The sequence below is a fragment of the Paenibacillus sp. J31P13 genome (assembly GCF_056269295.1).
In genome coordinates this window covers 461371-519041 of sequence record NZ_JBWDNR010000005.1, presented here as the reverse complement: position 1 = coordinate 519041, position 57671 = coordinate 461371, and the positions used below count along the sequence as shown (strand labels likewise).

General features: G+C 44.1%; 51 protein-coding genes (2 of these 51 only partly in view). 11 read left to right on the top strand and 40 right to left on the bottom strand.

Annotated elements, in window-relative coordinates:
- Together AC0YOD_RS19600 and AC0YOD_RS19595 are read right to left on the bottom strand one after the other, a co-directional pair.
- Nucleotides 1–464 carry the 5' portion of an SRPBCC family protein gene (locus AC0YOD_RS19600; protein WP_475801010.1) on the bottom strand. Its footprint begins 13 nt before the window's first position, so the window shows 464 of its 477 coding nt (coding positions 1–464); the start codon lies at nucleotides 462–464; its stop codon lies beyond the left edge, outside the window.
- 88 nt (nucleotides 465–552) lie between these two features.
- The gene (locus tag AC0YOD_RS19595; RefSeq protein WP_475801009.1) at nucleotides 553–1515 is read right to left on the bottom strand and encodes a proline dehydrogenase family protein; all 963 of its coding nucleotides are present in this window, start codon (nucleotides 1513–1515) and stop codon (nucleotides 553–555) included.
- A 127-nt stretch (nucleotides 1516–1642) separates the two neighbouring features.
- On the opposite strand from AC0YOD_RS19595, the gene pdxR reads away from it, so the two are divergent.
- Nucleotides 1643–3064, top strand: a complete 1422-nt coding sequence (gene pdxR / locus AC0YOD_RS19590; protein ID WP_475801008.1) for a MocR-like pyridoxine biosynthesis transcription factor PdxR — start codon at nucleotides 1643–1645, stop codon at nucleotides 3062–3064.
- Here pdxR and AC0YOD_RS19585 read toward each other — a convergent pair.
- The 3 genes from AC0YOD_RS19585 to AC0YOD_RS19575 form a co-directional block, all read right to left on the bottom strand.
- Complete coding sequence (locus tag AC0YOD_RS19585) at nucleotides 3042–4127, bottom strand: saccharopine dehydrogenase family protein (RefSeq protein ID WP_475801035.1); 1086 nt, start codon at nucleotides 4125–4127, stop codon at nucleotides 3042–3044. The genes pdxR and AC0YOD_RS19585 overlap by 23 nt on opposite strands.
- A gap of 67 nt (nucleotides 4128–4194) precedes the next feature.
- The gene (locus AC0YOD_RS19580; RefSeq protein WP_475801007.1) at nucleotides 4195–4650 is read right to left on the bottom strand and encodes a MarR family winged helix-turn-helix transcriptional regulator; all 456 of its coding nucleotides are present in this window, start codon (nucleotides 4648–4650) and stop codon (nucleotides 4195–4197) included.
- Between the two features lie 41 nt (nucleotides 4651–4691).
- Entirely contained in the window at nucleotides 4692–6719 is a 2028-nt protein-coding gene (locus tag AC0YOD_RS19575) for a Na+/H+ antiporter (RefSeq protein WP_475801006.1), read from the bottom strand.
- A 248-nt stretch (nucleotides 6720–6967) separates the two neighbouring features.
- Between AC0YOD_RS19575 and AC0YOD_RS19570 the strand changes: the two genes are divergently transcribed.
- Together AC0YOD_RS19570 and AC0YOD_RS19565 are read left to right on the top strand one after the other, a co-directional pair.
- The gene (locus AC0YOD_RS19570; protein ID WP_475801005.1) at nucleotides 6968–7582 is read left to right on the top strand and encodes a LysE/ArgO family amino acid transporter; all 615 of its coding nucleotides are present in this window, start codon (nucleotides 6968–6970) and stop codon (nucleotides 7580–7582) included.
- A gap of 85 nt (nucleotides 7583–7667) precedes the next feature.
- On the top strand, nucleotides 7668–8078 hold the full coding sequence (locus AC0YOD_RS19565; RefSeq protein ID WP_475801004.1) for a DUF2569 family protein: 411 nt from the start codon (nucleotides 7668–7670) through the stop codon (nucleotides 8076–8078).
- Nucleotides 8079–8243: 165 nt separating this feature from the next.
- On the opposite strand, the gene AC0YOD_RS19560 is transcribed toward AC0YOD_RS19565, so the two are convergent.
- The 12 genes from AC0YOD_RS19560 to AC0YOD_RS19505 all read right to left on the bottom strand — a co-directional run bounded on the left by AC0YOD_RS19560 (nucleotide 8244) and on the right by AC0YOD_RS19505 (nucleotide 24828).
- Nucleotides 8244–8597, bottom strand: a complete 354-nt coding sequence (locus AC0YOD_RS19560) for a hypothetical protein (RefSeq protein WP_475801003.1) — start codon at nucleotides 8595–8597, stop codon at nucleotides 8244–8246.
- Nucleotides 8598–8674: 77 nt separating this feature from the next.
- Nucleotides 8675–9646 carry an ABC transporter permease gene (locus AC0YOD_RS19555; protein WP_475801002.1) on the bottom strand — a complete coding sequence of 324 codons (972 nt, stop codon included), beginning with the start codon at nucleotides 9644–9646 and terminating at the stop codon, nucleotides 8675–8677.
- Complete coding sequence (locus AC0YOD_RS19550; RefSeq protein WP_475801001.1) at nucleotides 9639–10550, bottom strand: ABC transporter ATP-binding protein; 912 nt, start codon at nucleotides 10548–10550, stop codon at nucleotides 9639–9641. Before AC0YOD_RS19550 ends, AC0YOD_RS19555 begins: the two co-directional genes overlap by 8 nt.
- Complete coding sequence (locus AC0YOD_RS19545; protein WP_475801000.1) at nucleotides 10547–11332, bottom strand: GDSL-type esterase/lipase family protein; 786 nt, start codon at nucleotides 11330–11332, stop codon at nucleotides 10547–10549. The genes AC0YOD_RS19550 and AC0YOD_RS19545 overlap by 4 nt, the downstream gene beginning before the upstream one ends.
- Before the next feature lie 17 nt (nucleotides 11333–11349).
- Complete coding sequence (locus AC0YOD_RS19540; protein ID WP_475800999.1) at nucleotides 11350–12081, bottom strand: uracil-DNA glycosylase family protein; 732 nt, start codon at nucleotides 12079–12081, stop codon at nucleotides 11350–11352.
- A 28-nt stretch (nucleotides 12082–12109) separates the two neighbouring features.
- Complete coding sequence (locus tag AC0YOD_RS19535; RefSeq protein ID WP_475800998.1) at nucleotides 12110–13894, bottom strand: glycerophosphoryl diester phosphodiesterase membrane domain-containing protein; 1785 nt, start codon at nucleotides 13892–13894, stop codon at nucleotides 12110–12112.
- 175 nt (nucleotides 13895–14069) lie between these two features.
- Complete coding sequence (locus tag AC0YOD_RS19530) at nucleotides 14070–16286, bottom strand: right-handed parallel beta-helix repeat-containing protein (protein ID WP_475800997.1); 2217 nt, start codon at nucleotides 16284–16286, stop codon at nucleotides 14070–14072.
- A 277-nt stretch (nucleotides 16287–16563) separates the two neighbouring features.
- The gene (locus tag AC0YOD_RS19525) at nucleotides 16564–18549 is read right to left on the bottom strand and encodes a methyl-accepting chemotaxis protein (RefSeq protein ID WP_475800996.1); all 1986 of its coding nucleotides are present in this window, start codon (nucleotides 18547–18549) and stop codon (nucleotides 16564–16566) included.
- 172 nt (nucleotides 18550–18721) lie between these two features.
- Nucleotides 18722–20056, bottom strand: a complete 1335-nt coding sequence (locus AC0YOD_RS19520) for a DUF445 domain-containing protein (RefSeq protein ID WP_475800995.1) — start codon at nucleotides 20054–20056, stop codon at nucleotides 18722–18724.
- Nucleotides 20057–20062: 6 nt separating this feature from the next.
- Complete coding sequence (locus AC0YOD_RS19515; protein ID WP_475800994.1) at nucleotides 20063–21337, bottom strand: DUF445 domain-containing protein; 1275 nt, start codon at nucleotides 21335–21337, stop codon at nucleotides 20063–20065.
- Between the two features lie 161 nt (nucleotides 21338–21498).
- Nucleotides 21499–22404, bottom strand: a complete 906-nt coding sequence (locus tag AC0YOD_RS19510; protein WP_475800993.1) for a Gfo/Idh/MocA family protein — start codon at nucleotides 22402–22404, stop codon at nucleotides 21499–21501.
- Nucleotides 22405–22524: 120 nt separating this feature from the next.
- Nucleotides 22525–24828: a glycoside hydrolase family 95 protein gene (locus AC0YOD_RS19505; protein WP_475800992.1), complete on the bottom strand. Its 2304-nt coding sequence runs from the start codon at nucleotides 24826–24828 to the stop codon at nucleotides 22525–22527.
- 100 nt (nucleotides 24829–24928) lie between these two features.
- Here AC0YOD_RS19505 and AC0YOD_RS19500 point away from each other — a divergent pair, with 100 nt between their 5' ends.
- From AC0YOD_RS19500 to AC0YOD_RS19490, 3 genes are all read left to right on the top strand, one after another.
- Nucleotides 24929–25759: an AraC family transcriptional regulator gene (locus AC0YOD_RS19500; protein WP_475800991.1), complete on the top strand. Its 831-nt coding sequence runs from the start codon at nucleotides 24929–24931 to the stop codon at nucleotides 25757–25759.
- 175 nt (nucleotides 25760–25934) lie between these two features.
- A complete protein-coding gene (locus AC0YOD_RS19495; protein ID WP_475800990.1) occupies nucleotides 25935–26621 on the top strand; it encodes a response regulator transcription factor in 687 nt (228 codons plus the stop codon).
- A complete protein-coding gene (locus AC0YOD_RS19490; protein WP_475800989.1) occupies nucleotides 26618–28159 on the top strand; it encodes a sensor histidine kinase in 1542 nt (513 codons plus the stop codon). The genes AC0YOD_RS19495 and AC0YOD_RS19490 overlap by 4 nt, the downstream gene beginning before the upstream one ends.
- 34 nt (nucleotides 28160–28193) lie before the next feature.
- On the opposite strand, the gene AC0YOD_RS19485 is transcribed toward AC0YOD_RS19490, so the two are convergent.
- Complete coding sequence (locus tag AC0YOD_RS19485; RefSeq protein WP_475800988.1) at nucleotides 28194–29435, bottom strand: purple acid phosphatase family protein; 1242 nt, start codon at nucleotides 29433–29435, stop codon at nucleotides 28194–28196.
- Nucleotides 29436–29586: 151 nt separating this feature from the next.
- Between AC0YOD_RS19485 and AC0YOD_RS19480 the strand changes: the two genes are divergently transcribed.
- From AC0YOD_RS19480 to AC0YOD_RS19470, 3 genes are read left to right on the top strand one after another with little or no spacing between them, the layout of a single operon-like run.
- Complete coding sequence (locus tag AC0YOD_RS19480) at nucleotides 29587–30300, top strand: polyphosphate polymerase domain-containing protein (protein WP_475800987.1); 714 nt, start codon at nucleotides 29587–29589, stop codon at nucleotides 30298–30300.
- Between the two features lies 1 nt (nucleotide 30301).
- Nucleotides 30302–31024, top strand: a complete 723-nt coding sequence (locus AC0YOD_RS19475) for a DUF4956 domain-containing protein (RefSeq protein WP_475800986.1) — start codon at nucleotides 30302–30304, stop codon at nucleotides 31022–31024.
- Nucleotides 31025–31042: 18 nt separating this feature from the next.
- Nucleotides 31043–33124, top strand: coding sequence for a CotH kinase family protein (locus AC0YOD_RS19470; RefSeq protein WP_475800985.1), 2082 nt, complete (start codon nucleotides 31043–31045; stop codon nucleotides 33122–33124).
- Nucleotides 33125–33213: 89 nt separating this feature from the next.
- Here AC0YOD_RS19470 and AC0YOD_RS19465 read toward each other — a convergent pair whose 3' ends face one another.
- Nucleotides 33214–34467 (bottom strand): MFS transporter, encoded by a 1254-nt coding sequence (locus AC0YOD_RS19465; protein ID WP_475800984.1) that lies wholly within the window; start codon nucleotides 34465–34467, stop codon nucleotides 33214–33216.
- A 226-nt stretch (nucleotides 34468–34693) separates the two neighbouring features.
- On the bottom strand, nucleotides 34694–35335 hold the full coding sequence (locus AC0YOD_RS19460; RefSeq protein ID WP_475800983.1) for a phosphatase PAP2 family protein: 642 nt from the start codon (nucleotides 35333–35335) through the stop codon (nucleotides 34694–34696).
- A gap of 347 nt (nucleotides 35336–35682) precedes the next feature.
- On the opposite strand from AC0YOD_RS19460, the gene AC0YOD_RS19455 reads away from it, so the two are divergent.
- Nucleotides 35683–36306 (top strand): 3'-5' exonuclease, encoded by a 624-nt coding sequence (locus AC0YOD_RS19455; RefSeq protein ID WP_475800982.1) that lies wholly within the window; start codon nucleotides 35683–35685, stop codon nucleotides 36304–36306.
- Here AC0YOD_RS19455 and melA read toward each other — a convergent pair.
- The 19 genes from melA to AC0YOD_RS19360 form a co-directional block, all read right to left on the bottom strand.
- The gene (melA, locus tag AC0YOD_RS19450; protein WP_475800981.1) at nucleotides 36303–37799 is read right to left on the bottom strand and encodes an alpha-galactosidase; all 1497 of its coding nucleotides are present in this window, start codon (nucleotides 37797–37799) and stop codon (nucleotides 36303–36305) included. The two genes, AC0YOD_RS19455 and melA, sit on opposite strands and share 4 nt — an antisense overlap.
- A 109-nt stretch (nucleotides 37800–37908) precedes the next feature.
- Nucleotides 37909–38841 (bottom strand): AraC family transcriptional regulator, encoded by a 933-nt coding sequence (locus AC0YOD_RS19445; RefSeq protein WP_475800980.1) that lies wholly within the window; start codon nucleotides 38839–38841, stop codon nucleotides 37909–37911.
- Between the two features lie 32 nt (nucleotides 38842–38873).
- Complete coding sequence (locus AC0YOD_RS19440; RefSeq protein WP_475800979.1) at nucleotides 38874–39596, bottom strand: nucleoside phosphorylase; 723 nt, start codon at nucleotides 39594–39596, stop codon at nucleotides 38874–38876.
- Between the two features lie 3 nt (nucleotides 39597–39599).
- Complete coding sequence (locus tag AC0YOD_RS19435) at nucleotides 39600–40274, bottom strand: sulfite oxidase-like oxidoreductase (protein ID WP_475800978.1); 675 nt, start codon at nucleotides 40272–40274, stop codon at nucleotides 39600–39602.
- Between the two features lie 52 nt (nucleotides 40275–40326).
- Nucleotides 40327–41250: an ABC transporter permease gene (locus AC0YOD_RS19430; RefSeq protein ID WP_475800977.1), complete on the bottom strand. Its 924-nt coding sequence runs from the start codon at nucleotides 41248–41250 to the stop codon at nucleotides 40327–40329.
- A gap of 1 nt (nucleotide 41251) precedes the next feature.
- Nucleotides 41252–42271 carry an ABC transporter permease gene (locus AC0YOD_RS19425; RefSeq protein ID WP_475801034.1) on the bottom strand — a complete coding sequence of 340 codons (1020 nt, stop codon included), beginning with the start codon at nucleotides 42269–42271 and terminating at the stop codon, nucleotides 41252–41254.
- 22 nt (nucleotides 42272–42293) lie between these two features.
- Complete coding sequence (locus AC0YOD_RS19420; RefSeq protein WP_475800976.1) at nucleotides 42294–43793, bottom strand: ABC transporter ATP-binding protein; 1500 nt, start codon at nucleotides 43791–43793, stop codon at nucleotides 42294–42296.
- A 136-nt stretch (nucleotides 43794–43929) separates the two neighbouring features.
- Nucleotides 43930–44946, bottom strand: a complete 1017-nt coding sequence (locus tag AC0YOD_RS19415; RefSeq protein ID WP_475800975.1) for a BMP family lipoprotein — start codon at nucleotides 44944–44946, stop codon at nucleotides 43930–43932.
- 149 nt (nucleotides 44947–45095) lie between these two features.
- On the bottom strand, nucleotides 45096–45551 hold the full coding sequence (locus AC0YOD_RS19410) for a MarR family winged helix-turn-helix transcriptional regulator (RefSeq protein WP_475800974.1): 456 nt from the start codon (nucleotides 45549–45551) through the stop codon (nucleotides 45096–45098).
- A 237-nt stretch (nucleotides 45552–45788) separates the two neighbouring features.
- Complete coding sequence (locus AC0YOD_RS19405; RefSeq protein ID WP_475800973.1) at nucleotides 45789–46661, bottom strand: urease accessory protein UreD; 873 nt, start codon at nucleotides 46659–46661, stop codon at nucleotides 45789–45791.
- Nucleotides 46662–47390, bottom strand: a complete 729-nt coding sequence (gene ureG / locus AC0YOD_RS19400) for an urease accessory protein UreG (protein WP_475800972.1) — start codon at nucleotides 47388–47390, stop codon at nucleotides 46662–46664.
- A gap of 25 nt (nucleotides 47391–47415) precedes the next feature.
- Nucleotides 47416–48108, bottom strand: a complete 693-nt coding sequence (locus AC0YOD_RS19395) for an urease accessory protein UreF (RefSeq protein WP_475800971.1) — start codon at nucleotides 48106–48108, stop codon at nucleotides 47416–47418.
- 65 nt (nucleotides 48109–48173) lie between these two features.
- Complete coding sequence (ureC, locus tag AC0YOD_RS19390; RefSeq protein ID WP_475800970.1) at nucleotides 48174–49889, bottom strand: urease subunit alpha; 1716 nt, start codon at nucleotides 49887–49889, stop codon at nucleotides 48174–48176.
- A complete protein-coding gene (ureB, locus tag AC0YOD_RS19385) occupies nucleotides 49886–50254 on the bottom strand; it encodes an urease subunit beta (RefSeq protein WP_475800969.1) in 369 nt (122 codons plus the stop codon). The genes ureC and ureB overlap by 4 nt, the downstream gene beginning before the upstream one ends.
- Nucleotides 50255–50295: 41 nt before the next feature.
- The gene (locus AC0YOD_RS19380) at nucleotides 50296–50601 is read right to left on the bottom strand and encodes an urease subunit gamma (RefSeq protein ID WP_475800968.1); all 306 of its coding nucleotides are present in this window, start codon (nucleotides 50599–50601) and stop codon (nucleotides 50296–50298) included.
- A 178-nt stretch (nucleotides 50602–50779) separates the two neighbouring features.
- Complete coding sequence (locus AC0YOD_RS19375; protein ID WP_475800967.1) at nucleotides 50780–51754, bottom strand: D-alanyl-D-alanine carboxypeptidase family protein; 975 nt, start codon at nucleotides 51752–51754, stop codon at nucleotides 50780–50782.
- Nucleotides 51755–51849: 95 nt separating this feature from the next.
- On the bottom strand, nucleotides 51850–52953 hold the full coding sequence (locus tag AC0YOD_RS19370) for a sensor histidine kinase (RefSeq protein ID WP_475800966.1): 1104 nt from the start codon (nucleotides 52951–52953) through the stop codon (nucleotides 51850–51852).
- Complete coding sequence (locus AC0YOD_RS19365) at nucleotides 52943–53647, bottom strand: response regulator transcription factor (RefSeq protein WP_475800965.1); 705 nt, start codon at nucleotides 53645–53647, stop codon at nucleotides 52943–52945. The genes AC0YOD_RS19370 and AC0YOD_RS19365 overlap by 11 nt, the downstream gene beginning before the upstream one ends.
- Nucleotides 53648–53905: 258 nt before the next feature.
- The gene (locus AC0YOD_RS19360) at nucleotides 53906–55060 is read right to left on the bottom strand and encodes a DUF2264 domain-containing protein (RefSeq protein WP_475800964.1); all 1155 of its coding nucleotides are present in this window, start codon (nucleotides 55058–55060) and stop codon (nucleotides 53906–53908) included.
- A 215-nt stretch (nucleotides 55061–55275) separates the two neighbouring features.
- Here AC0YOD_RS19360 and ilvD point away from each other — a divergent pair, with 215 nt between their 5' ends.
- The gene (gene ilvD, locus AC0YOD_RS19355; RefSeq protein ID WP_475800963.1) at nucleotides 55276–56961 is read left to right on the top strand and encodes a dihydroxy-acid dehydratase; all 1686 of its coding nucleotides are present in this window, start codon (nucleotides 55276–55278) and stop codon (nucleotides 56959–56961) included.
- 119 nt (nucleotides 56962–57080) lie between these two features.
- Here ilvD and AC0YOD_RS19350 read toward each other — a convergent pair whose 3' ends face one another.
- Nucleotides 57081–57671, bottom strand: the 3' end of a protein-coding gene (locus AC0YOD_RS19350) for a polysaccharide deacetylase family protein (RefSeq protein ID WP_475800962.1). 813 nt of this gene lie beyond the right edge of the window; only the last 591 of its 1404 coding nucleotides appear in the window; its start codon lies off the right edge, out of view; its stop codon occupies nucleotides 57081–57083.

The following is a 57671-nucleotide window of genomic DNA, read 5'->3' as shown; positions in this document are numbered from 1 at the left end:
TCCGTAAGCTGTGAATACCGTTCATACCATATTTCCCATTCGTTTTTGCGTGATTCCAGCACCCTGCCATCCAATAATGCTGAAATAACTTCTAAGCATACATGCCAACCAGCAAGATCCTTTGGCGTATGTGCCGTAATTTTACTTAGCTCTTCAGTTAAGACCAATCGGCAGCCTTCCGCCTCCGGATAAAGCTCAAATCTAACGCTGTCCTCGCCCCATGTATATGCCAAAACCGAATGATGGTTAAGCGCAATGATTTCAATATCCAGAAATGAACCATCCCGCATATCAAACTTAATTGTCCCGCCTTCACGAAGGTCTTCGACCCGAAGCTCAGAGAACCATTTAGCCAGCTTATCATTTTCTGTTAAGTAGGACCAAACCTCATCAACGGAATGCGAAAAAATACGCTCAAAACGAGCCGTATATCCATTCTCCATTTGTTGTATAGCTGCTAACATATTCATCCTCCTTCGAGTCGAAAAACATATTTCTTTAGTTAAGATCCATTATAACATTCCACTCTCATACTTGCTCAACCCTCTCTACTTAGTATAACGATTCTCTAGCAGAGTCAGGTGTCGTCATATCCGCAAGCGCCCTGTAGATATGAGGTGGGTATTCGGCAAGTCGATGGCAGAAATACAAATACCACTCTGTCCCATACGGTACATAAATTTTTGTACAATATCCTTCATCCTTGAGCCTTTTCAGTAGATCCCCCCGAATGCCATAAAGCATCTCAACCTCTACATTTGGACCCTTCAAAAATCCCTGCTGCCGAGCAGACTCTATAAGGGTCTCGTCATGGGAAGCGATTGAGAGCTGTCTGCCAGATGAGAGAATCATTTCTGCTAGATGAAGATATCTATCGCTTAGCTCCTCTGACCGAGGAATTGCAATTCCCTTCGGCTCTTGATAGGCGCCTTTAACCAATCTAATTCGTCCGGGAAAGCGTTCGATGTTCTTCCAATCCTTTTCCGTACGATTTAACTGAGCTTGCAAGGTGATTCCGACGTTCGGATACATCTCACTTGTTCTTTTGTATAGCTCAAGAATCTGATCTGTCTTTGCTGACTCCTCTGCGCCAATCATAACCGTATTTCCATACAAAGCCGCCTCTTTTGCCAGCTCAACAAGATGTTGAAAAGCAAGCTCCTCATTGATAGTCAGCCCGATATGAGATAAATCAACGCTTATCGTTCCTCCGCCTCCAGCTGTCCCTACCTTACGAGCAAGCTGTAAAAATTCATCTAATGCCGCTTCGCATTCCTTCTCATCACGAATATTCTCTCCAATATATTCTAATGACACTTCATATCCCTTAGTCCGAAGCGCGAGTGCTTCCGAAACAGCCTCATCACTTGTTTCACCTGCAACATATCTCTTCGCGGCCCGAAGGATGAGCGGATACAGCTCCTTGGCATTTTTGAAAAACGACTTGATTTCTTCATTGCGAGCGATAGACTTAAGGGCATGTGAAGCCGAAATTTGCAATTCCATCTCATTCATCCTGAATCTTCTCCATTCATTATAAGTTTAAGCTTTTCATCTCTAAACTTATCGTGTTAAAGTGGTTTACAAAAGATCCATTTTATCTCGTTTTTTAATGTACCACTTTCACATGAGGAGTGATCGAATGACATGGATTCATCTGGATCGGACATCTGGCATTCCATTATATCGGCAAATATATGACAGCTTCCGAAGCAAAATATTGCAAGGCGAAATGAAAAGCGGGGAGCGGCTTCCCAGTTCAAGGGAGCTTGCAGTCAGCCTGCTTGTCTCTCGTAACATCATTGTTGAGGCATACGACCAGCTCCTATCAGAGGGCTACATTGAAGGCCGGCATGGTTCAGGCACGTTTGTTGCAGAAGGAACCTATTTGGAGCATCTCACCCAACAAACCTCCACACCTATCGAATATGCAAGAGAATCTAATGACAAACATAATGACCTCATCCATTTCCGAGCTGGTATACCGGCACTCGATCTATTCCCGCGTAAAACATGGGGCAGGCTGTCTGATTATATCTGCACCAACGCCCCTGATGAGACTTTCGGATACGGTAAGCCTGAAGGCCGTCTAGAATTGAGATCCGTATTAGCCCAATATTTGCGTAGAACAAGAGGCGTTATTTGTACACCCGAACAATTACTGATTACAACTGGTGCCACACAAGCGTTATCAATGATTGCTAGACTGCTCTACAAACCAGGGACAGAGGTCATTGTTGAAGATCCGGTCACGTATGAAATACATACCATTTTCTCACAACCAGGCACTTCTCTTTACCCCATTCCAGTAGACGAACATGGACTCCAAACAGACCTTCTCCCGCTGAGCAAAAAGCCGAATTTTATTTACGTAACTCCTTCCCATCAATATCCGATTGGAGGCATTTTACCTATTCAACGCCGTGTACAGCTCATTCAATATGCTAGAACAACAGGCTGCTACATTGTGGAAGATGACTATGATAGTGAGTTCCGCTATGAGAGCTCACCTGTCAGCTCCCTGCAGGGATTAGATCCAGATCGAGTCATCTATATTGGAACCTTTAGCAAAATATTATCCCCAGCTCTGCGAATGGGCTATTTGATTCTTCCCCAAACGCTTATAGAAAGCGGACGGCAGCTAAAGTGGTTTACAGACCTTCATACCCCTTCATTGGAGCAATTGATTCTCGCCCGCTTTATCGAGAAAGGGTACTTAGAGCGTCACATTGTAAAAATGAAAAAGCTATATCGCAAACGTCGAGATTTTCTAATCCATTGCTTGACGCAAAGCTTTGGCGATAACGTAATGATTATGGGGCATTCCACCGGTCTTCATCTCATTGCACAATTTACGGATGTTCAATTTACCCCAAGCCTTTTAGAACGAATCGAGGAAGCTGGTGTAAAGGTATATCCTGTTGAAATACATGCCATTAGCAAAGGGAAGCAGCTGAATCGAATTATACTCGGCTATGGAAATCTAACGGAGGAGAAGATTGCAATAGGGATTGAGAGGTTATCATTCGTGCTTCAATCTTTTACTCAGCATCATGACCATTGATTCGTGTTTCAATGGTCATTGCCTCATGTATGGTGGGCAAAATATCGTCCAGTACAAACAACTGTTCAATATGATAAACACCATGCGGTAGTTTAGTTCGATATACAATATCTGCCACAGAAGCAGCAACCTTAGCGGTCACATAGGCTTCATTTCTGCCTTGCAAAAAATATTCAACCTCAATCCTTTTCCCATCCTTCCTTCCCTGGGCATCGATTTTGAGTGCATATAAGTCCTCTCCGAAACGGATCTTCTCAAATAGCTGAACGACAATATCGCGGATAGGTTTTATTTTCATGAGTCCTAACAGACCAGTCGCTCTCAGCCCCGCCAGCCATCTCGTTACACTAGAAGAATCAAAGCATAGCCTGGTTGATACGGTTGGTACATCCAGCGTACGAGGCAGTACATGTTGATCTGAAAAGTTAAATCGGTATGCTTTTTTGTATCCCAGCCCTCCTCCAAAATCAGTTCGATTCCCGTCCCTGAAGCTTGCAACTTCTGCTTTGCGGCCATCCTTCATGACATCAAACGTAGTGCCTAGGTTGTCCACCGTCCATTCAATTGCAGCTTTCCCGTGCTGATCTCCCATTCCCAGCATAATAGAGATATCCAATGTATCCATATGATCCATTCGTTTCTTCGCTTCAAGTGACAATAAGTTCGTCAATCCAGGTGCCAGCCCCAAGCTAAGCACTGCCGTTACACCATTCTCCCTAGCGTCCTCCCCTAGTTCTTCTACCTGAGTCAAAAAGGAATAACGTGCAGAAACGTCTACATAATGAATGCCATTTAAAATGCAAGTCCGAACAAATGCCGTATTTGTTTGATCCAAACACATGATGACAAGCTTAACACGAGTTATCATGTTAAAATCGAAACCTTCCTCCATATTGATATGAAGGGGTCTGACCTTGCCTTCCGTTGCTCCGCTGAATTTCTTAGCTCGCTCAAGACTTCTCCCCGCCGCAAATACTTTACCTGGATACAGCTCACCTAATTCCCTGCCTATCATTTGCCCTACGTGACCGTATCCGCCAATTACAACTATATAATCCTTTATAGGTAACGCCTCCTGTCGGTTGTATGCATCATATAGTTTAGTTACTAAACTATCATGCAAATTTTTTTTATTTTTGTAAGAAATCATTTAATTTTTGTACACATTTCTCGAAAATTTCAATTTCCTGTTCGCTTAACTGCGATCGAAGCTGATCATAAAACTGGACATGAACCTCCTCATGTGCTGTATAAGCATCCTTCCCTTTTTCAGTAAGTGAAAGCAATACTCCTCTCGAATCATGCGGATATACCGTGCGGATTACAAGTTGCTTGGCTTCCAGACGTACAATAAGCTGCGAGACTGCACCTTTTGTAATGCCAAGACGGGCGGCAAGCTCACTCATCAGAATGCCCCCCTCATAACCAATCCCCTCGATCGTATGAATTTCACTTGGCGTCAAAGACCCGGCATTACCAAACGTTTGCGGTTGGCGTTCAAGACGACGAAGCTGGAGAAACAAACGACCGAGAATATGACTTCCTTTATTCAGTTGGTTAGTGTGTAGGTTCTCATTTTTATCCATGCCTTAGTTTAGTATCTAAACTTAATTCCTGTCAAGCCAATTTACTCCTGTTCCAAAATCGAAGCCTCACGATCCCGAATAATTCGTCTGAGTTCATTGGCAATTTCTCTAGAAATATCGCCTTTCTCGTACAGCCTTTGAACCTCGTCACGCTCCGCTTGAATCGCTATCCAGTGCAAATCCCTTCTGACTTCTTCATTGCCTTCATTTATGTCTTCTCTTGTCGGGAAGGGCTTAGATAATCGATCTATAATAAGATGATAATGGTTAATGATATTCGATACTTCCTTTTTATTCGACTCCGATTTAAGCTTCTCGAAAGCTTCAATAACAGCATGGCTTGTCTGAAGTTTCATTTTCCTCATAGCTTCCCGATCGGTCTTGGATAGCTTATGGGAAAACTTCGACTTCTCTTTGAAGAAGATTCCCCTGATCCCTCTTGCTGTGACTCTTATCATAATAAACCATAAATTCGTCCACCGAGATAAAGTCAGCTCAAGCTGCTCCAAACTTCTTAGAAATATAGCAGCATGATCTTTCTTTATCTCTCCTTTTGCAAGCATATCTCTTACAGCTTCACGTTCAATTTCAATCGCTTCAATGCGTAATCCCGCTTCTTTCTTTTGAAAACGCATGTTTTCCGGTCTTCGACCATTCGGTCGGAACTCCCTAATCCAGCGATGATAATCTGCAAGGACTGCCGTTGATTCACTCTCATTATCATCATTCTTAGCCTGATTAATCGCTTTAATGGCCGCGCTCATCATCTTGTACTGACCTTGACGCTCTTTCTCCTCGCGTTCCCCTTCATTTTTTCCACCATCATTTTTAGCAAGAAGCGGCAGAAGGATGCTTGCAGTCAGCAGCGAGAGCAGAATAACGACTGTGGCTAGAAATATGACCAAGCTCCGCGCAGGAAAGGGATCACCATTTTCGATAAAGAGCGGTATGGAGAAAGCACCTGCAAGTGTTACTGCACCGCGAACGCCGGATATAGAAGTCAGGGCTAGTATTTTAAACGACAGCTTCTCCTTATTTTTAGTGCCGCCGAATACTCTGCCTTTCACCGAAAAAGCCAGAGTCCAAAGGAAACGGAGAACGATCAGCATTATAAAAATAATGAATGCATAGCCGAACACTTTCAAATTATTAAAGTTGGGGCTCTCGATCACCGTACTGAACACATCAGGAATTTGTAACCCTAAAATGACAAATACAAGTCCGTTCAACAGAAATAGAATAACCGACCACGTATTGTCCGACACCTCGTATGCTCTCGGCTTTGCTTTTTGGCTTCGATCACGTTCAACCGCATGCATAACACCGCCGGCAACCGCAGCAAGAATGCCTGATAAACCTAACTCCTCAGCAGTCAGGTACAGCGCAAACGGAGTCAAAATATGAATGAGCATATGCATCGTCTCATCTTCTAAGCCCGATCGGCGCAGCAAGAAACGCAACCCCGTAATAATGGATGCCAATAGGGCGCCCACTGCCAAGCCTCCAATCGCGATAATCAGGAAGCTTACACTCGCTTTGGGCAATGAGAAATAACCAGTCACAGCAGCAGCTACTGCGAATTTAAACGCGACAAGTCCAGAAGCGTCATTCATTAGGGCTTCGCCTTCAAGCAAATGCATCAAGCTTTTGGGCAGACGCAGTTTCCCTGCCATTGCGCCTACCGCTACCGCATCTGTAGGCGATAAAATGGCTGCTAGTCCAAATGCGACAGGAAGCGGTATAGAAGGAATCATCCAATGAATGGCATAGCCAATAAGAAAAACAGTTGCAAAAACAAGGCCTACCGCTAGCAGAAGGATAGGCGCGCGTAGTCGCCACAGCTCGCTTCGAGGCGTATGCTTTCCATCGTTATAGAGAAGTGGAGCGATAAATAGTAGAAAGAATAGCTCTGGCTCCAATTGCATATGAATACCCGGCGGGATAAGCGTTATAGCGCTGCCCAGCGCGATTTGAATAAGCGGAACAGGAATAAACGGGAGCTGTCGATTGATAACATTAGACACTCCTATAAGAGCAAGTAGAACCAATACCGATATAAAAAGTTCCAACCAATGATTCTCCTTTCAAAAAAAACTTAGCTATGTATTTTGATCCACTCCTATTTCTATCTATATATACCCTAAATACGAAGCACACAAACGTTTGCCTTATCAAACAAGGAATTACTTGTTCCCGTTTGGCGGTTGTTCTCAACTCTTGTTGCATGTACAGGTTAAACAGCTTTATAATCAGGATTCCTATCATTGACCGAATTTTTTTAAGGGGAAAATATTTTCATTTATCGGAGGAACAAACGATGTTAACTGCCATATTTCACGGAATCGCTTTAGCCTTTGGCCTTATCCTGCCGCTTGGCGCACAAAATGTGTTTGTTTTTAATCAAGGGGCATCTCAATCACATCTCAAAAAGGCAATTCCAGTTATTATAACTGCGGCTTTATGTGACTCGATTCTCATATTATTAGCTATTTTAGGCGTTTCCGTTATTGTGTTTGCAATACCGGCATTGCAAATCGCCCTATTTAGTATTGGTTTCTTATTTCTGTTGTATATGGGATGGTCGATATGGAAAAGTAAACCTTCAAAGCTAGAGCAAAACGTCATTCCCTTATCATCAAAGAAACAAATTTTATTTGCATTGTCAGTCTCTTTATTAAATCCGCATGCCATAATGGATACCATTGGCGTCATTGGCACTAGCTCTCTTAGCTATTCAGGACTAGATAAAGTTATGTTTGCTTGTGCCACTATCGTCGTTTCATGGATTTGGTTTTTTAGTATTGCTTTAGCGGGGAAAATAGTAGGACAATTAGATACCAACGGTAAAATCATGCTCATCATAAATAAAATTTCTGCCATTATCATTTGGATCGTTGCCGCTTATATTGCCTATAAGCTATATCACATGTAAAAAATATTAGTCGTACATGGAATGGTTATGTGGTAATGTGGATTATATTACCAATTGATGTTATTCCTTATATCAAGGAGGCAATATGCTAGAAAACTCAAAAGATCTAAGCGGGATCAAAGGTTGGCTTCTTTTCTATGTGTGTATTTCAACATTTGAATTTCTAGTCAATTTATTTGGTCTTTTTAATGAATTTTACATCTTGAAACTAATACATACTTTGAAATGGAATGCAGAAAAAATATATGATGTTGGATCTTACATTTTACTTGAGTTTCTAATTATCCTATCCCTTGTATATTTATTAACGAAAAACAAAAAAGGACCTCTTGTTGTTATCCTAACTGAAATAATAGCCATATTAATTGGAATTATAGATTTTTTCTTATCAAATCGAAGAATAGATGAAGTACTGGAACTCATGCTTGCTCTCCTTCTAGGGACAGTTTGGATTTTCTATTTTAGATATTCAAAACGAGTAAAATCAATTTTTTAAGTAAAAATACTTCTTACTCCATTGTCGGTCTTATTCGCTATGAAAGGCATGGGACTATTGGAAAGCCATTGCATCTTCCTAATAATATTGCGTATAGCATAAAAAAGAGCTTCCACGCATGCGGTTTAATACCGCCTTGTGGAAGCTCTTTTTCATTTCATCCTGTCACTTTTTATCCACTTGCAGAAGCTTTACTGTCTTTGTCGAGAAGGTATCCTTAATGACCTCATCGGTAATGACCTTTAGCTTAAGCAAGCTTGAAATTTTGGAGGAATCTGATTTAGATAACATACGCCAAAGCTCTTGATCGGGCAGCGCCTCAAACAGCTTGTTATCATCATATTCTCTCCGCTCTTGCGTAACAATCTTCACTTTGTGGCTTCCGATCTGAAGCTCATTCGTGTTCTGCTCATCAACATAAGTCATAATTTCTTGACGAAGCTCTGCTAGTTCTTGCTCTATTTCTTTTTGCTTTTGTTTTTGCTGATAATACCTTCGGACAGTCTTATCCATCGTCATCACTCTCCTCTTCTGTTACATCCTTATGCGTCAGAGTATGATTTTAGGACAAGACGCCCCTCTAAACTAAACCTATTCTAATAAATATCCTTCCTCATGAACACGCCAAATGATACGATTAACGATCCTAGCATCCACACCGCTAGAACAGTGAGAGAGAAGCCTAGCGTCATCCCCTCTATTGGCGGAGCCGATCCGTTCACATAGTCCATGAGACCAAGGTTGACCATAAATAAGTATTTGGCGGAGGTCCATGAAGATACCATATTGCTCAGTATCGCCCCTGAGATTAAGCAAGCCAGCATCGTTCCCATACCGGCGGCGCTGCTTCTCATTAAGATGGACAGCATGAAGGACAACGTTCCAACAACAAGCGAAATGAACCACGCGAGTCCGAACTGTTGCAGGATATACTGCCACTGCGAGACTAGGCGCACCTCGGAGATGTTGAGCTCTCCTCCCTCCACTCTAAATCCGGTCAATACGGGCGCCGCCCAGCCCTGATTGCCGAACATGATGGCAGAGATCAGGTAGGATAATAACCCAAAGATGAATATGATCAAAGACACCGACAAGATCAAAGCGATATACTTGCTTAGCAAAATATGAAAGCGACTCACCGGCCGAGTCAGCAGCAGCTTAATCGTTCCCATGCCACGCTCGGAAGACACAAGATCGACAGCAATGATCATGACCAATAGCGGCAAGAACAGCTCTGCTGAGTTTTCTACAAATCCTCTAATGAACGTAGGAGCGCCTGGCTGTGAGGGATTAATATCATTATCCAAATAGTACTGTGATTGTTCGATTTGGATTTGAAGCTGTTCACGCCATTGTCCCGCACTGCTCAGCCGATTTTGCCAATCAATTATTTTTTGCTGCAGCTCCGTACGCCAATCGACCGTTCCAAGCCGCTCTTTAATCGTCTCAGCCTGCTTCGCCTGTGCGTACGTGAACATAGAGAGAAGAACGATAATAATGACCGAGATAATAATAAACCGCTTTTTGCCGAGCAGCTTTGTCATTTCGTTCTGTACGAGATTAATCAATCGATTCGCCTCCAGTCAGCTCCAGAAAGAGGTCTTCGAGAGCCGGCAGCTTTCGATTCATCTCTAGCACGTCAACACCAGCTTGAACCAGCGTGCGGTTCCATCCCCCGCTGAGCTGTTCCGAATAGATCGTTGTCACCGTCTCCTCCTGCTGATTAAGCAGCTCCGTTAATCCGCCTAATACCGATTTACCCAATTCAAATGGGGCGAGCCGCCATACGATTCTCTCTTCGCTGGACAATAGGTTTTTCACAGAATCCACGCGGATGATTTCACCCTTTGAGATGATTGCCACACGATCGCACATTAATTGAATTTCATGAAGCAAGTGACTGGATACGAGAACGGTCAAGCCTTCTTCCTCTGCCAAAAAACGAATAAAGGCGCGCATCTCTCGAATGCCGGACGGATCTAATCCATTCGTAGGCTCGTCCAAAATGAGCACATCCGGCTTCCCCAGCAGCGCTTGCGCTATGCCAAGCCGCTGGCGCATCCCTAAGGAATAGGTGCTTACTTTATCATTTATCCGCTCCCCCATGCCAACCAAAGCAACAACCTCATCAATTCGTGCCTGAGTCGTCCCCTTCAGCATAACGGCAAAATGACGCAGGTTTTCCATTCCCGTTAGAAAAGGATACAGCTCCGGATTCTCAACAATACAGCCAATGTGACTCATTGCCTCCTTGAACTGCTTAGCGATATTCAAACCGCATATATGAATAGTCCCTGATGTCGGCTTGATTAAGCCGACAAGCATTCGGATTGTCGTTGTCTTTCCTGCGCCGTTTGGTCCCAGGAAACCAAACACTTCACCGCGTTTCAACTCAAAGCTTAAATCCTTAATAATCGTTCGCTTGCCAATGACCTTCCGCAACCCTTGAACAGACAAGGTGATATCGCTCATCCTTTTACACCTCCGCTGCTAATCAAACCAGCCACTCGGTCAGCCATCCGTCGATAGCCGATTTCATTAGGATGGAAATGATCCGTAAACAAATAATCATCCACATTCAGCTGAAATAAATCATAGGTCGGCACAAATACCATTTTGGAATAGTCCGCTAAAACATCCATCGTTTTGTTGTTCCAGCTCCTAACCGCGCTAGACGTTAACATCCCTTCAGGAAACGCATTAAACGGATCATATAGGCCTAATAAATATACGGTTGCTTCGCTGTTTACAACTCGAATCGACTCTGCTATCTCCTTTAAATGAATGATAAAAGCATCCTCAAGCTTGCTCGTGCTCTCTTCCGAAATATCCGAAAGCGTCTGACCGCCAAGAAACAGATCATTACCGCCAATTGTAATCAAGATAATGTCTGCCCCTCCGATTTGGCGCTTTATTTCCTTCTCCTTTATTTGCTTCGCCAATTCCTCAGAGGTGAGTCCTTTGATACCAAGATTAATGAAGGAAACGTCTGTGCCTGTCTCCTTCAATTGATCGCTCACATAACCGGCATACCCTTTTCCTTCACTATCTCCCGTGCCTCTCGTTAACGAATCACCAAGAGCAATAATTTTCAGTTGATTAGCGACAGCTGTTTCATCCGTTACCGGTGGAACCGAAATACTCTTCTCTGTACCAACTAAATAGTCTTTTACCGCCCAGCCCAAACCAAAGATCCAAAGGAGACAGGTCACCGCGGCAAAAGCGGTAAGGACTCGAACCTTCTTGCTTTGCAATACATTCACTCCTCTCGCTATTCAAGGTTGAACCATGATTCAACCTGCTTCTGCAGGATGGATTTATTTTCCTCAAAGAGCCTTCTTCGATGACCATTAGCACCTGAGGGATGCGGCATGTCGAATAGACATCTCTCCTTCTTTATGCATCCCTTATCTACGAATGCTTGTACAACCTCAGACACTGCTTTGCCTAGAGGAATAACTAAAGCATCTTTTACAGCCATTAATTCTGGAAGGAGAATATTTTCTGCATAGGAATACAGCTTATCCGACTTCAGTATGGCGGGAGTATGCCCCGTATAGTTTTTGCCGCTTAGAAACACGGGATATCGAATGGCAGAAGTGGTGTGAAGCAAATCTCTACGCTCTGCAAATAATGATTCACTGTCTTCAATTCCTATTGCAGCAGGCAGATCGATTTGATTAAGCATATCGATTAGGTTCTTTCTCATGGAGCCGGCAAAGCTGGCAACTATTTTCGCATTCTTATCGATCTGATCGTATGGTATACCCTTCAGCAGATCCTGCCGCGCACTTCTAATAGCCAGCTCCATCTGGGTAAAGCCCGGCGTTATGCCGATAATCATCACTTTTGCTGCTTCATTCACATATTCATAGGGGACGTAATAGATCGTCATGTCCCCTTGCTCATATAAAAGCAGCTCACTTACAAACAACTGCTCTTTGGATAGACTGCCGGGAGGCAGTGTCAAAATAAAATCCTTATACTTCTCCATTTGACTCATCTCTCAACTACCTCCTAACCTCAGTTGCCTATTTCAGCTCAACCATACTATGCGCGCGAGCTGGATAATCTGTAATGATGCCATCAATTTCAAATTTCAAAACCTCTTTCAAATTCCGTTCGCTATTGACCGTCCAAACCCATACTTCTCTGCCGTTTTTATGTGCGCGATCGACAAGCTGCTTCGTCAGCATAACCTGTTCTATCGTATAGAAATCTACATCCAATTGTGATAAATCGCCAACCGCAAAATACAAGATTTGACCAATCTTAATGTCAGGATCAAGCTCTCTTATCTGCTTTAATGTTGCCCCATCAAACGATTGAATATAGCAATATTGCACCATATCAAATTGTTGGATTAGCTTCACAACCTCTTTAACCAGCTCTTCGCCAGAACCATATGGCTTGAGGTCAATGATGACTCTTGCTTTCCCTTGTGCTGCTGCCAGCACCTCAGACAGCATCGGAATGCGAACCGCTTCCTCCCCTTCGCTATTCCGGTTGCTGATGCCCAGCTTCTCTACTTCATCATAGCTTAGCTCATTGACTCGCTTGGCAATGCCTGTCATCCGGCGAAGATTATAATCATGATGCAGAACAACAACGCCATCATTCGTAATCTGAACATCGATTTCAACCGCATCAATGCCTTGATCAATGGAGCTCTGTACGGCTTGAAGCGAGTTTTCTGGTGCCGCTAGCGTATCGCCTCTGTGTGCGGACAAAAGAACGCTCCATTTGACATAAACCAAGTTATCATTAGCTGCATAGCTCACAAACAAAGCAAGAACTAAATAGACGGACAAAATAGATACATATAGCGTACGCTTGCGTGTTCTACCTTTTAAAAAGGCAAGCGCCTGCTTCTCAAAAACACCCACCCAGCGACTGCGGTAAATATGCAGATCATCCTGCGGCATCACGCCGCGCTGGCGGTTGAAATTATAAAATAACCTCGTCAAAAAAATCATATTGATCGGGATGAGCAGCAGCGTAAACATATAGGTTAGTACCGTCGTTAGCGTTAAAGAATAGTGAGCTGAAAATATTTTGAGAACATTCATATTAAGCCATGACGGCAAATAAGCGACTGAAGAGATTAAGAAGAAGGCGAGAGAAAATACAACTGCATTTAGCAGAAACAAATAAATGAAAATCGACATGCGCTTCCCTTTTGTTAGGATAAGGCTGCCCTTGATTGCATTGCGAATCGATAGACCTTGAATCATGATGAAATGCAATACAAAGATCCAACGCAAAATAGTGTACACCGATATCAAAAGAAGGACTGCTAATAAAATGACCATTAGATAAGAAGAGCCTAGTATATGACGATTCAAAAAAATTGGAACATTAAATAAAGAATACAACGACGAGGAAAGCGGAGAATCGATAAATGGCAAAAGAAAGAGCAAGAAAAAGATGAGCTGAATGAAGCCAAAGCCGAATAATTTAGGTGTCTTGCTCAGCGTCGTCAGCAGGGCGTCAATAATCAATATATTTTTCCCAAAATAATGCTGTTGAGCTATCGTAATAATGACGCCAAATTCAATAAACAATACGAGAACAGCTACTAAGCAAATGGCGATGAGTCCCATAATCCCCGTGTAGCTAAGTCCAAGCTTATATACTTCACCGTTCAATATAGAGCCAGAACCAAATACACGAATCATTCGGTTAAATATAAATGAAATAATCGGGATGATAGCAAAACTCGTAAGCAGCATGAATAAATACTCGAACACCAAATGCTTCTTATATGTAGAGCGAAAATCGTGAATACTTCTCATAAATAGTTGAAACATACTCATTCATCCTATTCTTCCTGTTAGATGCTTCGAAGCGCAGGCGATTCCTTCACCTATTTTCATTATACGCATCACCCTGCCCCTAGTCGAATGGAGCAGCCTCTATTCAAGAGAAAAATTCGCTTTTCAAACAAAAAAAAACTCTGACTTTGCCCGTCAGAGCTTCTTTTCATGAGTATTATTTGGTTACGTTATTTTTAATGCTGTCATTTTTCTTTAAGGCTAATTTCGCCTTGTAGAGAGTATTATTTTCGATCAAGTACGCCGGTGCGCCTTTTCCTGCGTAAATCGTAGAAATACCGATTGCTTCTATATTAGATTTAATCGTATTACCGCGAATAACAGCTTTCAAGACATCATGCTTCTCTTCTCTTTTCCAGTAATCATTAATACGAATCAGTTCAACGGTCTTCTTTGTCAAAGCATTTGCGGTAACCGTATTATTCTCCAAAAGGACGCTTTTTGCAGCCTGAATGCTTATTGCCTGCGTATCACCAAGCAACTCGAACGCAGAGTTTTTAATCGTCAGATTCAAGTTAGGATGATCGCCTAGCAAGTTGATGCCAAGAGATGCAGGAGATTTAAAGGTACAATCATCAAATACATATTCCCCTGCGGCACCAACGGTGATTCCGCCAAAAGAACCACCCTCACTGCCTTCGAATTCACAGCCATTATAGGTGCCCGGCGGAAGTGCTAATCCATATTTCGTATTAAATCCGATTACTTTTAAATTATCAAAAATTGACCCCGCCGCAACGCCCCCCTGTACAGACCGCAGCTTGGATTCGCCTATAATCGTTACATTTTTCAAATGAATCGGCTTATTCCAAATCGATAAGCCTGATTCGCTTTTATTGTTGTTGTACATCGTTATATTGGAGGCCGTTATGCCGAATGGAACCTTTGAGCTGATCGAGAACACAGAATCAGTAAATTCCATGCCGTCAATGCTTATATTCGGCCCCTCCAGGGTTGTGTAAGAATCATTCATTTTATTGCCTATAAAGGTAGCATCATGCGCAGCAATCAGCCGTGTTCCGTCAAAATGGTTGTTCTTAATCGTTGCCGTTTTAAAAGGTGCCGATATTGCTAGCCCGATAGCTCCTTTTGAAGCCAAATGGTTATTTTCCACAACAGCATCATGACCGTCGAATAATATGACATCATAGGCTTTATTATTGTAAAATTTATTATCTTTTATCGTTATATTTGTGTTGAGATAGCCGTTTACCTCAAAGCCGCCCTCCACATCAATACCTGCTTGCGGTGCAACACCTTTTATATCATGAATCGTATTATTCGTTATAAGAACCTCATCGGCACCGCCTACCGTAATACCTTGCCGGCGATTAAAAGCAAATTCAGAGTTCTTCACAACCGCATTTTGGGTAGCTTTCCGATTCCAAATCTCCACATAAGCTTTTGCTTTTGTTTCTTGATTAAATACAAGATTGAACTGTGTCGCTCCTGTCGGAATGAGAATCTTATCTCTTGCCTTTTTATTCGTCAGCCTTTGGACAAACTCACCATTCGCCTTGTAGAAATATATATCGAATGTGCGCGGCAGATGAATGGGATTGGATATCTCAAACTCTCGTTCCGTTTTGAAAATCGAATGATTCAATTGAATCGGCTGTTTCGATCTTATTTTTTTTGCGTCCTTAATATTTTTCCCCTTTTCATTAAAGTCGCCCGATACAAAATGATTCTCGTAAATATCTGTTACCAGCGTTCCATAGCCGTTCAATATGAGACCATCACCAGTAAAGTTGACGGACTTCACACCATCGATGGTCACATTGTCGGCACCTGCAATCATGATGCCATAACCGCCTTCATGTGTGCCAGAGCTGTACTTATTGTCTTTCTTAGAAAAATCATGCGTCTCTTTGTCTCCATAATAGGTGCCGCCCCTCAGCGTCACATTATTGACTCCGTAGCCCACATACATCAGCTGGTAGCCCTCTTTTGCATTCGTTTCCTTCTTCAGCACCGCATCCATTGGCAGATCAAAGAGCATATTGCTCACCATATCAATCCGACTGTTCTTATCAATGAGATAAGTACCGGTTGGAAGAGAGGTCGCCCGCTTTCCATTCTTACTCGCCCATTTCAATGCATTATTAATTCCCTTTGTTGTTTCAATTGGATGTGTGCCATCTTTATAAATCCCCCACTTCACTAGATCAATGAGATAAGTTTCCTGAGGATCAGCACCGGAAACAGCAGCAAGTTGATTAGGAACCGTTGTATTTGAAGTCGAGCTTTCTTTGGCAACTAGCTGTGTTATGTTGTCTATCCTATTTTTCACTATCTTACTTATAAGTACAGACTGGTCTGGCAGCAACGAGAGCTGAGTCGCCAGCAGCATGGACAGCAATATTTTTATCATATATTATTACGCCTCTTTCTTTTTTCAAATTTTACAATGGTATACATGATTCCCTCCATTCCTTGCAATTACCTTAATATACCATTGTATTCATTCTTAATAAAGAACAGAGCCGTCTATATCGCCTTATTCCCAGAAAAATGGTTCCCTGTTCCTAAGAAGGAGGGATCTTTTTATGACAACCGATACTTTTTTCAAACAAATGACATGCAATCAAAAAAGAAGACCTCCATTATCCTCCTACGGATAAAGGCGATCTTCTTTTCAAATGATCTCACTATTCAAGCTTGAAACGTGAAATGGACTTCTGCAACTCAACAGCCAGCTCGTTAACGGAGGCTGATAACGTTAAAGTATCTAATGCAAGCTCATCTAGGATGGCAGTATCTGCCGCTGACTGCGTCGCATGATGGGAAGTCGTCTTCGCAACCTGTGCCATCGCATCAACAGAAGCGCTGACCTGCTCACTGCCAGCAGCCATCTCTTCTGTTGAAGCAGATACATCTTGAATTTGTGCTGCTACTTCACGCGTTTCATTCACAATCGTATCGAAAGCCGTCTTCAGCTCCCCAACAATTCGTTTGCTATGTTCCATCTCGATCTCGCCGGAATGGACAGCATGTACCGCATCCGTAGTTAATGCAAGTACTCCATTAATCGTTTCCTTAATATGTCCTGCATGTAAGGAAGCCTGTTCAGCCAACTTCCTGACCTCTCCGGATACAACAGCAAAGCCACGTCCATGCTCGCCTGCTCGCGCAGCTTCTATTGCAGCATTTAAAGCAAGCAGATTCGTTTGTGCTGCGATAGCCGTTATCGTATCCGCCATTTCTTGAATCTCGGCAGAACGTTCATTCAGCTCTCCGATGGTAGTAGCTATCATGGAGGTGGCACTAGCAAGACGTTCCATTTGATTAACTGCAAGGCCTGACTTTTCATTTCCCTGCTCAGCAACCGTTAGCATACCGCCTGAAGCTTCTGCCATTATATTAGAGGAGTGAGCAATCCGGCTCACACTTTCCGCCATCTCTTCCATTGAACGTGCTACTTCCAATGCACCATCAGCTTGATTCTCCGCACCTGCCGCCATTTCATTAACGGTCAAAGCTAGTTGGGAAGATCGCGAACGACTCTTGGTGGAGCCTTCGCTAAGCTTGCTTGCATGCTCCGTTACGGCTGTTGCATTATTCCGAATCCCTTCCATCAATACTTGCATATGCGCTATAAATCGATTGATTTCTTGTCCTAATCGAGATATATCATCTTGTCCCTTTATTGCAATTCGGTATGTAAGATCCGCTTCGCTTGAATTTAGATTTACCGCCGCATTCACGATTTCTCTAAGCTTGCGCCCTACCATGGACTGAGCCAATATATAGAGGAGAACCAGTACGACGATCATTAAGCCTCCGAATTCCAGCATGGTCTCCGTTCTTTCCGTAACCATTTGCGCGTCCGAGTTTTGTTTGGAGAGCCCAATTCGAACAGCGCCCCAATGCTTGCCATCAATCATAAGGGGAAAAGAAATATCCCATGTTTCAACCGTTTCGCCATTAATCAAACGATCATATTTTTGAAGCAGGACATCCTCTGTGTTGCTGTTCATTGCGGCGTTATAGCCTGTAGAATCATTAAATATTCGATTAGCACGATTGTTCTGGCTTTGAAGATCTTTAAATCCCCAAGCATCAACAGATTCCTCACCAATAGCACTGAAGATACTATTATGGGTACTTATATAGCCGACATAATTCGGATTATCCGAATAGGATGTCGCAAATGCATAGATGACATCGGCATCTGTTATAAAGCTATCTATAATGCCTTGCCAGCGCTCATCTGTGTATTTATCATATAGACTGTCGTATTTCAACTCGTACTGAGACATTGGAATGGAAGACCCATTATATATTTGAACCTTCTGCGATGCATACGCTGAGTCCTCTGCTCGTTTCTCCATACTCAGCTGGCTTCCTGAATTGACGGTCAACTCACTATTAAATAAATCTTTCGCGAGAGTCTTTCCTTCCCACTTTGTTCCATCCTGCAATACAATACCTGTTTTCATATCCTGTTCCGATACATTCTGAAGAGTGTGAGAGAGCGATAAGGCCAGATCCTTACCCTTTGTAAGCAGTCTGTCTTCTATAGACTCCCTCGTTGCTTGCCATTCATATACCATTATAGTCCCGACAACTACAATCAGCGCAGCGGCCATGACAATCAAAAATTTATTCGTCAATGAATGTATGCTAAATCTCATATGCCAGTTCCTCCTCGTGTTATTATTTCAATAATATCCATTTTTCGACTTACAAACTGTGACAAAAGTCACAAATAAATGAACATTAGGAAGCAGAAGAGAAAGTGAAGCAGTTTCGTCACAAATAAAGAAAGGCCTCTCTAATAATTGAATTAGAGAAGCCTTTCTATTGTTATAGCAGATTTAGCAGAGGCTCATAAACACCGTACAATATCGTATAAAAACCCGCTCCTAGCGCGGCTCCAATATAGGCACCGTTTAATCGAATCCGTTGCAGATCAGTTTCTACCTTGCTCTCAATAAATTCAACCAGCCGCTGCTCTGTGAAATCGGCCAGTGTTTTCCGGACGATCATGCCGATAATCGCATGCTGTGTTTCAATTATTTTATGAACAAAGCTCTGAACATAATGCTCCAACCAGTCTTTCGTTTCTTGATTCGCCTTGAACCAATTCCAATAACTTACTACGAATTCATTAATCAACCCTTTAATATCATTGGAATTTACAGAGTGCTTCTCCGGCAAGGCAAGCTGCAACTTCGAATCCTCAACGAGTAAAGCTTTAAAGCTGCTCAGCAAAGCCTCTATGGAAGGTAGAAGGCTTACTTTCTCCAGCATTTCATCTCTCCACTCACCGATCGCTGCTGCAACATCCTCACGGGTTTGCAGATTATCAGCAAGCTGATAGAGCATTTTTTCTAATAATACACGAAGCTCATGCTGCGGATTTCGCAGATCATTAATAAATGTCAGCAAATCCTCATATAAGGCATCCGTCGCATCATCCAAGTTAAGAGCATTCGTTGACTCTGCAATTTCTACTGCCATTTTTTTGAGCCATTTCGAGAACACACTTCCCTGATTAACGAACTTCTCCTTCTCCTTCGCCAGCAGCTCTCTTATCGCATGCTTGGTTTCTTCCTCTGAAACTCGGGAAGCAGCGAACGCAATGACTTGGCTCAGCCAACTTTGAAAACTACCCTTATCCAGAACCCACCTCAGCGCCTTACCGGCATAGGCTGAAGTATCAAGCTTACTTAGCGCCTTCCGGGCCTCATCATCCAGCTTAATAGCCAACCCCTTCGTTTCCACTTTGGAGAGCAGACCTGAGAGCAATGTCCATCCCTGCTCCAATAAAGCGCCTTGCGGACGCCGATCTATCCAAGCAATAGCAATTTCTACGATCGAAATTTCTTTTACTTTATTTTTCAGCATATCGCGGCTAAGCAATTGCTCTTCCACCATAGCAGCAACACCGTCGATCAGCTTATCACGATTTTTCGGCACGATAGCGGTATGAGGAACCCATTTCCAGCCAAATGGGTGTCGGAAAAGAACGGTGACAGCAAATAAATCAGCCAGAGCACCGACAAGCCCTGCCTCAGTCGTATAAAGCAGCATACGGGACCACCACATATCCGGAAATGCATATACACAGTATGCAGCGCCCACAAACAGAACAGCCAATATCACGAGACTTCGATTTGCTTTTTTTCTCATCGCCATATCGGTTTAACCCCCTATCCAAAAGGTTGCCAGATGCAGTATAACTCCGATAAGCGCTCCGACTCCAATTCCGTTTATTCGTATATATTGCAAATCCCGGCCAGCTTTTTCTTTTACTAACGAAATAAGCTCCTCTTCCGAAAAAGTGTTCAGCTTCTCAGTCACTACCTTGCCAATATAAGAATGCTTCTGCTCCAGCCACTTAAGCAAGGTTGATTTCACATACGTATCAATACGTATCAGCCATTCTGAGTGGCTCTCCATATACAATACACCTTGACGAATTCTATCCGTAATCCAAGGATATCGATTCAACTGGCCTTCTGCATTTTGAGCAGCTGCTTGCCTGATTGATTCCAAGCCTTTTTGAATATAGTCCTCCAGCTTGATTTCTTCTTTTATCGTACCCATAATCTTGGTTTTCCCTGCCTCAATGCGAGAACGAAGCTCTTCATCCGTTCTTAACCTTGAAACAAAACCAGCTATTCCTTGCTTAAGTTTTATTCGCTGCGGATGCGTTTCTGAATGAAATTTATGCAGAAACGATACGAGAAACTCCTGAATTTTTCCGCTTATATTCGTTGTCTCTAATCCCGCTGTAATATCAATCAGCTTCCTGCGGAACTTGTCTCCCTCATACGACTTAATCGTTGAATTAACAATTTGATCGATAATGGAAAGGAAGGCATGCGATTTGACGATCTTAATCAACTCAGGAATCATAAATTCGATAATGCGATCATCATAGCCATTTCGAAGAGTCCAATCGCCAACATCCGCAGCTAAGTCGGATACCTGGATCGTATCGGCATGCTCAAACAGAAAGGTTTGCAGCATTTTCGCTAATTCCTGCAAATCAATGGTCTGAATGATATCATCAGCCACCTGCTGTAAAATATCATTAATGCCCTCTTCTCCACCCTGCTCCTTCAAATAGGTCATCATGACGTCTGAAATGTTATATTCATCCAAACGCTCTTTAATATTAGGAACGGTAAGCAGTTCATTCTGAACCATCATCACGAGCTCGCCAATTAATCGCTCACGATTTCGTGAAATAATGTTTGTTCCCATCCATACCGGCCATTTGATTCGCAGTGGATTCCCAAATAACGCACTGACTGCAAAGGAATCAGCCAATCCGCCTATTGTCGCTGCGCTAAACAGAGAAAATAATAATCCTCCCAAAAAGCTTTCGTGAAAGGGAAAGGCGACGAAAATGCCGATTGCTGAGATAAGTAATGCCATATCCGCTTTTTTCTTCATGCTGAACCTATTCATAGGCAAACTCCGTTCTTCATTATCATTATCTTCATAATTATCCCATACCTTGGGGGTATGAAACAACGAGACGTGAGTCCAGCTCCTTGACCTTATCCCATTATAGGCATGTCCATGAAAAAAAACCTCCCATGTAGGAAGGTTAGGTAGGCTTTTAGAGATTAGAGCATAACTGTTTTTGCTGTTTGGCCACTTTCATTTGCGGCTTCTATAAACCGAATAACCTCTAATGTTTCTTCCATAGTCACTTCCGGCTCCAACGTTTGAAACATTTTCATCACTCGCTCCATTAAGCTGGCATAATACGGCTTTGAATGCGATGACACATCAACACTATACGATTCTTTTTCTCGATGGATGGTCGCTCCGAAATGAGCATTGCCGACTCGGTTGCCGCGAACTGTCCCCAATCTGCCGTCTCGCCATTTTCCTACAAGAATATCATGATCAGCAGTAGCGAACGTTGTAACACTCTCACAATCTCTTCCCAGTATCGCAAACAGCATTTCTACTGAATGAATGCCATACCAAAAATAACCGGTTTGTGTGGGCTCTATCGCCATAGGACCATAGGTGTCCGCTCCAATAATAGGTGATTGATGAGGTGCATGCAAGATTGTCGTCAAGCCTTCTGCGAAGCGAAGAGCTGAAGTGCTCATAATGGAAATGTTATGCTGTTTAGCAAGATCTGCTATTTCTCTAGCTTCATCGGAGCGAATGGAAAGCGGCTTATCGATAAATATAGGTTTACCAAACGGGGCGATCCTCCGGAATTGCTCCAAGTGTACACGTCCATCTGCTGATTCAAGCAATAGCGCATCACAAATCTCAGCAACAGCCTCTGGACTGTCTAGTATTTCAACGCCAAACTGATCCCGAAGCTTATTCGTAAAACCTTCAACTCTCGATACGCTGAGTTCAAAGTCCCATGAACCACCCGGAAAAGCAGCTACTACTTTCCCGCCTGGAACATGAAATTCATGGTTAGAGTCATTTAATAGTTGTGTAAAGGCAAGCACGTGCGAAGTATCAAGTCCGATCATACCAATTCTCATTACGTTAGACATGAGCTGTGCACCTCGATTAGTTTTTTTTCTCTATGATAGCAAAAAATAAACAATCCGCACCTTTTTTATTTTCATAGATTAGATCTTCTATCTCGAATTCGCTTTTATTGAGCGTTTATATCATTCGAAAAATAATCCATATTCAACGCCAGCAGCTGCGTCCCATGCAAGTGTCCCATTAAGCACAGTGAAACGATCAGCTCCCTGCGTACGATGAGATAAGACGGCCTCAGTGTTCACTCTAACTTTGCATGGTTTTGCTGTTTGTGTACGAATGCGCAATTCCTCCAACTTTCCTTGCGACCAACGAATATCTACCTCAAAGCCGCCTCTTGCACGCAGACCCGTTACTTCTCCCTCATGCCAGGCAGCAGGTAAAGCGGGCAAAATATGAAGCTCTCCTGCATGGCTTTGCAGCAGCATCTCCGATATTCCAGCTGCTCCTCCGAAGTTTCCATCAATTTGGAATGGCGGATGATTATCAAACAGATTCGGAAGTGTAGAATGGCTAAGAAGTGCCTGTACGTTCTCGAATGCTTTCTCCCCGTCTTCGAGTCTAGCCCAAAAATTAATAATCCAAGCGCGGCTCCAGCCTGTATGACCGCCTCCACTCGCTAGTCTTCTATTCAAAGTCACTCTGGAAGCTGCAGCCCATTCCGGTGTGTCTCTTACTGTGAATCGTTTGCCTGGATGAAGTGCAAATAAGTGTGAGATATGGCGATGGCCTGGCTCGGCTTCCTCGTAGTCTTCCATCCACTCTTGTATTTGTCCATGCTTACCGATTACAGGCTGTGGCAAACGGGATCGCATTCGCTCCCATAGCAGCTGTTCCGATTCTTCGATACCAAGCACTTTCGCAGCCTCTGCGCATGCGGTGAACAATTCATGCAGAATCTGGCTGTCCATTGAAGCTCCTATACATAAGGTGCCCGACTCTCCACTCGGCAACATATATGTATTTTCAGGTGAAACAGATGGGTTCCCAACGAGCAAGCCATCTTCTGTTTCTGTTAAGTAGTCCACGAAAAACAACGCAGCTTCCTTTAAGGTCGGATATATCCGTGCGAGAAAAGCTTGGTCAAGACCATACTCATAGTGCTCCCATAAATGCAGACAAAGCCAAGCGGCACCCAACGTCCAATAGGAAGCCGGTAAATAAATATCCTGAGGTGCCGTATCTCCCCAAATATCTGTATTATGGTGAGCAACAAATCCTCCGCTATCATACATGACCTTTGCCGTTATTCTTCCTGGTTCTCTCATTCTCTCAATTAAATCAAATAACGGTTCATGACACTCTGCCAAATTACCCGCTTCCGCCGCCCAATAATTCATTTGAGCATTAATATTAATCGTGTATTTGCTATCCCATGGCGGCAGCATCTGCTCATTCCATATGCCCTGCAGATTAGCGGGCAATGACCCCGGACGGCTGCTCGAAATTAATAAATATCTGCCAAACTGATAGTAAAGCGCCACAAGTTCCTCATCTGTTTTCCCGTTTTGTACGCGTCTAAGCCGTTCATCCGTTGGCAAAGCTGCTGTTTTCGGCAAACCTCTCGTCAAACGCAGCTGGACCCGCTTCGCCAACGATTCAAAATCACTAATATGCCGTGCTCTCAATGCTTCATAATCAAACTTAGCTGCTTCCGCAATCGCTCCAATAATATATTCCTCCGGGTTCTCATGGCGATAGGTTGTGGCAGCAGTCAGAAGCAGCGTTACATGGTTAGCACCCTCAACGACAAGATGTTCACCGATAATCGAAACATTACCTCCTTGTGCGACGACACGCAGAGCTGCTTGAAATGCTGAACCGCCTGCTCCGCCGCAGAGGCCACTCATAATAATGGTATCGGTTCCTTCTTTTTTGATATTCTCATAATAACGATTGCTGCCTCGTGTCAAACGAGCTGTGAAGCTAATGCTCCTTGGTGTATCTGCTGTAAATCTAGTAACAAGCGCTTCATCCGGATAGCTGGCAAAGCTCTCTCTTCGATAATGGACAGCGCCCTTTTGGTAACTTACGGCTGCAATCCCGCTCATCAGGTCAAGCTCTCGGACATATTCGCTTGCTTCACTATTTGTTTCATAGCGAAATGATAGCTGGATATCACCTAGAGGCATATAATGACGCTGCGTTTCGGGTATGCCTGATAGGGCCATTGCCGCCAATTGCTGCGCCTCTTGCAATCTCCCCTCTTTCAGCAGCTTACGGATTTTCTCCAGATTAGGCAGCGCATCCCGATTATTTCGATCCCGAGGCCCGCCATACCATACACTATCCTCGTTAAGTGCAATACGCTCCTGCATCGGGTCTCCGAAAATCATCCCGCCGAGCTTACCATTCCCTATCGGCAACGCTTCCTCCCATGCTTTTGCAGGCCCCTTATACCATAATTTATTTTCTAATTCGGTTATCATTTTTTTCATCTCCCTTTCATCTCCAAACCTTTTCATTACGAACATAATCTATTACGATAGAAATAATATCAAAAAAACAATTGGATGCAGGTGACCGCAGATGTCAAGCATAAGCGAAAGCAATACTTTATCCGATTTATTGCAATCCTTGGAGATTGAGTTGCTGATAGCCCACAAAACACAAGTGTCCGATGAGTGGGGAGAAACAAACTCCGTTCCTGCTTACAATAAGCTCTATTTCATTTGTGAAGGCGAAGGCTGGATTCGAATAGGCGATGATGATTATTATCCTAAGCCGGGACAGTTGTTTCTGACGCCCGCTCAAACCAAAATATCCTTTTCAGCTATAAATAATAGACCTTACTTAAAGTATTGGTGCCATTTCAATCTGAAGGCAGGACCATTCGATCTGTTCCAATGGATTGGCGTTCCTCTGTTTATCGATGTTGGCGATCCTTCTCATTTGACACGCCTCTTTCAAGAAATGATTGCTTGTCATGAGCAGACATCCCTTCTAGCTCGGCTTCGCGAAAAGTCACTCTTGTTAGAAATAATCGGTTACTATTTGGAGTCATTGCCTATTCGAGTGCTTCAGCATCGTACGGAGGAAATGAATCGACTCACCATCATTCAAGACTATGTGGACAGCCATCTCCATGAGAGCATAAACATCGATCAAATGGCAGAATCCGTCCATCTCCACCCCAACTATTTCATCAGCTATTTCAAAAAGCATTTCGGCGTTTCTCCTCTTAAATACGTTTACCGAAAACGAACCGATCGCGCAAAGCTGTTATTGACGACTACCCCGCTGAGTATCAAAGAAATTGCAAATCAGATCGGTTTTAAAGAAACGAATCATTTCTCAAAATTTTTCCGCAAGGAAACAAGTCTAACGCCAACAAATTACAGAGCAGCTTACTCCAACTAAAGTTCAACTCCGATTATAGAAGTGCATTCCTTTTATAGCGATGGACGAAACTAAGGTATAAGTGTATAAAACTAATTCAAACTGAAAGTTTACTGAAGAATCCTCTTACCCCGGTGCATCTTTTCTAGAAAAAGCTGATAATAGAAATGAAATCATGCTATAGGAGGCACATAAAATGAAATCCTTCAACGGGATCAAAATACTACTAGTCGATGATGAGCCCAACATTGTACAATTTTTGGAGCTCGGTCTCCTAAATGAAGGCTTTGAAATACGCGTTGCCTATGATGGAGAGTCGGCGCTTCAAGAAGCTGCGGCTTTCTCGCCCCAGGTTGTCATTTTGGATGTGATGATGCCCGGTATGAACGGTTTTGAAGTATGCCAAGCGCTGCGTGCAACAGGTGACAACATCGCAGTCATTATGCTTACAGCCAAAGACGAGGTGAATGATCGGGTAAAAGGGCTGACGCTTGGGGCAGATGATTATCTCGTCAAACCGTTCAACTTCAGTGAGCTTCTTGCTCGGATCGGTGCGAGACTTCGCAATCAGTTCCCTCATCTGCTTGGAGAGGTTGTGTATGGACCGTTTCGCCTTGATGATCGGCGCAAGGAGCTTATTTATAAGGAACAAATACTTGAGCTGTCTCCGACTGAATACGAGCTGCTTCGATTCATTATTATGAATAACGGTGTCGTTTTGAGTAAATCGCTTATATTGGACAAGGTATGGGGCTATCAGTTTGGCGGGGAAGAAAATATTGTCGAGGTGTATATCCGCTCACTGCGCGACAAACTCAATGATAAGGATCATAGGCTGATTCGAACGCTTCGGGGTGCGGGCTATCGGATGGACTTGTCATGAGTAAGCTCCGAAAATCCCGGTTTTCACGCTTCTTTGTTCCTCGTTCTCTTCGTTATCAGCTTTTAAATCGTTCCTTGCTTATTCTTGCTGCCCTGTTTCTGCTCATCGGGGTGCTTCAATATGTATTGATGAAGGATTTTATTTACAAAAATAAAGCCGAATCACTTAGTGCTCAGATTATGTCTATGCCAAAAGATTGGTTTACAAATCCCAATGACAGCGATGCTCCTGCTAGTCACCCAGCACCGCCTCTTGAGGATGCTGCATCTGATAGTTCAAGACCAGACCGAGATCGCCGTGAATCGCCCATATTTTTTCAACCAGGCCTATCACTCGTCTTTATCGATTTGAACGGTGTCGTTACTAACATTACCGAAAATAGTGAGACAAGCGTTCCTTTGCTCTCAAAGGAGCAGTATGAAGCCATCAAAAACGATCTATTAAATCGAAAATCCGTGGATTACAAAATAATTAACAATACGGAAGGTGTCGAGCAGCTTGTTGTCTATCGACTTGCAGGTCCGCCCAATAATGCTAACGGCATTATTCAGGTCAGTACAGAAACACAATCGCTTCAGCAAGTGCTTATGACGCAGTTAGCGATCTTTACCGGTCTGTCGATTCTCGCACTGGCAGCGGGACTAGCGCTTTATTTACCATTACTGCGACGCACGCTTAAGCCTCTATCTCTGGTCGTGCAAGCCGCACAAGAAACTGATGCCGGCAATTTGACAGAACGACTGCCCGTTGATCAAGGCCAAGAGGAAATTGATCGCTTGTCAGAGGCTTTCAACGGAATGCTTCATAGATTGGATACTGCTTTCGAGGAAGAACGGAAAACAACGGAACGAATGCGTAGATTTGTAGCGGATGCTTCACATGAGCTTCGAACGCCTTTGACGTCGATTCACGGTTTTCTTGAGGTGCTCCTGCGCGGTGCCGCAACGAATTCCGATCAGCTCTATCGGGCGCTGAACAGTATGCAGCTGGAATCCAAACGTATTAATAAGCTGGTGGAGGATTTGCTTGCACTGGCTAAGCTGGATCAAGACCCTCAGCTTCAGTTAACCGAAACAAGCCTTGATGAGCTGCTGCTCGAAATGGAGCCTCAATTGCATATCCTTGCGGGTACGCGTCAGGTTAAGCTCGTCATTTCACAGAGTGTCAGAGGCTATTACCATTCCGATGGACTCAAGCAAGTCATATTGAATCTATTTCTTAATGCTGTGCAGCATACCGATTCCAAATCCGGTATCATCACACTTGCTCTTACTAGCACTAATCAAGAGGCAGAACTATCAATTACTGATAACGGTATCGGTATTAAAGAGGAGCATCTCCCTCATTTGTTTGAACGCTTTTACCGCAGTGAATCATCTAGAACACGTAAAAACGGAGGAGCCGGCTTAGGACTTGCCATTACGAAATCCATTATTGATGCACATTTGGGCAGGATCGAAGTAATCAGCCATGCCGGAGAAGGAACGGCCTTTTCAATATATCTGCCGTTAGATTCCGTTCAATCTCTGCATGAATGATAAATCAACACTGGATGAGAGTGAGCTTACTGCCCTAGTGCTGAAGCACAAACTCATCCAGTTTTTGACCCTCGACATCATACGCTTGATAGGTCAGCCTATCTCCTTCTACCCGAATACCCGCGAACATCTGCTTCTCATTTTGAAAATGCACCTTATGATAAAACTTATCCTCTTTCTTCTCATTAAATTTCTGTCCCGATGCATTCGTGACAACATATACGGTTCCCTCTCGATTAAGAACAGGACTCTCCCCATCGCCTACAATTTCACCATCCCGCAGCGGATACGATCTTGAATATTCATGATTATGTCCTTGCAACACCAAATCTACTTTGTATTCATCGAACAGCTCGGTCCAATCCTTCGTCTTCTTATTCATATTGCCGCCATAAGAACCCTGATGAAGAGATACGATTACCCATTGTTGATTCGTGCTCTCCAGATCCTGCTTCAGCCATTTCGTTTGCTCCTTTATGTTGGATTCCGTATTCAGCATGATGAAGTGAGCCGATCCATAATCATAGGAATATGTCGTCCCAGGTATGGAACCTTCTGCTCCATTAGAGGGAACGTTGAAATGGGATACAAAAGGCTCTGCATTATCATCCACTTCATCATGATTGCCTGTGACTGGCATAAGCGGTACCGTCGTCACCCACTTCTTTGCTTTTCCGAATAAATTCGCCCAAGCCTCCTCGTCCTCTGGATTTTCAGTGAAATCTCCATTATGAATAATGAATGCCGACTCAGGAAAAACAGTAAATGCTCGCGTTAGCGTATTACCCCAGAGCGCAAAATCTTGTTCCGTTACACCTTGTGAGTCCGTTACATTAATGAATGTAAAATCCTCTTCTCCTTCCGGTTCGGTCTGAAATACGGCGGATTCGCTCCAGCCCTTCTCATCACCGCTTCCCACGCGATACGTATAAATCGTTCCTGGCTCCAATCCTGCAGCCTCAGCCTTATGCACTCCTTGTTTTTTTCCATTATCAAGAGATAGTGTCGTTGTCGTTCCAGTAACCGTGATAACCGCATCACTATTCCAGTCACTAGTTGCCTTACCTTTAATCAATTGAAGGACTGCTTGGGCACCTGTATTCGTACTGTGCCATGTAAAAGCGCGGCTGCTATGAGGATCGCCATTGAACGTCGTCACAATCGAAGTCGGTTTAATTGACTCCTGTTCTTTGAACCATTCAAAGCTTACTAAACCAATAACAAGCAATAAGCAACATACAGCCAACAGGATCATATCTTTACGTCTCCTTAACATGAAGTCTCTCCTTTCTCGTAAAAACTTCCTTCTATCTTAACAATAAATCGACTAATCGCGCATTCAGCAATCTTTCAGCCAGCCTTAAGTTAAGAATAAGTAAAGGCAAGTACAATTACTGGAGTAAAGAGCATTGGAAAAGAGGTGTGAAATGAATACGAACCTAACCTATCGAAATGAACTTAAATTTTTTATTAATTATCATCAATATTTTATTATTCGCCAAAGGCTCAAAGATTTGATGCATCAGGACAAGCATGTCGGTCCAAATGGCGAATATCTGATCCGCAGCTTATATTTTGATGATATCAACAACAAAGCTTTGCATGAGAAGCTCGGGGGTATAAGAGATCGCTCTAAATATCGGATTCGCATCTATAACGGCGACGACAAGATCATCCATTTTGAGAAAAAAATCAAATTTAGAGATTATATCGCCAAAGTAAAGGAGCCGCTTACGAGAGAGATGTACGATCAGCTCATTGACGGCAATTTTGATGTTCTGAAACAAGCTGACAAGCCGCTTCTCAATGAAATTCATAATGAGATGAAACATAATCTCCTTAGACCTAAAGTTATTGTCGACTACGTTCGTGAGCCTTATGTCTGTGACAACGGCAACGTTCGGATAACCTTTGACAAAGATCTTCGAACCGGTCTTCATGCTATCGATATTTTCGATAAATCATTAAAGCCTGTTCGAGCGATTGATAATGATCTAATCATTCTTGAGGTTAAATATGACGAATATTTACCCGCTTATATCAAAATTGCCTTGCAGCTCGAAGGGCTCAATCGGCAATCCGCTTCGAAGTATGTCATTTGCCGAAAATTTTTGAAATTCAACACTTGGGAGGATTATTAAAATGGAAACGAACACGACGACAACGACTGCCGCTGCCGAAACAACAACTTCAAGCTTTGCAGATTTATTGAAAAACTCGGTGGTAGACAACTTTACCTCTGATATTAGTTTATCCAAAATACTTATTACGTTAGGTGTTGCTTTTTTACTTGGTTTCTTCATCTACTTGCTTTACAAACGAATCTTCAGCGGTGTTCTTTATTCTAAGAGCTTCAACGTCTCATTGATTGGTATGACCATGATTACGGCAACCGTTATTATCGCGATTAACTCTAATCTCGTTCTATCACTTGGTATGGTTGGCGCACTCTCTATCGTACGTTTCAGAACACCAATCAAAGATCCAACTGATCTCATCTTCCTGTTCTGGGCAGCGGTTGCTGGTATCGTAACAGGTGCCGGATTCTTCACACTTGCCGTAATCGGTTCTATCGTTATCGGTCTTATTCTATTCTTCTTCGTAAAAGGCGGCTCTGTCGAAACACCTTACCTGCTTGTCATCAACTGCGATTCTGATGCAGCAGAGCAGCTTGTCCACAAGCAAGTCGGCACGCTTGTCAAACGCTATAATGTGAAGCAAAAAACAGTAACAAAAGGCAATATCGAAATGACGCTGGAAGTGCGTCTGCGTGATGAGACAGGACGATTTGTTAATCAATTGACGGAATTGGCAGGTGTTCGCACTGCCGTACTCATCAGCTACAGCGGTGATTATGTATCCTAATTTTCAGGAGGTGTTCAAATGAAGGCGAAAGCTAATACTTGGTTGCTATGCTTTTGCTCCATTCTCCTGATTATTGGACTCACGGGATGTGCCTCAGGCGGTACATCCTCAGGCAGCAGCTCGGGAACAGGAACGGCAGTAACCGAGAAATCAGTGGATGAGCAAAAGCTCGATGAAACCTATTTTCCGAAGGATAAGATTGTCGACGTTAAAATCACGATTGATAAAGATGATTTTCAAGACATGATGGATAACGCCAGTGCAGAAGAATTTAAGACTGCATCAGTGGAATACAACGGACAGAAATTTGATAACGTAGCTGTACGGACAAAAGGAAATCTTAGTCTGAACAGCGTGGTTAATATGGCTGATTCTGATCGCTACAGCTTGAAAATTTCATTTGATGAGTATGTGAATCAAACGATGCAAGGGATAAGCAAGGTCAATCTAAATAATAATTACAGCGATGCCTCTTATATGAGGGAATTTCTCTCTTATGAGCTGGCTGAGCAAATGGGTCTCCCTACTCCAAAATACTCGTATGTGAATGTTTATATAAACGATGAGCTTTGGGGATTTTATTTGGCGATTGAACAGATTGGCGATGCTTATCTAGAACGTAATTTCGGCAATAGCTACGGTGCGCTTTACAAAGCAAACGGCGGCAACGGCAGTGAGCTTAATTGGCTTGAAACCATTGAGTCTTACACAGGTCTCGATCTGAAATCCGATAAATCAAATAATGATATTCTGCTTGATATGGTTGATGAGCTCAATAACGGCACCGACTATGAGAGTGTACTCGATGTTGAGGAAGCCTTGAAGTTCATTGCGTTGAATGCGGTAGCTGGCAACTTCGACAGTTACTTATCCGAGAAAAAGCATAATTATTATTTATATGAAGATGATGGAAAATTCAACATTCTACCATGGGATTATAATATGTCCTTCGGCGGCTTTGGCGGAGGGTCTGGCCTACTCATAGATGAGCCCACTACAGGCACGCTTGCGGATAGACCTCTTATCGATAAGCTTCTTAAGGTAGATGCTTATAAAGAGAAATATCACGAGATCATTAAAGAAATGATTGAAGGCTATTTATCCCAAGACCAATTCCAAGCGAGAACGTCAGAAATTAAAGAAATGATCTCTGCTTATGTGAAAGCGGACCCTTCCGCGTTCTATACCTATGACCAATTTGAACAAGGTGTTACGCAGGTCATTTCATATAATACGCAGCAAACTTCCTCCATTGCCCAGCAGCTTGATGGAACGATCCCTTCTTCAGGTGATGGTTCAGGTTCTGTAAGCGGCGGTATGGGCGGCGGCGGTGGTATGGGTGGCGGCATGGGCGGTGGCGGACGTGGAATGGGCGGCAACCAAGGAAAAACGCAGCCCGCACAACCTGGCACTGAGGGGCAGCAAGAAGGTACTGGTGCAGAGCAAAAAACCAAGCCTAGTGACAGCCAAGGCGATGCGAGTCAAACGGATGGTACAAAATCTGCAGCAGCCTATTCTCGAACAAATGCTGCAACTAATAGCGCTATTCAAACAGCTGATTCTAATGGCGATGCGGCTTCATCGAATCGTCTAGTTTCAGAAGACAACACAGGTGCATCTAATTCAACAGGGCAAGATACTGGCGGTGCCGGGGTGATGACTCCGCCAGACGGTCAACCACCACAAGGTGAAGCCGGAGCACCACTACCAACCACGCAGGACGGAGCTGCTGCTACAGCTCCCACTGCACAAGACACGCAAGACGGAGCTGCTGCTACAGCTCCTAATGCACAAGGCACGCAAAACGGAGCTGCTGCTACAGCTCCTAATGCACAAGGCACGCAAGGTGGGTTTGAAGGCATGGCTCAGCCAGATGGAGAAATGCCGGATGGCATGCAAGGCGGCTTCCCTGGCGGTGGCGCGAGACCAGAAATGGGTGGCGGCATGGGCGGTGGCGGCGGTATGGGCGGCTTCCCTGGCGGACAAACTGCACAACAACCACAGGGCAGCGCCAAAGAAGCTGCTACAACTGGAATAACACTAATCATTCTGCTTCTATCCTGCGCATTCGTCGTATTTTACAAGCGCAAACGCCTATAGTAGGCAGCCTAAAAAAAAGATCGCTCCACTCGCTCAAATGCGAAATGGCAGCGATCTTTTTGTTAGGATAAATATGCTTATAATGACGATTACTGTTCACTATTTTGCTGCTCTTGAATAAGAAACACAGAGATGTACTGCAGCGCCGCCATGCCGAACAAAACTATCGGCAGCCATATCGATTTTAAGTCCTGAGCCAATATAATAAGCAGCGTGATCGAGAGCACTCTACCCACATTAAGGAAAAGCTCCCGCATAACGACTGATTCAACGCGAAGCTGACCCTTAAGCGGCAAAGTCCCCATTAATCGATAATAATAAGAGGTTAGCGTATTGACCGCAAGCGGATTGCAAATAGAGAAGACAATCATAAATACCGCTACCGACCAAAGCTCAACTTGGATTAATAGTAATGATGAAGCTAGCGCAACTCCAGTTGTAGAGAGTAATACATATTTGCGGACATGCTCCTTTTGCGCTTTTCGTGATATAACATAGCCTGTAGCAACGGTAAGTGAGGAGAAGAAAACGCCAAAGTAACCGACCCAATCTTCACGCCCAACCGTTTGAAACAGCATGATATTCGGTAAGAACAGCATAATCCCTTGAAACAATCCAAGTACAAGGAAGCTAAAAAGCGCTTTCAACCATCGTCTGTTTTTTTGCATAACGATGCCCATAAATTTGAGATAATAGGCTTTGTGATGCGAAGCAATCATCGGAATACGAAAGCTGACTAGCGCTGCAATAAGAAACATGATGAATGCAATTGTAAAAATGAAAATATAGCCTTCTAACCCCGTACTGCGTTGAATGATCGAACCTGCAAGTGCTGGTCCCGCAAGCCCCGCTGTATTAAAAACGATCATATTAACAGCCAAGAACCGAATTCGATTCGCTTCCGTCGATACATCATATTGTATGACTAAGTAACCCGTCCAATAGAATCCAGATGCAATTCCATTAAATATAGCAAACCATATGTAATATTGTGCAACCTGTTCTTGTGCAATGACAACCATTAAGTAGAAGATAGCGATCATGACGATGCCTAACCGGTAAGTAACCATTCGATCTCTTCGCTTGGCAATCCAGCCGCCAGCTGCAAACGCAAATGGGGTTAGTATAAAGACAACAATGTTATAAACCCCATTCACGACCAAATCCTGTGTCAAACGCCATAAGTATAAATTAAGAAATAAGCCTGACATGGATGCACCGAATTGGAAACAGCAATGAATCCATAGTGCGGTTACTGCATCTTTTCCTAATCGTTGTTCTTGAGGAAGAGCGACTCCCTTTAGCATGCTTAATCTCGTCCATACATTTGATCCCATCCGCATAAGCTGCATCTCCCGTTGCACGCCAATTGGTTAACGTTGTATTTTCTGTTTATTTTATCACATACGAACGTTAACACTCTGACTCAAGAAAGCGCTCTCTCCCTCAAAATTGTCTGTCTCCTTGCGTGTGATGCACATAAACAAACCTATTCGCTATTTAGGTCCTTTGTTCGCATGTATAGACCTGTATCCATTGGTTGAATTAGGCGAATCATCCAATCTGTTTCTACTTCCGGCTTCGTTTATGGAGTACATGCTGATATAAGCCGATCGTAGCTGCCAACCATGTTCCACTCGCCAAATATCCGCCCACAATATCACTTGGAAAATGGACACCTAAATAGATCCGGCTGATTCCGATCGCCAGTATCATTACGACTCCAATTGAAATAAGGATTATCCTCGCAGAGAAGCTTGAAATATGCTTCCATAACAGGAAGATGAGTATCCCATATAAGGTGAAGGCAGCCATGGAATGACCGCTTGGAAAGCTATATCCGTTTTCTTCAATAATTCTGTGCAAGGTAGGCCTTGTACGATGAAATAGCGTCTTTAGAACCTTATTCAATACCACTGAACCGAGAATGACACCTATGAAAAAGTATAATTCTCTCCTATATTGCAGCTTTGCTAATACTCCCAGCATGATAATAGCAAGCACAACTACAGCGAGTGCTGAACCTATGAATGTAAAAAACTTCATAAATACAGTAAGATTTGCAGACTCAGCGCCCTGAATCCACTCTATAATTACGCTGTCAAATCTGGCAATACGCTGATCTCCAATCCATATAGCAAGCCAAATAAATCCGATTGCCCCAATAAAGCTCAACAATAATGCACGTGTAAATACAAATTTCAATTTCAAACCATCTTACTCTCCTTCTGCTCAAATAATCATGCTGCTTGACCTCTTCAATAAATAGTCTCATTTCAGTTATTTTCTCCAGCTATAAAAATAATACAGCTTCACAGCAAAATTTCATAATGGAGGTATTCGCTCATTATACCGTATAGATTATGATGCTCATCATGATCCACTCAAGATAAGCATTAAAAATCATCCAAAATATGAACGCAAAGAAGAGTGAGGCTAGTGCCTCACTCTTCTCTGTTTACAGCTAAATTGTCATTTTCAAAAGGGTTACAGCCCCTTTTGTAGAATATAAGCATAAGAGCCCGCAACTAATTACTAGAAAAAGTGGTGAACCAACTATGAATTCAAATCCTTCAAATACCTATACTGTTATCGATTTCGAGACAAGCGGACTAGATCCGAAGAAAGACCGTGTCATTGAAATGGCCGCGATCCGCTGCGTCAATGGCGTAATCGCTAGTGAATTCAGCACGCTTGTCCAATATGACGGCAAACTGTCCCCGAAAATTACTGAAATAACAGGTATTACGGATGAAATGACCGCAACAGGCATGGATGAAGATACGGCATTCCGCATTTTGAATCGCATGCTTGGTGACAACATATTAATTGCGCATAATGCAGCCTTTGACCTTGGCTTCTTGCATCATTCCCTGCTTCGAATCGCAGGAAGATCCTTCAATAACAGCTTTATCGATACGCTAACGTTAAGCCGAGATAGACATGTATATCCGCATACGCTAGGGGATATGTGCAATCGATACGATATACCGTTGATAGGCGGTCATCGCGCTCTCAATGATGTCATTGCTTGCTGGAAGCTATTTCAGAAGCTTGATGAAGAACAATCGGTTGCCGACAAGCTGAATACCCTGGCTTATCTGAAGAAATTCGGTCCGCCAGCTTGGAGCCCGCCAGGGGCAAGGCTCGAAGCTATCGAATTGAAATATGCGCCGCGTTAGACGCGCTCTTTTCCTTTATCCGATTCACCAGCATTTTTATTCGCTGCATCACGGTCCTGTTGCATCTCTTCTACCGATTTCACCTTGAGGCGCGCTGCGCCTTGATAGTCTCGTGTTGGGAGCAGCGGACCATCAGTTAGACGCTTCTTCGCAGCGGCAATGGATTTCGTATATTGCGGGAGCCATTGCTCCTGCGCTACCAGCATTTCATCGACGAGCTGCCAAATTTCTTTTGGATTACATACCGCACCTACGAGCGGGTCCATCATGAATGCTTGTCGCAACAGCATATCATCCCCGTGAATGGCTGCCTCAACCGCGAGTCGTTGCACAGAAATACTAACATTGCATACGGCTGCAGCGCCAAGCGGCAGGTCACCTACAGTTGGCATGGATACACCGTTTCGATCGACATAGCCTGGCGCCTCAATGATTGCATCAGCTGGCAGATTGGCAATGACACCCTTATTCTCAACGTTAAAGTGACCACGATAGACTCTTCCCGTCTCCAACCCTTCAATAATGTATGAGCCATGCTCATGACTGCGAAGCTCGCTTTTGAATTCATTCGCAGGGTCCTTCATCCAGTTTGGAAAATCCGTCTCGAACCAGTTCCGTCCCTCTGTGCATACACGCAGGTAACCGCCTGTTTCACCATTAATCCACGAGCTCAGATCAATCCAATCCGTAATTTCCTCTGGTCTTTTACGATACCAAGGCACATACTCACTCAAATGGCCATTGGACTCTGTACTGTAGTAACCGAAGCGGCGCAGCATATCAATGCGAACCTTTTCCGTACGACTGAAATCAGCATGGTTCTCGAACGCCTCAAGCAGCTTGCCGGTCAAATCCTCGCCGTTATGTTTAATTTGGATATACCAGGTTTGATGGTTGATACCAGCGCAAATTATATCGACTTCCTCCTGCTTCAGCCCAAATGCCTCAGCAATTTGCCAATGGCCGCCTTGTACGCCGTGACACAGTCCAATCGTTCTAACGCCGCCGTATTTATTGCAAGCCCAAGTCATCATTGCCATTGGATTCGCATAGTTAAGCAGGAGAACATCCTCAGCAGCCACCTCACGGATATCACGGCAAATATTCATCATTTCTGAAATGCCGCGTTGTCCATACATAATGCCGCCAGCGCTAAGCGTATCTCCTACGCATTGATCAATTCCGTATTTGAGAGGAATATCTACATCCGTTGCAAAGGCTTCAAGTCCCCCAACACGAATTGTACAAATTACGTACTTCGCATTGGCAAGCGCCTCACGCCGATCGGTTGTAGATTGAATGTTGATGGATAATCCATTCTCCCTAATGTCCCTTTGGCAAAGCGCCGTTACCATCTCAAGATTATGGGCATTTATATCTGTAAAAGCAATCTCTATGTTCTGAAACTCTGGAACCGCAAGCAGGTCGCGCATAAGACCACGTGTGAATCCAATCGAACCAGCACCGATAAACGTAATTTTAAAAGTAGACATGCCAATCAGCCTCCAAAAATCGTTATATAGAATGATTAATCTCTTCTATATTGTAGCAACGATATTTCGAAAGCGTTATCAATATTGTGACTAACTCTTCACTCAAGTGTCAGAAATCGTCACTTCTCACTTCTGTATTTTGGCCACGGCTATCCAAATACTGAGTATTAACAGAATGACGATAAGCAATTGGCGTCTGATTCGTATATTTTTTGAACATAGCATGAAAATATTGCCGACTTCCTACTCCAACATAATCACAAATGTCCGCAATGGCTATGTCAGTCTCTCGCAGCAGCATCTTCGCCTTCTCCATACGCAGCTCAGTTAAATAACCAGTTAATGACTTTCCTTGCTGTGCACGGAATAAACGATGCAAATAACCAGGGTGCAAGCTAACAGCTGCCGCAATATCTTTCACCTGAATATCTCGGTCATAGTTATGATGCATATATGCAATTGATTGTTTCACATAAAGGTTTGCTGGATTCACACCTGCGGAGCGTGCTTCATGTCGAATCCGCCCAATGGTCACCATAAGCTGAGCAAACAAAAGCTCCATCTTGACGCTGACATGCTTTCCGCCGCTATCCAGCTCTAAAACTAAACTTTTCAAAACCGGATATAATTCACTTTGATCACGTAAAAACAAATAGGAGAACGGTTCTGTGATCAAGTTCGCCACATAATCGTCCTCCAAAGCTAGCTGCCTTACAGAAGGAAACGCCGTTTGACGTTCCCTGAAGTCAAATTCTACATTAAGCATTCGGCAAGGCCCTCGCTCATCTACTATTAATCGATGAGGAACATTGGCATCAAGAAGAATAAACTCGCCTTTTCCCAGCGTCATTGCACATGCCGCAGCCGTTTCGGTAGCCTCTACCTCGATTCCGCATTCGCCAGAAATGACATACATGATTTCAATGGCATCATGAGTATGAAAGCTCATGGTGTAGTCCGACCACTGCTTAAAATAATAAGCAAAAACATGCGGATACAAATCGCCAATCATCCATTCCTGTTTAAACAGCGTCTCGCTCACGAATGTTTCCTCCTGTTCAGCAGTCTGATTCTTTATTGAGCAGCAAGCTTAACCACTGCGCGAAGTGCGGTATCAATTTCCCGTTCAATCGCTTTCGCCACTACATCCGTATGCGGATCATACTCGCCTGCAAGATCAGAATCAGCATATCCATCTAGAGCCAAAATAGCTCCAGCACGCGCGCCGCGAAGGGTTGCTACGATGTACAATGCTGCAATCTCCATCTCAACAGCCAAAGCTCCAGCTGCCTTGTACTGGCGATGCGGAATATCAACAACGCCAGAGAAGAATACATCGAGCGTTACCGTAATTCCTTTCTTTACAATACCTTCGCTCTCAAGCGCTGATTCATATAGCGCTTCTGTAACCGAACTGTCTGCAACAGCCGGAAAGCCAGCAGGCACTAGTTGATGCGTTAAGCCTTCTGCACGGACAGCAGCCGTGCTTACAATTAGGCTTCCCGCTGGATGATCTGCGGAGTAAGAGCCAGCTGTACCCACTCGAATTAATGTTGTCACACCGCCGCGAATAAGCTCTTCAAAGCATACTGCCGCACCCGGTGAGCCTACGCCATGGCTGACAACTGCAAGCTTAACACCCTCAAACTCACCAACAAAAGTACGATATTCACGGGCAAAAGCAAGCTCACGAACATTGGTTAGTCTTTTTGAAATGACTTCTGCACGTCCTGGATCACCGCATACAATCGCGTATGCCGGCAAATCTTCCGGATTTACTTGTAAAATAGACAACATCGCTTAATCAAACTCCTTCGTCTGCCATTCGTCCTCAGGCATCGTATTATCTTTACTTGTGAAGCGCTGCTCCTTGAACGGATCAGCATAGTTATGGAAGCCGTTGCGTTCCCAGAAGCCTTCACGGTCTTCCTTCATAAACTCAATGCCTCTTATCCATTTCGCACTCTTCCAAAAATATAAATGGGGTACAATAAGCCGCAGCGGCCATCCATGCTTATCTGTCAACGGCTCACCGTCAAAGCGATGCGCAAGCATGACATCATCATGGAGCAAGTCCTCTAACGGTATATTGGTATCATAATCCTCATCCGCATGAATCATGACGTAACGAGCATCTGGCTTCACGCCCAGCCCCTTCAAGAACTCGGAGAATCGAACACCTTCCCATTCCGTATCAAGCTTTGACCAACGCGTTACGCAATGAATATCACATGTAATCTTCGTCTGCGGCATAGCAAGCAGATCAGCGAAGCTGAACGTCCGTTCCTCCTCCACTTCTCCGAAAACGCGAAGCGACCAATCTTTTAAATCATAGCGAGGAATCTCTCCCTCATGTAAAATCGGAAACCGATCCGTCACCGTTTGACCTGGCGGTACGCGATGCGCTAACTCGGGTGCTATTTCTATTTTTCTAACCGCAGTAACTTTTTTAAGACGTTCGGCTTTTTTATGCATGATTAATTGCAACTCCTATTCACATTTTTTATCCAAAAACATGATATCCCGTCTATCTTGAGCTTTCATTCGACTTGCGCGCTTCCTGCATATAACCTTTGTCTTTGAAGAAAAGCATAGCCGCAATTGTGAAAATATAAGGCAGCATCATCGTAAAGTGAGTTGGCAGTGCGAAGCCCTGCAGCCTTATGCTCAGTGCGTCCATAAAACCAAATAGCAAGCTTGAAGCAGCTACGCCAAGCGGATTGGACTGTCCAAGCATCGTCGCAACAAGAGCAATAAATCCTCTGCCGGAAGTCATGCCTTCAGTAAACATAGTCACATTGCCAAGTGACAGCTGCGCACCTGCTAATCCGCATAATACGCCGCACATGAGCACCGCACCATACTGAATGCGTGTTACTTTAATGCCTAAGCTTCTTGCAGCAGTCGGGTTCTCGCCGGCAGCAAGCAATCGGAAGCCAGTAACCGTCTTAAACAAGAACAATTGCAATAACACAACGAGCACTAGCGATAAGTAGACAAGCGGCGAATGTCCGGATAATACATCTCCGAGCCATGGGATATCCTTTAATAAAGGAATATCCCATTTAGGAAGTCCTACCATATCCTTGTTGTAGTATGCGCCTTTCACATTAAACACTGCTCGCAACGAGAAGGTTGTAAGCCCTAAGGCTAGAAAGTTAAGGGCAATACCGACAACAATGACATTCGCCTTCAAATGAATACTCATATATCCGAATATGACGGAAAATAATAGAGAGCAAAGAATGGCAAATAATACAGCCATGAAAACATTTCCCGTGAAATGATTGCCTACAATTGCTGAGAATGCGCCGATGAGGATAAGCCCTTCTAGTCCTACATTAAACAAGCCAACGCGTGCACATATGGCTCCGCCAAGCGCAGCCAGCAATATAGGTGTAATCATACGAAGTGTCGAGGCAAACAGCGAGACATCAAATATTTGATCCATATTACGACCTCGCCTTCTTACGCTTAATAAATGAATAGGATAGCTTAGCAGAAACGAATAAAATGAGCACCGCTTGAATGATGCTTGAAACTTCTAACGGGACGTCTGTGTTCCGTTCCATACCCATCCCGCCTGTTTGCAAAGCTGCTAGCAAAATAGCGGCTACGGCTGTGCCAAGCGGATGTGAGCCTGCAAGAAGCGTAGCCATAATGCCCGACCATGCATAACCCGGCGATGTCAAAGCGCCATCCAAATAACGATATTGCGTGCCAAGCACCTCAACTGAGCCTGCAAGACCCGCAAAGCCTCCGCTGACAAACATGCTGAGCAGCATCATTTTGCCGCGCTTAATTCCACCGTAGCTCGCGAATAATGGATTACCGCCAAGCATTCTAATATCATAGCCCTTAACCGTATACTTCATAAATAAGAAGAGAAGTATGGCTCCGACAGCTGCAATAATAAATCCTGCATGTACGCTCATACCATGGAACAGCTTTGGCAGCCATGCGCTCTTGTCGATCATAACCGTTTGCGCCATTGCAGCAGAGCCTGTCTTATCCTTAAGCGGATAAGACACAAGATATCCTGCAAAGAGAGTCGCAATATAATTTAGCAATAAAGTTGTGATAAGTAGATTCATTCGATATTTGGCATCCAGCCAGCCTGCAAAAGCTGACCATATTCCCCCGGAAATAATTCCAGCTAAAATGGCAGCAACAAGCTTAAACCATCCTGGACCCGGCAAGTAAATAGCTGTTAGGGCAGCACTTAACGCACCCAGCACCATTTGTCCTTCAGAGCCCATATTAAAAAATCCAGCACGGAAAGCAAGCGCAACACCAAGCCCAATTAGTATAATAGGTGTTGCTCTGCTAAGCGTATTTGTAAAGAAATAAAAACTTCCGAAGGCACCCTTCCACATCTCTGCATAGGTGTCCATGACGGAGCCTCCGACTATGACGATAGCGATCGCGCCAGCCGCTAAACCAACTAGGATAGCCAGCAGCGGTTGAATCATCGAACGTCCGAATTGTACCAGCTTATCCAACCGCTTTTCCTCCCGCCATTAATAGACTAATCTGTTCTTCCGTAGCATTCTCCGCATCCAGCTCGCCGACAATTTTCCCTTCGAACATCACTAAAATGCGATCTGACAGCTTTAATATTTCCGTAAGCTCTGAGGAAATAAGCAGAATCGCTCCTCGCTCCTCGCGTTTCTTCAGCAGCTCGCCATGAATAATCTCCATAGCACCAACATCTACACCGCGTGTCGGCTCAGCCGCTATAAGAAATGGCGTCTTCTGTGCCAGTTCACGGGCAACAATCAGCTTTTGCAAATTTCCGCCAGATAAGTACTGTGCTTTCGTAGATAAGGAACCTGTTTTAATACCGAATCTCTCAACCCACTCGCCTACCATTTGGCGTATGCCGCTTCCTTTTAACACCCCATATTTCTGATGTTTACCTGTATGCCCCATCAAACCATTCTCTATGACGGTTGCATCCTTAGCGACACCCCACTGATAGCGATCCTCTGGGATATGTGCAAGTCCGCGCTGGCGAATTTCCCCAACCGGCGCCCCAGTCACATCATGTCCAAGCAGCTTCACATTTCCTTTGTCAGGCTTCATCAAACCAGATATCGTTTGTATGAGTTCAGACTGACCATTGCCAGAAATACCAGCAATGCCCACAATTTCTCCTTCATTGACATGAAGACTAATATCACTCAGTAACGGTTTTGCTTTTACGCCATGTACGGAAATGTCAGCAAGCTCAAGAACGGGCTCTCCTGCATCTAATCCATTCCGTGATATATGCACTAAATCACGACCAACCATAAGGCGTGATAATTGTTCAGCGTCAGTATCCTTTGCATTGACGGTGCCTGTAACTTTGCCATCGCGAAGCACAGTAATGCGATCAGCCACATCCATAATTTCCTGCAGCTTATGACTTATTAGTATGAAGCTTTTTCCTTGTGCTGCTAAACCTTTAATCGCAATTAGCAATTCCTTTACTTCGAGGGGAGTCAACACCCCAGTCGGTTCATCCAAAATAATAATCTCTGCACCCTGATAGAGCACCTTTAAAATTTCAACACGCTGCTGCATGCCTAATGAGCAATCTGAAACCTTTTTCCATGGATCAATCGGCATCCCAAATTGCTTGCCAAGACGTTCCGTTTCCGCTGCGGCGGACTTACGATCAAAACCGATCCCTTTAGAGGGCTCGCGTCCGATAACAATATTTTCGGCTATGGTGAAGGTAGGAAACAGCATAAAATGCTGGTGTACCATTCCTATTTTATGTTCAATAGCATCAGCCGGATTCTCAAAGAAAGCCTGCTTGCCATTAAGCAATATTTCTCCGCTTGTAGGGCTTTCCATCCCATATAAAATGCGCATGAGCGTAGTCTTGCCCGCTCCATTCTCGCCTACTAACGCATGAATTTCCCCTTTATTCAGAGAAAAATCGACATTGCTGTTAGCCGTTACGCTTCCGTAGGACTTTGTAATACTTTTCATTTGCAGCAACATGCAATTGCCCTCACCTTCCATAGCCGATTAAACGTATACTCGTTTTTAAACAAAAAAACCGCTTCCTCTAACTCAGAGGAAGCTTCTGTCAACGCAACAAGCAAACCGGCTGCATCGCAGCAGCCGGCGTTTTAAACTATTTTGCTAGCGGATTTACTACTACGATCTTACCAGACTTAATATCCTCAGCGATAGCTTTAACTTTATCTACATTTTCTTGACCGATAAACGGGCTAAGCGGAGAAGTGCTGTCTCTTGTTACGAATGTAAGACCTACACCATCTTCTTTCAAGCCGTAATCAGCAATACCGAACGAGAAAGTTCCTTCAACGAAGCTCTTAACTGTTTCATAAGCTACAGCATCTGTACCTTTCAATTGTGAAAGTACGATGTTCTCAGGATTCTCTTCCGTACGGTCTGTATCTTGACCGGAAGTGTAGAAGCCTTTTTCCTTCGCCGCTTCGAAGACGCCGTTGTCGCCAACTGCTGCCATACCTGCGATAAAGTCTGCACCTTTAGAGTTTTGAAGCAAAGCAAGCTCTTTACCTTTAACCGGGTCAGCGAAGCCGCCTACATAGTTAATAAGGAATTGTGCATTCGGGTTCGTGCTTTTCAGACCTTGCTCGAAGCCGGATGTGTATTTGCTAAGAAGCGGTGCATCCATAGCAACTACTGCTCCAACAATGTTTGTTTTCGTTACAAGACCGGCCAATGCACCCATCAAGTAAGACGCTTCATGCTCACGGAAATTTACGCTGCGAACATTCGGCTGGTCAACAACTGTATCAATGACTGCGAAAGATTTGTCTGGGTTTTCAGCAGCCACTTTATTTAATGCATCCTCCGCTTGGAAAGTTGCTGTAATGATCAAGTCATAATCTTCTGCTACTGTAGCGCGCAGGTTTTGTTCAAAACCAGCAGGGTCAGTCGATTCGATCGTTTTCACTTCAGCGCCAAATTCTTTACCTGCTTTTTTAAAGCCTTCATCCATCAATACGAAAAATTTATTTACGCCAATTTTTTCAGGAAGTACAAGTGCGATTTTTTTCTTCTCTACTTTTTCGCCAGTATTATCGTTTTTGTTAGATCCGCAAGCTGCAACTATTGCAACCATAAGAACTAGCGATAGAGCCAAAGCAATAGCCTTTTTCATAGTAATCTCCCCTAAACCTATTGTATATTTTTAATCCCTCTTAATCCTAGTTGTTTTATCGGGATTTGTCAACATTATTCATTCGACATAATTCTTGTTAATTCTACAACATCTCAGCATGTAAGTCATACTTTTGTTGCATTTTTTCATCAATTTGTAACATTCACATCCATATTTCTACTCATATGATCAAAAATAGCTACGCCTCTCTCCATATCATCAACGGACATGCCATCGAAAAGCTTTAGCATCAGATTTTTTCTAATGGATTCGATAAGCTTAACATTCTTCCAGCCCTCTTCCGTTAACTCTAGCAACACGACTCGACGATCCTTTTCGCCTCGCTCACGCTTTACGTAACCAAGCTCAATAAGCCGATCCGCAATTCCCGTTACGCCTCCGCTTGTTATGTGCAGCTGCTCAGCTAAAGCCGACACTTTCTGTGGACCAGATTTTGCTAAGATACTAATCATCCTGCCATGCGTCATACCTAGCCCGTGCACATTATACTTGTTCCACTCCGTCGTAATGGCTCTTCTTACCTGACGAAAGGATTCGTCCAGACGCTTCATCAATTCCATTTTATCCTCATTCAATTCGCTCATCCGATCACCTCCACTTGTCCTAAAAAATGGTTCTTTATCGTTGTTAGACCGCCCCAATGCTCGCAATGCGTACATTAGAATGATAACTGAAGTCACGCACTACTTCTACTATTTAAACGAAATAATGGTTTCATATACATTCTATATCTCATATTTTAGTGGTTTACACAGCCCAAAAAGGCCAGCTCCCTATTTCAGCTGACCTCCATTGATGCAATTATGTTTACATGCCATTCATCAATCTAAAAAACGTAAAGGGGGTTTATCCAGCAAGACAGCCCGCATGAAATGCCACACTTCACGCAGCAGCTGCTGTATCGGCCACGCAGCAGTTGAAGCAGCGGATAGAGCTATTCCATATCGATAAGTCAGAGAGACACCCGTAATAATGGGATGTCCCTCAGGACCTTGATAGCTCTCCAATTTCTGATGAAGCATCTCCAAATGCTCGCCGCTAATGCGATCAGTGAACACATAAAAAGTAGCCCAGTGCGTCATTTCATCCCAGCATCCTGGCGCTTCCATATGCTGTCTATGAGGTTCAATTCGCTGTCGCTGCGAATAGATAAGCTCATCGTTATAAAGGACAGATAGTGCGTTCTCATAGAAGTCATATTGGAATCGCTCACCTCGAAGTGTCCGACCAGGGCACAGCACCTCCGCCTGCATCCAAATCGATCCCGTGTTTAATCGAACCTCTGTCTCATTCAAAAAGCGAGAACCTTTATACAGCATGACCGGCTCTGGCATATGCTCGATTAATGCATGCTCACCAAGATCAAATTTTTGAAGCATCGAGGCTCCGCCTTTAGACCCGCTTGGATGCACCTTCAAAAAGGATTGATTGGTAATCATGAGCTGAGACTCATGACCTGCCAACCAGGTCAGCTCATACCTATCACCGTCAAGCAGCCCTGGTGAAACATCCATTACGATAATGCCCAATTGATCATCAAGGGGAAAAGCCTTTGCTATTTTAATCGGTGCTGTATGGTATTTGTGCTCCAGAATCGTTTGACCGCTCTTACAAGCAAATGAAGCTGACAGCACTGATTTTCGTATAACTTGTGCTTCATCGGTCTTACTGCCTAGTAACCTTCCATCCCCCATTTAAGAGTTAAAGCCTTGCCCTATAGACGGCAAGCTTGTAAATGAAATGATATGTGAGTGAGCTGTTCCTCGCGCATGAGCCAGCTCATGCGTGAGCCAGTTTACGATTTCATCCACGCCATCGCCGCCATGCAGATTTGAAAAAACAAATGGACGAGTTCCGCGCATTTTGATCGTATCAGCTTTCATAACTTCAAGGCTTGCACCTACATAAGGCGCAAGATCAATTTTGTTTATGACAAGCAAGTCAGAACGCATAATACCAGGTCCACCTTTACGCGGAATTTTCTCTCCTTGTGCGACGTCAATAATATAAATGAATCGATCGACAAGCTCAGGGCTAAATGCCGCTGCTAGATTATCCCCGCCGCTCTCAATAAAAATAAGGTCCAGTTTCTCGAATCGCCTTTCAAGCTCTTCAATGGCTTCGAAATTCATAGATGCATCCTCACGTATCGCAGTGTGGGGGCAGCCTCCTGTTTCTACGCCGATAATTCTCTCCTCAGGAAGCACGCCTGTTTGGAACAGAATTCTCGCATCCTCCTTCGTATAAATATCATTTGTAATCACCGCGAGGCTATATTTGGTATGGAGCTCTCGTGTCAATCGCTCGACAAGCGCCGTTTTGCCCGATCCAACAGGCCCACCAATTCCTATACGAATAGGCCGTGAGGTATCAATAGCCGGACTTTCCCATTCTTGATGCGTATGTCCTTGTCCTTGGCACATCTTTCATTCCCCCTCATTTATATGGTTATGACATAAATAATCTGGAGTACAGACGTTCATGACGCATCATCGCAAGCTCTGCCATCGGCATATTGGTATACGCTTCTTCAGGCACTAACTCTTGTACGGTTTGAAGCGCCTCTTCCGTTAGTGGAACCAGTCTTGCAATGAGAGATTGTCCTTCGGTTTGCCCTATAGACATTAAGCGGAGCGCACTGTTCACACAAGTCACAATACAGGTATATAAATAGCCTTGAATTGCTCTTTCTTCCGAAATACCCAGCAACCAGCATGCATAGCCATGAGAGAGAGGATGTGATGCAAAGCATTGTCCGCTCCGCATTGCCTCTTTTAATGGCGTCCAATTCAGATTCGGATGGATAGCTGCCGCTAGCTGCAGCAATCTTCGCCCCATCTTCTCTATGCCGCTGCGGCTTTCGGATGCCATTCTTTGCAGATGCACAACTCTTTCAATAGACCAAAGGCGATCCCAATTCCCAATCGGAGCATCCCTATAAACTGCCTTGATAACCATGGAGTCGGAAGTTGCCCAGCATTGCAGCAGCATGGCTGATATATAGGTATGTAATTGAGCGGAATGGTTCATTCTACCGTCCTGAACCAGCGTCTCTAAACCAAATGAATGGGAGAAGCCGCCAATTGGGAGTGCCGAATCTAGAAGCTGCTGCATAGCAAGCCATCGAATATTCTCATTCAATACCCTGCCCTCCCTCCTGCCCCTAGCAAGAAGCATCATTTAAATACTAGCGTCCTGCGCTTTTCTTAAAATAAAAAGTAGCGCTGCGCCATCGGCAGAACGTCAGCCGGCTCGCAAGTCACATGCTGTCCATCAACCATCACATGATAGGTCTCCGCATCAACCTTGAGGTTGGGAGTCGCATCATTGTGAATCATGTCCTTCTTCGTAATCGCTCGACATCCCTTAACAGGTTCAATCCGCTTCTGGAGTCCAAGCCCCTTGGCAACACCTAAGTCATAGGCTGCCTGTGATAAAAATGTAATGGAGCTGCTGTATACTGATTTACCGAAGGAAGCGAACATCGGACGTCCAGATACGGGCTGCGGTGTTGGAATAGAAGCATTGGGATCGCCCATTTGTGCATAAGCAATGCTTCCACCCTTTAGAATCAAGTCCGGCTTAACACCAAAGAACATCGGCGTCCATAGAACCAGATCTGCAAATTTACCTACTTCAAGTGAGCCGACCAAATGAGAGATGCCATGCGTAATAGCAGGATTTATTGTATATTTCGCAATATATCGCTTTATTCGAAAATTATCATTTTGCTCATCATCCGGCAACAATGGTCCTCGCTGCTTCTTCATTTTATCAGCTGTCTGCCAGGTTCGAATGATGACTTCCCCTACACGGCCCATTGCCTGTGAGTCCGAGCTAATCATGCTGAATACGCCCATATCATGCAGGATATCTTCGGCAGCAATCGTTTCCGGCCTAATGCGAGAGTCTGCAAAGGCAACATCCTCCGGTATGCTGCTGTCTAAATGATGACAAACCATAAGCATGTCTAGATGCTCTTCAATCGTATTAATTGTAAAAGGACGTGTTGGATTCGTGGAGGATGGAAGAACGTTAAGCTCGCCTGCCGCGATAATAATATCCGGCGCGTGACCGCCGCCCGCTCCTTCTGTATGGTATGTATGTATCGTTCTACCGCCAATAGCTGACAAGGTATCCTCAACAAAACCAGCTTCATTAAGCGTATCGGTATGTATCGCAACCTGCACATCGAATTGATCCGCAACCTGTAAGCAAGCATCTATTGCTGCCGGTGTCGTACCCCAGTCCTCATGCAGCTTTAGCCCGATTGCACCCGCTTCAATCTGTTCAATCAACGGCGCAGTAAATGACGCATTTCCTTTCCCTGTAAACCCAATATTCATTGAGAAATGCTCAGCGGCTTCCAGCATACGACTCATATGCCAAGCACCCGGCGTAACGGTTGTTGCGTTCGTGCCCGTTGCAGGTCCTGTTCCGCCGCCGATCATGGTCGTTACCCCTGATGAGAGTGCAGTCTCTATCTGCTGTGGACAAATAAAATGGATATGAGAATCGACGCCGCCAGCCGTCACAATTTTACCTTCGCCTGCGATAACCTCTGTACTTGCGCCTACTGTCATATGGGGATGTACACCATCCATAATATCTGGATTTCCCGCTTTGCCAATCCCGATAATATGTCCGTCTTTTATTCCAATATCTGCTTTAACGATGCCCCAGTGATCAATAATTACGGCGTTTGTGATAAGCGTATCCAGCACACCCTCAGCACGCAGCGCACCGCTGGACTGACCCATGCCATCCCGTATTACCTTGCCTCCGCCAAATTTGCATTCATCACCGTAAACCGTATAGTCATACTCGATCTGCGCCCAAAGCTCACTGTCTGCAAGCCTAACCGCATCCCCTGTTGTCGGCCCGAACATGGCTGCATAGCTTCGACGATCCATTCTCGTCATAAGCTTGCTCCTTCCCAAGCAGCTAGACGCTCCCTAATTTCCGCAGTCCATTTCCCCGTTTCTGCTTTCCCTCGGCTAAGACCGTTTAATCCATAGGAAAGCTTAGAACCACCTAGCTCAACTACCGTTACCGGTTTTTCTTCTCCAGGTTCGAAACGTACAGCGGTTCCAGCTGCAATGTTAAGACGCATACCAAATGCAGCTTCACGATGAAACTTCAATGCGCGATTCACTTCAAAAAAATGAAAATGAGAGCCAACTTGAACGGGTCTGTCTCCAGTATTAACAACGATTAGCTGCGCCGTCTTGCGGCCAATATTCAATTCAATATCGCCTGCTGCCGTCCGATATTCTCCGGGTATCACCTGACGTACCCCCTTCTAAAATAAATCTATATGAGAGAGCATCAGCTCGTTATCGGATTATGAACAGTAACCAGCTTCGTTCCGTCTGGGAAAGTTGCCTCGACCTGAACCTCGTGGATCATTTCCGGTATGCCTGGCATGACATGCTCACGTTTTAATATTTGCGTGCCTTGCTCCATTAATTGCGCAACCGTCAACCCGTCACGTGCGCCTTCCATTATTTCAGAGGTAATGAGCGCGATGCTCTCAGGATAATTAAGCTTCACACCGCGTTTCATTCGACGTCTTGCCAAATCAGCAGCGATAGTAATGAGCAGCTTTTCTTTTTCACGTTCAGTTATATGCATACTTTCACTCCTCTCCTTCTCGTCACTTCCATTATATAGGCGAAATTTTGTGAAGTAAATGTTTTTATGTTAGATTTAATGACATTAAAAACAAAAAAACCTGCTCCGTCATCATTCGACATTGCAGGTTATAACATTAAACTAACATCATTGATTGTATAGGCATAGAAATATACCCTTACGCCGTTTGTATTCCGAATTTGCTCCCAATCTGGGCAATTAGACTGTCCAATCGCTTAGGTTGAAAACCGTATTGGAACAACTTCTCCGTTTCCGTAAAGCGCTGCTCCGGTGTGCTTGCGCCCATTACAACAGAAACTAGCCGTCTTCCATCCTGTTTGGCAGTCCCTGTAAAACAATAGCCGGCTTGCTCTGTATAGCCCGTTTTCAAGCCATCATTACCCGGATAAGCATATGGCATCCCATTTAGCATCAAATTCGTTGTCGGCAGCGTCTTCATCGTGCTGGTCAGCTTGATACTGCTTCGTCTTGAAACATCCAGTATCTCTGGATATTTCTTCAACAAATGACCCGCTAATACAGCGGTATCTTTTGCCGTCATAACGGTATCACGATCTCCAGATGCCTCGGCAAAACCTATCAAATCCTCATGATTTAAGCCTGTAGCATTCGCAAATTCTGTATGGTCAGATAAACCGATTTTCGATGCCCGTTTGTTCATTAGTATTACGAAATCTCTCTCATTTCCACTAATATGCTCAGCAAGCGCAATAGCTGCATCATTTGCGGAATGTACGGTCATGGCCTCGAACAGCTCTCTTACCGTGTAATGCTCTCCCTCCCCGAACCCGATTTGGGAGCCTGGCACCTCTGCGGCATAATGACTCGTTCCCACTTGCTCGTTCCATGACAGCTTCCCTTCATTCGCAAGATCTAGAACAATCAGCTCCGTCATCATTTTGGACATGCTGGCAGGAGGCAGTGATTCATCCGCATTTTTCTCATAGAGCACCTTGCCTGTATCTAAATCCATCAATATCGCTGCACTCACATCTGGAGCCAGCTCTGATAGCTTGGTCGTTCCTTTAAAAGTAGCTAAATAAGGTATGCAAAAAACGACTGCTGCAGCAAGCAGCAAAAATTTCAATGTACCATTACTATTACTATCGCTAGTTCGTTCTCTTCTGTTCATTCTAACCATTCCCCTTCGGCTTCTCTTCTATAAGACTAAGTATAGAAGCAGCAGTTTAAGGAGACTGTAAACAAATCATAAGAATTTCTTAAATATCACTTAACGATTGGTATGGTTACACGGAATGAGGTTTCATCGTCATCACTGGATACCGAGATCGTACCGCCGTGTTTTTCAACAATGCTCTTCGAAATAGCAAGACCAAGCCCTGAGCCGCCTGACCATTTCGTCCGTGATTTATCTGCACGATAAAATCGATCGAAAATAAACGGTATATCTGAAGCCGGTATCGGTTCCCCATAGTTAATAACCTCTACGATTGCCTCTTTCTCATTCTTTTTCACATTTAGCACAGCGTACTTGCCCTCTCTGCCGTACACCATCGCATTGGCAATCAGATTTTCAAATACACGCACAATCTTTGCTGTATCGCCTTTAACCATAATGAGCGATTCTTGCGTAATTAGCTTACTTTGCATGCCTGCTTCTTGAAGGGGCATATGATATTGCACAAGCAGCTGTCCAAGCATTTCGACAAGGTTGAACGGTGCTGCTTTGAGAGCCGTCGTATCATGTCTCATCCTCGTATATTCAAATAGATCATTGATAAGGACGTTCAGCCTTTGCGATTTTTCGTATGCAATTTGCACATAATGCCGCATTTCGACCTCGTCTCGATAACGATCCTGCTCAATCAGACCTAAATAACCAAGCACCGACGTAAGAGGCGTTCTTAAATCATGGGAAACATTTGTGATCAACTCGTTTTTGGTTTGCTCTGCTCGCCGTTCCTCTTCTAATGCGAGATACAGCCTGCCAGCTAATCGATTGACGTTGCCGGCCATATCTCCAAATGGATTACTATTTCGCACCTCCATTTTATGATTCAAATCCAATCGACCTTCCGCCATATCTCTGACCGTTCTGTTCATTTTGTTGAAATAGCCGAATAGTCTCCACTGCAGCCAAGAAAAGATAAGAAAAAACAAAAAAAAGCCAATAACTGTGAGAATCGTTTGTTCTCCAATTCCAATAATAATACCTGTAACAAGCGAACGAACGCCTAAAACGCCTAATACTCTCAAGAAAAATTCACTAAATACAAGTACTGCACCTATTGCAATAATGACCAGTATAATACTGATCAAAAGATTCAATATCGTACGCCCAAATAAACGCATGGCAATGTTATCCTTCAATTTTATAGCCTACCCCCCATACCGTAACAATCATTTTATCGTCCAGCTCCTTCTCAAGCTTATCTCTCAGCTTGCTTATGTGAACCATAACGGTATTATTGGAATCAAAATATTTCTCTTTCCATACCTGTCTAAAAATATCCTCGGCGCTGAACACCCTGCCTGGCTGACTTGCAAGCAGATGCAAGATACCAAACTCCGTGGATGTCAAATGAAGCGGCTTGCCGTCAACCTCTGCCGTATGACTAAGCTTATCTATACGAAGAGCTCCAAGCTGCAGCTCCTTGTCCGAACGCGCTGAGCTTCCACTCTCTAGCTGCGGACTGAATTGATAGGAGCGGCGGAGAAGAGAACGAATACGAGCAATCAGCTCCAGCGGATTGAACGGCTTGATCATATAATCATCAGCGCCTGTCATTAGCCCCATAATTTTATCCATATCCTCCGCTTTTGCACTCAGCATGAGAATCGGCACAGACTGTGTTTGCCTTAATTTACGGCATACCTCCAGTCCATCCACCTTCGGCATCATAATATCCAAAATAACCAAATCAAACGGCTCTCGCTCATAAGCGAGCAGCGCTTGTTCGCCATCATATGCCTTCGCTGTAATAAAGCCTTCATTCCTCAAATAAATCTCTATAAGATCGGCAATTTCCCGTTCATCATCTACAATTAACACACGTCTATCCAATTACATTCGCCTCCTAAATTCCAAAAATATCTGATGAGCATACTATACATGAAATACAAAGCGTATGTCCTGACATTAGACGCAATATCAGAATGTTTAAGTCTTTCTTAATGTTTTTTTAACGTTTGCGGCGGCTCGCTGCAAATAGTATTAGCTTTTATCCAATAAATGACACAAAAAAGCGCTTGCCGGGTACTAACTCCCCTTCAAGCACTTTCTAATCATACAGCGTGAGTATTTGATGCCGATTGCCTATCCCTATAAGGAATGGTCGATCGAAACAGTTTTACCCGACCATGCTTTTTTAGACGTCCATTCCCCATCCCCTTGCCAGAATGAATCATTCTCTTCTAAACCAAGGGGAAGAAACACGGTTGCGCATAAGTACAAGCTGCCCGTTGAAATATAGGCCTCACCGAGTTCAGGCTGATTGCCGCAAAAGCCAATCCGCAGCCAGCCATCCTTATCAAACGTACCCGGCATTTCAATCATTCTTCGGATAACAGCTGTTAACGCGCATCTAACGGCGGCTGGCTGCAGACTCTCATGAAGCTTATGCTGGAGAGCCATCTGTGCCAGATGCTGAAAGGCTCCAAACCGATAAACGATAGATCTTCCCACTACAGGGAATGTGCCTTCAGGCGAAATGCTTCTTTCCTGAATAACACCATATCTTATCGCTCGTTGAACAATGCTTTCCTTCATATTTTGCCAATCCCATGATTCTTTGCCAACAGTCTCGATAATATCAACCAACATAGGCTGTATGACAAAACTATTATAATAATCATTATGAAAATGAGGGCCGTCACCATATACACCATCGCCAAGATACCATTGCTCATGCTGTCTAAGTGCATAATCCACACGCATTCTATCCCAATCCTCGTCCAATACAAACAAAGCCGTCTCAATCATGGCAGCGAACAACAGCCAATTATTATAGCAAGGCATACGCGAGCGTGTTGCTTGAAGTGCTTTAACCAAATTCTCTTTAGCCTTAGGCGTCAATTTCCCGCAAAGCTCATTAGGGGCTCGAACGATTGCATGCGCGAGGAAAGCTGCATCAACAATCGGCTGATGCCCCGTAGCGAAGTTCATAAAATCGGGAGAGTCCGGGTCTGTACATACTTCAATACATCTTCTCGTTAACGCTGCGTATTCCTCTCTGCCGACTCCTTCATCCCCCTGTTTAGGGCCGCTTTCGATCCATGGCGCCAAGCCGGAAATCAATCTTCCGAAGGCTTCCAGATGGGTATAGTCCCCTCGATCATTCTGCTTGCCTTCAACCGGCATTAAGCTTTTTAATTGTTCATTGGATAAGGCATGCAGAACCGGATCCGCTATCCGAAACATCGTTTGCAGCCAATAAGCTCGATCACTGTTCATTTCTTCCATGCGCATAGCAGTCATAAGCTACTCCCTTTTCTAATATTATCCAAGATCTTTGTATTCACTATAAAAGGATTCAGTCAAACGGACAAGCCCATATGGGACATTTTTATTAGTAACTTTTGCAAAGCAAAGGGTGTTATAACATGCAGGATTATAGCCAACGCTTGTTCGATGTGATAAAATTGACACTATTGATAATTTAATAAGCTAATAGGCAAATAGGAGGCACTTACATGGCGACCAAAAGAATGCGTTCGGACATGATCAAAAAAGGTTTCGACCGCGCACCGCACCGTAGTTTGCTGCGCGCCGCAGGCGTTAAAGAAGAAGATTTCGATAAGCCGTTTATCGCGGTTTGTAACTCGTATATTGATATTATTCCTGGTCACGTTCATTTGCAGGAGTTCGGCAAGCTCGTTAAAGAAGCAATCCGTGAAGCCGGCGGTGTACCTTTCGAATTCAACACAATCGGTGTAGATGACGGTATCGCTATGGGCCATATCGGCATGCGTTATTCACTCGCTAGCCGTGAAATCATTGCCGATTCCATCGAAACAGTCGTTAATGCGCATTGGTTCGACGGCATGGTTTGTATCCCTAACTGTGACAAAATCACACCGGGTATGATTATGGGCGCACTTCGCGTTAACATCCCGACTATGCTTGTCAGCGGTGGACCTATGAAAGCTGGTAAAACATCTGACGGCCGCTCCATTTCGCTTTCCAGCGTATTTGAGGGCGTAGGCGCTCACCAAGCCGGCAAAATTAATGATGATGAATTGATGGAGCTTGAACAATTCGGTTGCCCTACTTGCGGATCATGCTCTGGTATGTTCACAGCAAACTCCATGAACTGTTTGGCTGAAGGTCTTGGCCTAGCGCTTCCTGGTAACGGTACAATTCTTGCTGTAGCTCCAGAACGTAAAGAATTCGTTAAAGAAGCTGCTCGTCAGCTTATGAAAATCATTGATCTAGGTATTAAACCTCGTGATATTGTAACAAAAGATACCATCGACAACGCCTTTGCACTTGATATGGCAATGGGCGGTTCAACAAATACCGTTCTTCATACGCTTGCTATCGCACATGAAGCTGGTATTGAATACCCAATCGAACGTATTAACGAAGTTGCAGAGCGCGTACCGCATCTTGCGAAAATTGCTCCTGCTTCTGATTACCATATTGAAGATGTGCATAATGCTGGCGGTGTCAGTGCCGTTCTTAACGAGTTGTTTAAAAAAGAAGGCGCTTTGCACGGCGACTGTATGACTGTTACCGGCAAAACATTGCGTGAAAACGTAATGGGCTGCGAAATTCAAGATACGGACGTTATTCGCACCATTGATAACCCGCATACAGAACGCGGCGGCTTGGCTGTCCTCTTCGGTAACCTTGCTCCTAACGGCGCAATTATCAAAACAGGCGCAGTCGACAAATCAGTTGGCGGCTACCACAAAGGTCCTGCTATCTGCTTCGACTCACAAGATGAAGCTCTTCATGCCATCGCAAACGGCAAAGTAAAAGAAGGCCATGTTGTTATCATCCGTTACGAAGGACCTCGTGGTGGTCCAGGTATGCCGGAAATGCTAGCTCCTACCTCACAAATCGTAGGTATGGGACTTGGCGCGAAGGTAGCACTCGTTACTGATGGACGCTTCTCTGGCGCATCTCGCGGTATTAGTATCGGTCATGCATCACCAGAAGCTGCTGAGGGCGGCCCAATCGCATTTGTTCATGATGATGATATCGTAGAAATCGACATGAACAACCGCACGATGAATCTTCTCATCAGCGATGAAGAATTCGAGAAACGCCGTTCCGAATGGAAAGGCTTTGAACTAAAAATCAAACGCGGTTATCTTGCCCGTTATGCTCATCTCGTTACTTCCGCAAGCACTGGCGGCGTAATGAAAATGTAGTAATAAAAAAGCCTGCAAGCTGTTTCAGCTTGCAGGTTTTTTTGTTTTTATATAAATAAAAGCAGCTTAGCATATTACTACTAAGCTGCTTGCAAATATTATATAAGTAGATGTTTGCTCTAAATAGCCGTTGTTTTCGTACCAAGTTGAGCAGCATCGTCGGTCGCTGCGCTTAGTTTCCGTTCTACGACATCCGTTATCCGCTCTGCTTCCTCATGAATTCTATTCAACTGAACGGAAGCATAACGACTAATTGTCGCTGCCGGCATGAGAAGCATGCGCGGTGAAATCGACGCTTTTTTCTTTTTGTTTTTAGATGAAGGCTGTTTTTTGGTAAGCACTCGAATGAGGATCCGTAAATAAATACGTGTAGATTTGGCAAACCAGCCTTCAGGCAATTGAAATATTTCAAAACCAAGCCGATCTGCTCCGCGGTGAATCATCGTAACGCCGTACACGGCTTTAATGTTCTTCGCGTCTGCATCATCTGCCAGTTGATCCGCTAATTGAGGCAGTGCCATTTCCACTTCACGAAGCATTCGAATTCCCGTTGCTACCGGTGATCTGGAAGTTGCGGCAATCGTAGACAGCATCTTATTATCAAAATGCAATTCTGCAATAAGATCTCCCTTTGCCACACTTCCGCCCTCTGCAAATTGAATCAACTCGCCATTGTAAGTCGTTACACGGTAATGAAACGCTGGATCATT

Excerpts from the sequence above, each read along its gene's own strand:
- AC0YOD_RS19595 (WP_475801009.1), bottom strand. The coding sequence starts at position 1,515 with ATGAATGAGATGGAATTGCAAATTTCGGCTTCACATGCCCTTAAGTCT.
- pdxR (WP_475801008.1), top strand. The coding sequence starts at position 1,643 with ATGACATGGATTCATCTGGATCGGACATCTGGCATTCCATTATATCGG.
- AC0YOD_RS19580 (WP_475801007.1), bottom strand. The coding sequence starts at position 4,650 with ATGGATAAAAATGAGAACCTACACACTAACCAACTGAATAAAGGAAGT.
- AC0YOD_RS19570 (WP_475801005.1), top strand. The coding sequence starts at position 6,968 with ATGTTAACTGCCATATTTCACGGAATCGCTTTAGCCTTTGGCCTTATC.
- AC0YOD_RS19565 (WP_475801004.1), top strand. The coding sequence starts at position 7,668 with ATGCTAGAAAACTCAAAAGATCTAAGCGGGATCAAAGGTTGGCTTCTT.
- AC0YOD_RS19560 (WP_475801003.1), bottom strand. The coding sequence starts at position 8,597 with ATGACGATGGATAAGACTGTCCGAAGGTATTATCAGCAAAAACAAAAG.
- AC0YOD_RS19550 (WP_475801001.1), bottom strand. The coding sequence starts at position 10,550 with ATGAGCGATATCACCTTGTCTGTTCAAGGGTTGCGGAAGGTCATTGGC.
- AC0YOD_RS19540 (WP_475800999.1), bottom strand. The coding sequence starts at position 12,081 with ATGAGTCAAATGGAGAAGTATAAGGATTTTATTTTGACACTGCCTCCC.
- AC0YOD_RS19535 (WP_475800998.1), bottom strand. The coding sequence starts at position 13,894 with ATGAGTATGTTTCAACTATTTATGAGAAGTATTCACGATTTTCGCTCT.
- AC0YOD_RS19530 (WP_475800997.1), bottom strand. The coding sequence starts at position 16,286 with ATGATAAAAATATTGCTGTCCATGCTGCTGGCGACTCAGCTCTCGTTG.
- AC0YOD_RS19525 (WP_475800996.1), bottom strand. The coding sequence starts at position 18,549 with ATGAGATTTAGCATACATTCATTGACGAATAAATTTTTGATTGTCATG.
- AC0YOD_RS19520 (WP_475800995.1), bottom strand. The coding sequence starts at position 20,056 with ATGGCGATGAGAAAAAAAGCAAATCGAAGTCTCGTGATATTGGCTGTT.
- AC0YOD_RS19515 (WP_475800994.1), bottom strand. The coding sequence starts at position 21,337 with ATGAATAGGTTCAGCATGAAGAAAAAAGCGGATATGGCATTACTTATC.
- AC0YOD_RS19510 (WP_475800993.1), bottom strand. The coding sequence starts at position 22,404 with ATGTCTAACGTAATGAGAATTGGTATGATCGGACTTGATACTTCGCAC.
- AC0YOD_RS19505 (WP_475800992.1), bottom strand. The coding sequence starts at position 24,828 with ATGATAACCGAATTAGAAAATAAATTATGGTATAAGGGGCCTGCAAAA.
- AC0YOD_RS19500 (WP_475800991.1), top strand. The coding sequence starts at position 24,929 with ATGTCAAGCATAAGCGAAAGCAATACTTTATCCGATTTATTGCAATCC.
- AC0YOD_RS19495 (WP_475800990.1), top strand. The coding sequence starts at position 25,935 with ATGAAATCCTTCAACGGGATCAAAATACTACTAGTCGATGATGAGCCC.
- AC0YOD_RS19490 (WP_475800989.1), top strand. The coding sequence starts at position 26,618 with ATGAGTAAGCTCCGAAAATCCCGGTTTTCACGCTTCTTTGTTCCTCGT.
- AC0YOD_RS19485 (WP_475800988.1), bottom strand. The coding sequence starts at position 29,435 with ATGTTAAGGAGACGTAAAGATATGATCCTGTTGGCTGTATGTTGCTTA.
- AC0YOD_RS19480 (WP_475800987.1), top strand. The coding sequence starts at position 29,587 with ATGAATACGAACCTAACCTATCGAAATGAACTTAAATTTTTTATTAAT.
- AC0YOD_RS19475 (WP_475800986.1), top strand. The coding sequence starts at position 30,302 with ATGGAAACGAACACGACGACAACGACTGCCGCTGCCGAAACAACAACT.
- AC0YOD_RS19470 (WP_475800985.1), top strand. The coding sequence starts at position 31,043 with ATGAAGGCGAAAGCTAATACTTGGTTGCTATGCTTTTGCTCCATTCTC.
- AC0YOD_RS19465 (WP_475800984.1), bottom strand. The coding sequence starts at position 34,467 with ATGCGGATGGGATCAAATGTATGGACGAGATTAAGCATGCTAAAGGGA.
- AC0YOD_RS19455 (WP_475800982.1), top strand. The coding sequence starts at position 35,683 with ATGAATTCAAATCCTTCAAATACCTATACTGTTATCGATTTCGAGACA.
- melA (WP_475800981.1), bottom strand. The coding sequence starts at position 37,799 with ATGTCTACTTTTAAAATTACGTTTATCGGTGCTGGTTCGATTGGATTC.
- AC0YOD_RS19440 (WP_475800979.1), bottom strand. The coding sequence starts at position 39,596 with ATGTTGTCTATTTTACAAGTAAATCCGGAAGATTTGCCGGCATACGCG.
- AC0YOD_RS19435 (WP_475800978.1), bottom strand. The coding sequence starts at position 40,274 with ATGCATAAAAAAGCCGAACGTCTTAAAAAAGTTACTGCGGTTAGAAAA.
- AC0YOD_RS19430 (WP_475800977.1), bottom strand. The coding sequence starts at position 41,250 with ATGGATCAAATATTTGATGTCTCGCTGTTTGCCTCGACACTTCGTATG.
- AC0YOD_RS19425 (WP_475801034.1), bottom strand. The coding sequence starts at position 42,271 with ATGATTCAACCGCTGCTGGCTATCCTAGTTGGTTTAGCGGCTGGCGCG.
- AC0YOD_RS19420 (WP_475800976.1), bottom strand. The coding sequence starts at position 43,793 with ATGTTGCTGCAAATGAAAAGTATTACAAAGTCCTACGGAAGCGTAACG.
- AC0YOD_RS19415 (WP_475800975.1), bottom strand. The coding sequence starts at position 44,946 with ATGAAAAAGGCTATTGCTTTGGCTCTATCGCTAGTTCTTATGGTTGCA.
- AC0YOD_RS19410 (WP_475800974.1), bottom strand. The coding sequence starts at position 45,551 with ATGAGCGAATTGAATGAGGATAAAATGGAATTGATGAAGCGTCTGGAC.
- AC0YOD_RS19405 (WP_475800973.1), bottom strand. The coding sequence starts at position 46,661 with ATGGGGGATGGAAGGTTACTAGGCAGTAAGACCGATGAAGCACAAGTT.
- ureG (WP_475800972.1), bottom strand. The coding sequence starts at position 47,390 with ATGTGCCAAGGACAAGGACATACGCATCAAGAATGGGAAAGTCCGGCT.
- ureC (WP_475800970.1), bottom strand. The coding sequence starts at position 49,889 with ATGACGAGAATGGATCGTCGAAGCTATGCAGCCATGTTCGGGCCGACA.
- AC0YOD_RS19380 (WP_475800968.1), bottom strand. The coding sequence starts at position 50,601 with ATGCATATAACTGAACGTGAAAAAGAAAAGCTGCTCATTACTATCGCT.
- AC0YOD_RS19375 (WP_475800967.1), bottom strand. The coding sequence starts at position 51,754 with ATGAACAGAAGAGAACGAACTAGCGATAGTAATAGTAATGGTACATTG.
- AC0YOD_RS19360 (WP_475800964.1), bottom strand. The coding sequence starts at position 55,060 with ATGACTGCTATGCGCATGGAAGAAATGAACAGTGATCGAGCTTATTGG.
- ilvD (WP_475800963.1), top strand. The coding sequence starts at position 55,276 with ATGGCGACCAAAAGAATGCGTTCGGACATGATCAAAAAAGGTTTCGAC.